Below are 55074 nucleotides of genomic sequence, written 5' to 3'. Positions count from 1 at the left end.
TGTATGCGATCTGAGCCCTCATGATCGACCGCGTCGTCCGTTCACGGATGGAAGTCGGCTTCCAAGCTTCGATCTGCTGGATCGCTTCATCCGGCTGACCGGCGGTCTCCAGTGCATATGCCACCAGAAGAGGATGCTGGCTGTCTCGAAACGCGCTGAGTGGCAGAGACAGCTCGGACTCGAGCCGCAGTCGTCGGAACTCCCAGTATCCGAGGGGGGACGCCCCCCGATCGAGGGCACCGTTCACAAACACGAGTGCGGCCTGATTCAGCCCCGCGTCACTGGACATATCCGCGAGCCAGGCCATCACCTCTGAAGGTGCCTCGACGAGCAGTCCCGGTAGGTTCAGAGACCAGCTTTCGAGGATGGTGCGCCGCTCGCCGCGATCAAGCAATCGCAGCAACATCGGCATTTGCGACCACACACCGCTGGCCTCCCTTGCCGTTACGGCACGAATTGGCTTCAGCTTTGCTAAACGGTTCTCCCAGAGCGCCCGATCGTCGTTGACGTCCTCTACGGTGCGTTGAATCGCAGCCCCGACCGACATTGTGGCCGCGACGGGCTCCGATCGCTTGGTGATCGCCGCATCCAGGAGAGCGAAGAGGCGATTCGCTTTCTGCCTATCGCCTTGGGTGACCGCCATCAGCGACTCACGGACGCGAGCACGACCCTCCGCAGTGCTCAGCGCGTCGATGAATCGAACGGCGTCGAGGTGATTCCGGAGAACGCGTTGACTTACGTTAATCCCCTCAGCGCGCGCCTGCTTCTTCACGCTGTATATTGCTCGGATGTCGAGCGTCGTCCAACCGAGCCATCGACTTACATGCCCCGCGAAGAGCCCGATCAGATCGAACACGGAGCATCCCGGAAGCCGACTTGAGCCTCGACACAGCGGTGTGGCACTTGTTCCATTGGCCCGGCCACGTCTAGTGACGTCGAGTTCGACCATCCCAGCAACAGATTCAAGCAGTCAAGTGGCGGTGTTTTCCCTACATCGTTCACTCCGAAGAGAACGAGATGATCGCGCACTTCGAAACTCAAGTCAGGAAATCGGGCAACGTTCCGGATCTCAATGTGACACACCCGCATGAAGCCCTCCGCAACTCACGAGGACATGCAAGTCGCCCCCTAGTTCCCACCATGGCAGTAGCGGGCGATCCCCGCCACATCGAGTTAGGGGTATTGCTCGCGTCAGGAACGAGCCACCAGGCCTCAAACCGGCGAAGAGAGGAGGTTGCGGACCGAGCGATGCTCGCTCCGGGGCAAGCAACAACAGGTTGTAGGTGAGAGAAAGTTCGCTCCGCCGGATACGACGACCGTGCCGGTGGCTGCGAGCTCGCCGGCGAAGTCACCGGCGAGCATCTCTCCATAACCGCTGGCCGCCCTCGCGCCCACGATCGCGACTCGGCTCGGAGCCGTGAGCAGCGCCGGGTCTCCGCGAACCCAGAGCACTGTCGGCGCATGCACCCCAAGGTCGTCGAGAGATCTCGGCCAGAGGTCGTCCCCCGGCAGAAGGAGCCGAGCGCCGACCTCGGCTGCTGCACGGATCGCATCGAGAACGCTGCGCGCATCCGCGCGGACCATCCACCGGGCTCGTCCCTCGGCGAGAGCCCGTTCGCTGACATCCGAACTCGCCGCGGCCCCTCCGCCGATCGCCAGCCCCAGTGATGTCACTGCGCCCCGCTCCGCGATGAGCGCGCCGGCGACTCCGTCCCCCGGCTCGGTGAGGACTGACCACGACACTCGTGCCAGCGCCTCGTCCAGGTCATCGACCGGTCGCACCTGTCGCAGCGATCGCCGCACCGCCGCATCGCCTCTGAGAGACTCGATCACGATAGGTATCCCCTCTTCAAGAACAGTGCCCGTCCTATTTCTTCCCGACCTGGACTGTCGACCTCGGCGAGGTCCGCCATGGTCCAAGCCAGCCGCAGAACCCTGTCATAGCCGCGAAGAGTGAGAGCTCCCCGCTCGAGAGCCCTATCCAGGGGCGCCCTTGCCTCTGCGGCGATCCGCAGATCGAGTTGCCTCAATCGGGCGCCCGGAACTTCGCTGTTGCGGCCCCACGGTGTCCCCCGCCACCGCGAGACCGCCCGCTCACGCGCCTGCATGACTCTCGCTCGAGCTCGCTCGCTCGTCACCTCCGTACGGTCGCCGATCATGGCCCGAGCAGCAGACACGCGCGAGACATGCAGCTCGATATCGACCCGGTCGCGAAGCGGACCGGAGAGTCGGGTCGAGTATCTCCGGATCGCCAACGACGGACATGTGCATTCCGCACCGCGCACCCCGTAATTGCCGCACGGGCACGGATTGAGCGCCATGACCAGTTGGAAGCGTGCGGGGAACTGTGCGGTGACGCCCGATCGACTCACCTCGATGACGCCGGACTCGAGCGGCTGCCGCAGTGCGTCGAGCGCCACTCTCGAGAATTCCGCTGCTTCGTCGAGGAAGAGCACACCTCTGTGAGCGCGAGAGATGGCGCCAGGACGAACAGACCTCGTGCCGCCTCCGACGAGCGCCGCAACCGAGGCGCTGTGGTGAGGCGACTCCATCGGCGGCGTGGCGTCGAGAGCTCGCACAGCGTCGCCGGTGAGTGAGCGGATCGAGGCCACTTCGAGAGCCTCGTCGTCGGAGAGACTCGGAAGTATGCCGGGGAGTCGACGCGCGAGCATGGTCTTACCTGCGCCTGGCGGGCCGCTGAGCAGCATGTGATGGCCTCCTGCTGCCGCGACGATCAGAGCCTCGACCGCCTCGTCCTGGCCGACGACGTCCGCGAGGTCCAGCCTCTCGCGATGCTCCGGCGCGAGTGTCGCCGAGGCGACCGGATCCGCATCGAGCACGTCGATCTCCGCGCCGTGCCAGACGGCGACCTGCGAGAGGCTCGCTGCTGCGCGAACCTCGATTCCGGGCACCAGCCTCGCCTCCGCCTCGTTGCCCCACGGCACGATCACGGTGTCGAACCCCGCACGCGCAGCGGCGAAGACGGACGGGAGCACCCCGGGCACGGGACGGAGCCGTCCGTCGAGTCCGAGTTCGCCGAGATGCACCGTTCCCGCGATGGACCGCGTCGACAGCGCTCCCCCTGCGGCGAGAGCGGCGACCGCGATGCTCAGGTCGAAACCGGCTCCCTGCTTGGGGAGGCTGGCGGGCGAGAGGTTGACCGTGAGCCGGCGGCGCGGAAGATCGAGATGCGTGTTCTTGCAGGCGTTGTGAACCCGCTGAACCGCCTCGCCGAGCGCTTTGTCCGGCAGGCCGATGATCTTGAAGTCGGGGGTCTGGTTCGAGATGTCGGCTTCGACCTCGACCATGTGCCCGTCGACCCCGGTGAGCGCGACCGCCCACGTGCGGGCCGTCTTCACGACACGTCCACGAGATGTTCGAGGGTGCTGTGCTGCGGGTCGGCTCCGATGATCCCGATCGCCTCGATCCGGATCACGAGGCCGACCGCCTTTTCGGGATGGTCGGCCGCCCACGCATGAGCCAATTGCCACAGTCGTCGGATCTTGCGGGAATCCACGGCCTCGAACGGGTGTCCGTGGGAGATCGTCCGTCGTGTCTTGACCTCGACGATGGCGAGGTGGTGACCGCGACAGGCGACGATGTCGATCTCGCCCTGCGCACATCGCCAGTTGCGGTCGAGGACCACATATCCGATGCCGGTCAGATACCGAACCGCATGTTCTTCGCCGGATCTACCGAGCTCGTCTTTCGCTGCCATGAAGACAGCCTGTCGATCGGGATCGACGACCGCGCTTCAGGAGTGGGGACGTTGCGGAGTGCGGGGACAGCCCATCAGAAAGCCGGACTGTGCAGAAGTGGTCACTCCCCGTCGAGCGACAGCTCCTGGGGCAGCTCGAACTCGCGGCGCTGAAGCTCTTCGACGTTGACGTCCTTGAACGTCAGCACGCGCACAGCCTTCACGAAGCGGTCGGCACGATAGATGTCCCACACCCAGACGTCACTCATCGAGATCTCGAAGTAGAAGTCGTGCTCGGTGTCACGACGCACGACGTTCACCTCGTTGGCGAGGTAGAACCGGCGTTCCGTCTCGACAACGTACTGGAACTGCGCGACGACATCGCGGTATTCGCGGAACAGCGCCAGCTCGAGCTCGCGGTCGTAGTCGTCGAAGGCTTCCTCATCCATGATCACTCCATCCTAGAGTCGGCGACGCGTCGATGCCGCACGCAGGCTCAGAACAGAGTCGGGACATCCGCGATCGCCCAAGATGATCGGTGGTGTGGAGAGAGCCCGAGGCTGCGGATCGCATCGCGATGCTCGAGGCTCGCGTATCCCTTGTTCCGGTCCCACTGGTACGCGGGGTGACCCTCGTGGAGCTCCGCCATGTAGGTGTCCCTCGCCACTTTCGCGATCACCGATGCCGCCGAGACCGATGCGCAGTCGCGGTCGCCCTTGACGACCGGTCGCACCCGTAGAGGCACCGGATGCACCCGCGAGACATAGTCGTGGTTGCCGTCGAGGAGCACCAGAGCCCCGTCGAGGCGAACTCCCGAATCGACGACGCTCTGCACGGCGCGCGACGCCGCAAGACCGAGCGCTCGCATGATGCCCACCTCGTCGACCTCGGCCGCGCTGGCCCAACCGACTCCAGAAGCCTGCACCCATGCCGCGGCTCGCGCAGCGACATCGGGCCGACGCCTCTCGGTGACCAGCTTCGAATCCCGAAGCCCTTCGGGAACGCGGCGGCGCGCCCCTGCCGCATCCATCACGGCAGCTCCGACCGCCACCGGCCCGGCAAGCGCACCGCGTCCGACCTCATCGAGGGAGATGATCAGATCGCACTCGCTCAGCAGCCTGCGCTCCAGAGTGAGCTTCGGAGCGACGACGGTCATTCCGGATCCGGGACGCCGTTGAAGCTGTCATGGTGGCCGTCGATCGTGCCCAGACGGTCGAAGGGCCACGTGGTGAAGAACGCCTTGCCCACGACGTTCTCGATCGGGACGAAGCCGCCGCTCGGAAGATCCTGATGCGCCCGCGAGTCGCGCGAGCGATCGCGGTTGTCTCCGAGGAGCCACAGCGACCCATCCGGCACGACCACGTCGAACGGATCGTTCGACGCTGCGGTGTCGCCGTCTGGCAGGTTGAGGTAGCTGAGCTCGTCGATGGGCGCTCCGTTGACCGTGATCTGTCCGAGCGCGTTGCAGCAGACGACGTGGTCACCTGGGAGACCGATCACACGCTTGACGAGGTGATCCTGCGAATCCGTGGCCGAGATCCCGACGACGTTGAGCATCCAGTCGAAAGCCTCGACGAGAGGCGGCTGCGCAGGAGTCTGCGGCTGGCCGTCGAGCCACCCGCCCGGGTCCTTGAAGACCACGACGTCGCCGCGTTCGTAGGCGGTCCACCGCGGCGTCAGCTCGTCCACGAGGATCCGATCGTTGACCAGGAGAGTTCGTTCCATCGACGCGGACGGGATGTAGAAGGAGCGGACGATGAAGGTCTTGACGACGAAGGAGACGAGCGCCGCGATGACGACGATCACGAGGACGTCGCGCAGGAACACGAGGAACCCACGACGCCGCTTCGTCGGTCGAGCGGACGCGGCGGCGGAGTCAGTCGTCATGGGGTTTCCTTCACAGTCTCGCACCGCACGGAGACGGCAGTATCAAGGGTCGCACACCCCGGGGAGAACACAGCACCCCGGGACATCGTGTCCCGGGGTGCTGTGGAGAGCCTGCGCGTCAGTTGTCGCGCTTCTCCTTGATCTTGGCCTTCTTGCCCCGCAGCTGACGGAGGTAGTAGAGCTTCGCGCGACGCACGTCACCGCGGGTGACGACCTCGATGTGGTCGATCACCGGGGAGTGCACCGGGAACGTACGCTCGACGCCCACCTGGAAGCTGATCTTGCGAACGGTGAAGGTCTCACGCACGCCGTCGCCCTGGCGGCCGATGACGACGCCCTTGAAGACCTGGATACGCGAGCGGGTGCCCTCGGTGATGTTCACGTGCACGTTGACCGTGTCACCGGGGTGGAAGACGGGAACGTCTGAACGCAGGGATGCTGCGTCGACGGCGTCGAGGATCTGCATGATCGTCTCTCTCTGCACTCGCCTCAGGTCGGTTGCATGCTGTAAGTAGGAATAAGAAGAAGTGTGTGCTGAACGGCGCCGAAGCGTCCGTGGGCTCCCCTGAGGCAGAACCGGTCACGGCACAAACAGTCATTCTGCCACGGATGCCGCACACGGCCAAAACGTCGCGTGCGTTTCCGTCACTCCGGCGAGTCCTTCTCCCGGATGACGAAGACCTCTCGCACGCGGGTCTCCGGCGCGGGCTCGTCGACGCCGGGAACGGTGGACCACGAGATGGTCTCGCGGATCCGTGCTCCGCTTCCCTTCGCCTCGTTCCACAGCTGCCAGAGCTGCAGCCAGACCAGACCGATGCCGACGACGACGGCGGCGGCGAGAAGCCAGCCGAACGCGCCGTCGTTGAAGCATCCGACAGCGATGGTCAGCCCGTGCCAGAGCGTGAAACCGCCGACATCCCACCACGAGACGGCCCTCTCGACCCGCACCGACGGGCGAGACCGAGTCAGGAGCGTGAGAAGAAGCTGGCCGACGAACACGGAGGGGACCGCGATGAAGAGGACCCAGAGGATGGCCCAACCGCCTTGGAAGACGCCCCACCCCACGAGCAACCAGAGCGGCAGGAGGAACGCTGCCGGAATGAGCCACCGGAAGAACGCCTGACGCAACCACATGTCACAAATCGTACGACGGCGTGCGGCCGATGATCCAGGTGTTCGCTCTGAGCACGCGGCCTCGAGGCGGACGCCCGTCACCCGGAGATCGGGGAGAATGGAGAGGACGAGAGGACACCCGATGATCGAACTGCGCACCCCTGCCGAGATCGACGAGATGCGCGCCGCCGGTCGCTTCGTGGCCGAGACCCTGGCAACCCTGCGCGACGAGACGAAGGTCGGCACGAACCTGCTGTCGATCGATCGCCGAGCGCACGACATGATCCGCAAGGCCGGAGCGGAGTCCTGCTACATCGACTACCACCCGTCCTTCGGCGCCAGTCCCTTCGGCAAGGTGATCTGCACCTCGATCAACGACGCTGTACTGCACGGCCTCCCCCACGACTACACGCTGCGAGACGGCGACCTGGTGTCGCTCGATTTCGCCGTCTCCGTCGACGGATGGGTGGCCGACTCCGCGGTGTCCTTCGTCGTCGGCACTCCCCGCGACGAGGACCTCCGCATCATCGAGACGACAGAGCGCGCTCTCGCTGCGGCCATCGACGCTGCCGTGGTCGGCAACCGGATCGGTGACATCTCAGCCGCCATCGCCGCGATCTCACACGGCGAGGGGTATTCGATCAACACCGACTTCGGCGGTCACGGTGTCGGACGCATCATGCACGGCGACCCCCACGTCCCCAACGACGGTCGCGCCGGACGTGGATTCCCGTTGCGCGAGGGCCTCGTGTTCGCGCTGGAACCGTGGCTGCTCGAGACCACGGACGAACTCGTGACCGATCCCGACGGATGGACCCTACGGAGTGTGGACGGTTCCAGGGGCGCGCATTCGGAGCACACCGTGGCCGTGACGGCCGATGGCCCGATCGTCCTCACCGACAGGTCATTCCTCGGCGTTCGCTGACCCGCGGGGCTCAGCCGGCGGCAGCGCGCGTTCCCACGCGGCGACCGGACCCTCGAGGACGTGGAAAGCCGGATGCGGTTCGGGCACCGAGACCGCGGACCAGAGTCCGAGCACGTCGGGATTGCGCTCCGCGAGCTTCGCGCTGAGATGCGACCATTCCAGCGCGAGCTGGCCGGTGGTCACGGACAGGATCGACTCACCTCTCGCATCCGGTCGATCGATTCGCGATCGGTCGAAGGTATAGCTGCGCACGTCCGCCTCGACGGCGACGCCCCGAAGGTACGCGCCGATGGCATCGAGCGGATCGGGATAGGCACGGAACCGCTCCAGTTGGGGGTGACCGGTGTAGCCACGGGTTCGCCCGGCGAGCACCGCTTGAGCGAGCAGCGCCTCCCGCCAGCAGGCCACCAGACCCTGGCGATCGAGGTACTGCGGGTGCAGTGACCAGATCCTCATGCGCGCCGATAGACGAACACGTCGGTGATGATCGACAACTCGAGCTGTTCGCGCCGGCGTGTGTCCGGGTCCCCGTCGAGCACCGCTTCGATGGCGGTCGTCATCACCGAACGCGCATCGTCGTCGGCCACGAGGAAGGTGCTCACCGTCGACCAGCGACGGAGGTACGCCTCGCGGCTGATCTGCTCCGTCCAGTGGATCGATTCGCTCGTCACGAACGTGAATCCGGGGAGCTCCGCCGCGGCGGTGCTGGTCGTTCCGTCCGTGTCAGCGACCGCGGGGTGCGCGATACGGTGCGCTGCTCGATCCCACGAACTCGACGGATCCGAGTGGTTCCAGACCAGCCCGAGAGTTCCGCCCGGCGTGAGGATGCGCGAGATCTCCGCACAGGCAGACTCACGATCGAACCAATGGAACGCCTGCGCGACGGCGACGACATCCGCCGTGCCGTCCGGCAACGGAATCCGCTCGGCACTGCCGATGAGGCCTTCCACATCCGGAAGCTTGGCTCGCAGAACCGACAGCATCTGCTCGGAGGGTTCGACAGCGATCACGCGTTCCGCTCGGGCCGACAGCAGTTCCGTGAATTTCCCGGTGCCCGCGCCGAGGTCCAGCGCAGTCCCGATGCGCTGTGGTGCGATGAGCTCGACCGCCTCCACGGGGAATCCGGGACGGTAGCGGTCGTAATCCGCCCCGATCGTCTCGAACGACTTCGCCAGCACCTCATCGACCATGGTGCGACGCTATCAGCCGCCGATTCCGCCAGTACGGAGGCGACGCGGCTATGCCATCCTGAGTCCATGATTCCGGAGGATCGGCATGTGCCAGAACACCTGTTCCTGGTGCGGCACGGGCAGACCTGCTGGAACCTCGATCATCGGCTGCACGGACAACTCGACTCGCCTCTGACCGAGGACGGCATCCTTCAGGCGCAGAGCGTCGCCGCGCGCCTCGTCGACCGAGGCATCACCACCGTGTGCTCCAGCCCGCTCGGCCGCGCGCTCCGGACCGCGGTCATCGTCGCCGATCGGATCGGCGCAGATCTCGTGCAGGTACCGGAGCTCGCCGAGCTCCATCACGGTGCGATGGCCGGCCTGACCTGGTCCGAGATCGATGAACGATTCCCCACCGCCCGCGAGGACCGGGCTGAGAACCGATATGGTTGGGCATTTCCCGGAGGTGAGAGCTACGCCCAGGCGAAGGGACGTGCCCGCCGGGCACTGTCGGTGTGCGGGTGGGCTTCGTCCGGGATCCCGCTGCTGGTGAGTCACGAGATGATCGGTCGGCTGTTGCGTGCGGAGCTCCGGGGCCTGGCCCCCGCATCCGCGCTCTCACTGCGCCACCCTCAGGGCGTGGTGTTCGAGATCGACTCGGGGATCGAACGGATCGTCTAGCGGTCGTCGTCCGGCAGCAGATCCGGGCGCCGACGTCGCGTCCGTTCGATCTGCTGATCCCGCCGCCAGGAAGCGATCACGCCGTGATTGCCGCTCAGCAGCACGTCCGGCACCGGTCGCTCTCGCCACACCGACGGCTTCGTGTAAGACGGGTACTCGAGGAGTCCGTCCTCGTGAGACTCCTCGACGAGGCTCGCCGGATTTCCCACGACACCGGGGATCAGGCGACCGATGGCCTCGATCATCGCCATCGTCGCCACTTCCCCGCCGTTGAGGACGTAATCGCCGAGACTGATGAGCCGCACCTCGCCGAGCGATGAGGCGTATTCGAACACCCGCTCGTCGATCCCCTCGTATCGACCGCATCCGAAGATGAGGTGGTCGCGAGTGCTGAGATCGCGTGCGGTGGCCTGCGTGAAGACCTCGCCTGCGGGCGAGGGGAAGATGATCGTGGGCCGACTGCCCTCTTCGGACGGAGCAGATGATGCCAGCTCGTCGAGCGCGAGCCCCCAGGGCTCCGGCTTCATCACCATCCCCGCCCCGCCCCCGTAGGGGGTGTCGTCCACGGTGCGGTGACGATCAGACGTCCACTCGCGGAGGTCTCGGACACGCAGGTCGAGGATGCCGGTACTCTGCGCCTTCCCGAGCAGGGAGAGCGTCAGACCGTCGAAGTACGACGGGAAGATCGAGAGGACGTCGATGCGCACTGGCGGGCCGAACGAGGGATCAGTCAGTGGCGTCGGAGTCGGAGGACTCCCCCGCCTCCGTCGCATCGGACGCGTCAGGGAGCTCTTCGAAGAGGCCCGCAGGCGGCGTGACGATGACGCGCCCGGCGCTGATGTCGACCGTGGGAACGATCGCCTGGACGAACGGCACCATGATGTCCTGCTCGCCGGACCTGACGATGAGCAGATCCTGCGCAGGGAAATGCTCGACGCGAGCCACCTTGCCCACGACGACGCCGTCACGGACGACGTCGAGACCCACGAGCTGATGGTCGAACCACGCGTTGTCCTCGACCTCGTCGTTGTCCTGATCGATCCAGAGGATGGCTCGGACGAGAGTCTCTGCGCCCTCGCGATCGTCGACATCCTTGAGGAAGACGACGGGGTTGCCGTTCATCACGCGGTATTCGCGAACGACGACGGTCTTGCCGTGCCACGGAGATGCCTCAGGCACCTGCAACGTGAACTCGGCTCCCGGAGTGAATCGGCGTTCCGGGTTGTCGGTGTACAGCTCGAGCTTGAGAGCGCCCTTGAGGCCGTGGGCCTTGACGAGGCGCCCCACCCGCAGCTGGTTCTTGCCCTGGTTGCGGTCCTTGGACACCACGTCAGTCATCCGCGACGTCGACCCGGACACGCCGCCCATCCGCGAGAGCGGCGATGAGCGTGCGCAGTGCTTTTGCGGTGCGGCCGCCGCGCCCGATCACTCGACCACGGTCGTCGGGGTGCACACGCACCTCGAGCAGGTCGCCTCTCGGCGTCGTGGAAGCGTTGATGCGGACATCTTCAGGGTGATCGACGATCCCCTTGACGATGTGTTCGAGCGCGGCGGCGAGCACGACGAATTACTCTGCGTCGGCGGCGGGAGCCTCTGCGGCCTCCGCGTCGGCCTTGGCGGGAGCCTCCTCAGCGGGGGCCTCCACCTTCTTCTCGGCCTTGGGCTTGACGACGGACTTCTTGGACGCGTCGATCTCGAACGGAACCTTGGGCTCCTTGACCTTCAGCGTGGACTTCGCGTCCTTGTCGCCCTTGAACTTGCCCCAGTCGCCCGTGATCTTGAGCAGAGCAGCGACCTGCTCGGTCGGCTGAGCGCCGACGGAGAGCCAGTACTGCGCACGGTCGGAGTCGATCTCGATGAACGAGGGCTCCTCGGTGGGGTGGTACTTGCCGATCTCCTCGATCACGCGACCATCGCGCTTGGTCTTCGAGTCGGCGACGACGATGCGGTAGTACGGCGCACGGATCTTGCCCAGGCGCTTGAGACGAATCTTGACAGCCACGATTCTCCTGAATTGTGTGGAAGGTAACGAACCGATCGCCTGGAGAGTGGGGTGCACACCCGGCGGAAGCTCAAATAGGGAGGACGAGTGCTGGATAGAGGGTCGAGCACGTCGTCCGACCTTCTATTCTGCCAGATCCGCGGCCCAGGAGCGAAACGCGGCGACACGACGGTTGCCGTGTCGCCGACAGCGCGTGTCAGACTGTGCTCGTGAAGCTCGATTTCGCGCCATCGGCCCGGTCCACCGTCGGTCTCGAGTGGGAGATCATGCTCGCCGATCCGGTGAGCGGTGATCTCGTCGGCCGCGCCCCCGAGCTGCTGTCGGCACTCGAGGATGAGAGTGCAGAAGAACGGCACACCGTGACGGGCGAGCTCCTCACCAACACGATCGAGGTCACCAGCGGCATCGGCGATTCCGTGGCCCATGCCGTGGACGACATCGCCAACGCGATCACCGCTGTTCGTGCGGCGACGGATCCGGCCGGCATCGAGCTGCTCTCAGCCGGCAGTCACCCGTTCGCGCAGTGGTACCACCAGGAAGTGACCGACAAGACGCGCTACCACACCCTGATCGAGCGCACTCAGTGGTGGGGTCGGAACATGATGATCTGGGGGATCCACGTCCACATCGGCGTGGAGGATCAGCGCAAGGTCATCCCGATCATCAACGCCCTCGCCGCTTATCTCCCGCATCTGCAGGCTCTCTCCGCCTCGAGTCCGTTCTGGGCCGGTGAGCGCACCGGGTACGCTTCGAACCGTGCTCTGGTGTTCCAGCAGCTGCCCACTGCGGGGCTCCCGTGGCCGCTGCAGGACTGGTCGGAGTACGAGGCCTACCTCGACGACATGGTGCGCACCGGTGTGATGGCGGACGCCACCGAAGTGCGCTGGGACATCCGGCCCGCACCGCGGTGGGGGACGATCGAGGTGCGGGCATGCGACGGGCTCTCCACGCTGCCGGAGCTCGCGGCGGTGGCCGCGCTCGTGCAGGTCCTGGTCGAGCATCTCTCGCGTCAGATGGACGAGGGACTCCCCCTCGCGCAGATGCCTGCCTGGTACCACCGGGAGAACAAGTGGCGCGCCGCGCGCTACGGCTTGGACGCGCGGGTGATCGTCGACGCCGCCGGAACCCAGCGTCCCGTGCGGGAGCATCTTGCGGAGGTGCTCGAGGAGCTCGCCCCGGTCGCGGTCGAACTCGGCTGCGTGCGTGAGTTCGGCAGCATCGAGACGATCCTCACGGACGGCGCGAGCTACGAGCGTCAGCTGACGATCGCGAACGCGACGGGCGGCGACCTCGGTGCAGTCGTCCAGCATCTGATACGAGAGTTCCGCTCCGGCCCGGAATCCTCGACCGACGAGCCGTAGGGTCAGTCCTCGACGAGCCTGCGCGCGAGTCCTTCATCGAGCACCACGTCCGTGATGAGGTCGGCGGCGATGGCGGCGCGGAGGCTGGCGAGCTTCGGAACACCGGACACCACGCACACGCGTCGGGGCACCCGCCGCAGCCGGTCGAGACCCGGACCCGTCGCCCGTGCGTTGACACGGATGTCCCTCCAGGATCCGTCCGCGCGGAAGAAGACCGTGGCCACGTCGCCGATCGCATGGTCCTCCCGGAGGCTCCGGTAGTCATCGCGACCGAGATAGCCGCCGACGTACACGCGACTGGGGACCTCCGCGGCCGGAGAGCCGAGACTGAACACGGCGATGTCCATCTTCGACTGCAGGTCGAGCACCCGCAGAGTGCTCCGCTCTCGCCACATCGCCTCGCGCGTCGAGGGATCGTCGAAGAACGCGGGCACGGGGAACTGCTGCACCTGCGCACCGAACGCGCTGCCGAAGCGCTGGAGGATGTCGCTCGAGTACTCGACCCCGCTGGTCTGCGTGTTCCCGGCACCGTTCAACTGCACGAACGTCGTGTTGTGCGTCTCCTTCTGCGTGAGACCACGACTGACCGCGCTGATCGTGGATCCCCACGCGACACCCACGATCATGTTCGAGTCGACGAACTGCGACAGCAGTCGCCCTGCGGTCAGGGCCACCCGCTCGAGCCTCTCGACCTCGCTGACGATCTCGGGGATGGGCACGACGTGGGCCACGAGGCGATGCCTGTCCCGGATGCGCTGCTCCAGCATGCCGAGTCGCTCGAGAGGCGAATTGATGCGTATGTCCACGAGTCCGCTCTCGCGGGCGAAGCTGAGCAGGCGAGACACCGATGATCGCGAGGTCTTCAGCTCCTGCGCGATCACCTCCATGGTCTTGTCCTGCATGTAGTAGAGCTGTGCCGCGGTGAGCGCGGCGATCAGCTTGGAATCGCGCGATCCCGCGTCAGACTGGCGCATGACGACCTCCTCGAGTCGATCTTTGCACATATGTGCAACGGGCTTGCGCGTGGTGGGCGATCAGGTCGAAGCTGGGAGCACGCACAGAGAAGGGTCGAAGATGATCGAGTCGACACACTCATCACCGGAACGCGCGGCAGTCCGCGCCGTCCGTGAGTCCGGACGCACGAGCGTCCTTGTCATCGGAGCCGGGATCAACGGGATCTCCGCGTTCCGTGATCTGGCGCTGCAGGGCGTCGACGTACTGCTCGTCGAGCGAGGCGACTTCGCCTCCGGCGCGTCGGCGGCGTCGAGCCACATGATCCACGGCGGCATCCGCTATCTCGAGAACGGCGAGTTCCGACTCGTGCGCGAATCGGTCGAAGAGCGCAACGGTCTGCTGAAGATCGCCCCGCACTACGTCAAGCCGCTCGAGACGACGATCCCCATCTACTCGACCTTCTCCGGCATCCTGTCCGCTCCCCTGCGCTTCCTCACGCACAAGAGCGGCAAGCCCCAGGAGCGTGGAGCGTTCCTGATCAAGGTCGGACTGACGATCTACGACACGTTCTCCCGCGACGGCGGCATGGTGCCCCGTCACCGGTTCCTGGGTCGCAAGCGCTCGCTCGCCGAGCTCCCCTCGCTCGACCCGAACATCAAGTACACGGCCACCTACTACGACGCGTCGATGCACGACCCGGAGCGCCTCGCGCTCGACGTCCTGCAGGACGGACGCGCCGCACACCCCGGCGCCGTCGCACTGAACTACGTCGAGGCGATCGCGCGGGACGGCGAGAAGGTCGTCCTCCGCGATCGTGAGAGCGGGACCGAGTTCACCGTGACCGCCGATGTCGTCGTGAACGCATCCGGTCCGTGGACCGATCTCACCAACGACGCGCTGGGCAACGACACGCGTTTCATGGGCGGCACCAAGGGATCCCACATCGTCCTCGACCACCCCGAGCTCCTCGAGGCGACGCGCGGACGCGAGATCTTCTTCGAGCACTCCGACGGTCGCATCGTCCTGATCTACCCGCTCAAGGGTCGCGTTCTCGTGGGAACGACTGACATCGATGCAGACCCCCGCGAGGTACCGGTGTGCACCGAGGAGGAGATCGACTACTTCTTCGACCTCATCCACCACGTCTTCCCGACGATCGACGTGACCCGCGAGCAGATCGTCTTCAACTTCTCGGGGATCCGTCCGCTCCCCCGGCACGAGGACACCGCACCGGGATTCGTCTCTCGCGACTATCGCATCGAAGTCGACGAGAAGGGTGCCGCCCCTCTCGTGAGCCTCGTCGGAGGCAAGTGGACCACCTTCCGAGCCCTCGGCGAATCGCTCTCCGACGTGGTGCTCGGTCTGATCGGTCGCACCCGCACCGTGTCCACCGCCGGACGCGCCATCGGCGGAGGCCGTGACTTCCCGCGCACCGAGAAGGCACGTCGCATCTGGATCCAGGAGAACCTGCCCGGAGCCGGCGATCGCGCCGAGCGTCTTCTCGCCCGATACGGAACCCGCGCCGCGCAGGTCTGGGAGTTCATCGAGCAGGGAGACGACGCGCCTCTGGTCGGCGGCGACCTCTCGACGCGTGAGCTGGCATGGATGGTCGAGAACGAGATGGTCGCGCGACTGCAGGACGTCGTTCTGCGCCGCACCAGCATCGCTTTCACCGGCAACGCCGACGCGGATGTGCTCGAAGAGCTTGCAGACGCGCTGTCTCCTCTGCTCGACTGGGATCGCGCACGGCACGATGCCGAACTCGAGCAGACGCGGGCGCTGCTGAACGAACGCCATGGACTCCAGATCTCGTCACGCGCACGCGGCTGACGAGACATCCGAACACCGCCCTCCACGCGGTGTAATTCCCAACAAGTGCCAGGGCTAAGGGGCCCTGGCACTCAAGAAAGGTCAATGAAGACATGACTGAAGTGAATCTCGGTCTCTACTTCCTCTCGGAGTTCGTCGGCACAGCGCTGCTGATCCTCCTCGGATGTGGTGTGGTCGCCAACGTCGCGCTAGCCAAGAACAAGGGCTTCGGCGGCGGTTTCCTGATGGTCAACTGGGGATGGGGTCTCGCGGTCTTCGTGGGTGTCCTCGCCTCCGCCTACTCCGGCGCCATCCTGAACCCTGCTGTCGGCATCGGCCTTCTCGTCGCAGGCAAGATCGACTTCTCTCAGTTCGCGGTCGCGACCGGTGCTGAGCTGCTCGGCGCGATCGTCGGTGCGATCCTCACCTGGCTGGCCTACAAGCAGCACTTCGACGAGGAGCCCGACCCCGCCAACAAGCTCGGCGTCTTCTCGACCGGTCCCGCGATCCGCTCGTACGGCTGGAACCTCGTCACCGAGGTCATCGGCACGTTCGTCCTCGTGTTCGCGGTCTTCGCGTTCGCTGACTACGGCGACATCGAGATCGGCGTCCCCGGAGGCCTCGGCCCGCTCAGCGCCCTTCCCGTCGCACTCGTCGTGGTCGCCATCGGTGCATCGCTCGGTGGACCGACCGGATACGCGATCAACCCGGCACGTGACCTCGGCCCCCGCATCGCCCACGCCATCCTCCCGATCAAGGGCAAGGGTTCCAGCGACTGGTCCTACTCGTGGGTCCCGGTCGTCGGTCCGCTCATCGGTGGTGTCCTCGCCGCCGTCGCTGCGCCGGTACTGCTCAACCTCGCCTGAACCCGAACCTGACTTCAAAGGAGAACACAATGGCCGACTACATCATCGCCATCGATCAGGGCACCACTTCCAGCCGCGCGATCATCTTCGACAAGAAGGGCAGCATCGTCGCGACCGGTCAGAAGGAGCACGAGCAGATCCTGCCCAAGGCAGGCTGGGTCGAGCACGACCCCGCTGAGATCTGGCGCAACGTGCAGGAGGTCATCGGACTCGCACTGAGTCGCGCCGACCTGACGCGCCACGACATCGCCGCGGTCGGAATCACGAACCAGCGCGAGACCGCTGTGGTCTGGGACAAGACCACCGGCAAGGCCGTCTACAACGCCATCGTCTGGCAGGACACCCGTACGCAGGAGATCGTCGACCGCCTCGCGGCCGACGGCGGGGTCGAGCGGTTCAAGCCCATCGTGGGCCTCCCCCTCGCCACCTACTTCTCCGGCACCAAGATCGCCTGGATCCTCGAGAACGTCGAGGGCGCTCGCGAGAAGGCGGATGCCGGCGACCTCGTCTTCGGCACGACGGACAGCTGGGTGCTCTGGAACCTCACCGGCGGTGTCGACGGCGGCGTTCACGTGACGGACGTCACCAACGCCTCGCGCACGATGTTCATGGATCTCGAGACGCTCGAGTGGCGCGACGACATCCTCGAGGCGTTCGGCGTTCCCCGCTCGATGATGCCCGAGATCCGCTCCTCCTCCGAGGTCTACGGCGCAGCCGAGGACTCGTCACTGCTGCGCGAGACGCCGATCGCCGGCATCCTCGGCGACCAGCAGGCCGCGACCTTCGGCCAGGCCGCATTCAACACGGGCGAGAGCAAGAACACCTACGGCACCGGGTGCTTCCTGATCTTCAACACGGGTGAGGAGATCGTCCACTCGAAGAACGGCCTGCTCACCACTGTCGGCTACAAGCTCGGCGACGGACCGACGCACTACGCGCTCGAGGGCTCGATCGCCGTCACCGGATCGCTGATCCAGTGGCTGCGCGACCAGCTCGGCATCATCGGCTCCGCTCCCGAGGTCGAAGAACTCGCGAAGCAGGTCGACGACAACGGCGGCGTGTACATCGTCCCGGCGTTCTCCGGTCTGTTCGCGCCCTACTGGCGTCCGGACGCCCGCGGCGCCATCGTGGGCCTCACCCGCTACGCGAACAAGAATCACATCGCTCGCGCAGCGCTCGAGGCGGTCGCATTCCAGACCCGCGACGTGCTCGACGCCGTCAACGCGGATGCCGGAGTCGACCTCACGGAACTCAAGGTCGACGGCGGGATGGTCGCGAACGACGCGCTCATGCAGTTCCAGGCCGATGTGCTCGGTGTGCCGGTCGTTCGCCCCGTCGTGGCGGAGACGACGGCGCTCGGCGCCGCTTACGCGGCCGGTCTCGCCGTCGGATTCTGGAACGGACTCGACGATCTCTCCGCCAACTGGCAGGAGGACCGCCGTTGGGAGCCCTCCATGGAAGACGGAGAGCGCGATCGCCAGCTGCGTCTGTGGCGCAAGGCCGTCAGCAAGTCGATGGACTGGGTCGACGAAGACGTGAAGTGACCTCAGATACCTGAGTGGGCGGGCCCGGAGGATTCCTCCGGGCCCGCTTCATCATTCCGGCGCGACGTCATCGACTCGACGACGCGGAGGAAGGCGGACGTGACGTTGCGCGGGGCGCGATCGTCCCAGGCGACGTACTGAACCCGTACGGGACCATCGACGAGATCGACCGCCGCGACGTCGAAGGACGACGTAGCGATCACCCCCGGTGCCAGCAGTGAGATCGCGAGCCCCTGGGAGACGAGACCCAATATCAGCTCAGACGAGTCCGCTTGGAAGGGCACGTCACGTGTGATGCCGGCTGCCGCGAAGGCAGCGTCCGCCTGGGCGCGGCCAGATGTGCCCGCGGGAAAGTCCGCGAAGACCTCATCCGCGAGGTCGGCGAGGCTGACGCCGACATGCCCGGAGATGCGGTGAGCAGGGGATGCCGCGACGACAAGGCGTTCGCGGGCGAGTGCACGAAATGCCACGCTCCGAGGCTCGACGCCCTCTCGCAGTCCCAGCAGAGCGACATCGAGGTCGCCGCGCCGAACGGCCTCCACCAGCGTGTCGCTGTTGCCGACCGTGAGCTCGACCGCGGCATCCGGATGAGCGGCGCGGAACCGTGCGATCGCTTGCGGGACAGGGACGGCGCTGCCCGTGGGGATGACACCGAGATGAAGGGTGCCCACGACGCGGCCGGCCGTGGCAGCCGCAGCGTCACGCGCATCGTGCGCTGCTCTGACCGCCCGATTCGCATGGACGAGGAATGCCTCACCCGCCTCGGTGGTGCGTACGCTGCGGCTCGATCGGACGAACAGCCGCTGCCCGAGTTCCCGCTCGAGAGCAGCTATCTGGTGGCTCAGCGCCGACTGCGTCACGAAGCAGCGCTCGGCGGCGCGCGTGAAACTGGCGGACGAAGCGACTTCGACGACGTATCTCAACTGCTGCAGATCCATGCATTCATGATCGCAGTTCATGTGTCAGGTGAGAACCATGCGTTGGACTCATGGCTGATGGGCATTCAGGCTGAAGGAATGAACCGCCTCGCCCTGCTGCTGCTCACCGCGCTGGCCCCTCTGTCGTGGGGCACCACCTACCTCGTGACGACGGAGTTGCTCCCGACCGGTCATCCCCTCTTCGCAGGACTCCTCCGCGCGCTTCCTGCGGGATTCGTCGCCATGTCGATCGGTCGCGCTCTGCCACGCGGAGCCTGGTGGCTGAGATCTCTCGCACTCGGAACCCTCAACATCGGCGCATTCTTCCCGCTCCTGTTCATCGCCGCGGAAAGGCTGCCCGGCGGAGTCGCCGCCGCCGTCGCGGGTGTCCAACCGCTGACCATCCTCGGACTGAGTGCTCTGCTGCTCGGAGACCGCATCCGCCCTGTCACGGCGATCACTGCCGCCGTGGGTGCCGGAGGCGTCGCTCTCGTCGTGCTCGGACCAGCAGCCCAGCTCGATGCCCTCGGCATCCTGGCGGCGCTCGGCGGGGTGACTGCGACCTCGGTGGGAATGATCCTCACCAAGCGCTGGGGGCGCCCGGCAGGCGTGGGGGCCGTCGCCTACGCGGGGTGGCAGCTGACTGCGGGCGGGCTGGTCCTGCTGCCCCTCGCCCTGCTGTTCGAAGGCACTCCCCCGACCGTCGACGGCGGAGCAGCGCTCGGGTACGTCTGGCTCGGATCGGTGGGAGGCCTGCTCGCCTACATACTGTGGTTTCGAGGCATCCAGCAGCTGCCGGTGATCGCACCCGGGCTGCTCGCTCTGCTCTCCCCCGTCGTGGCGACTCTGCTGGGCGCACTCGTCGCCGGCGAGAGGTTCACGACGGCTCAGGTCGTCGGTGTCGTTCTCGTCCTGGTCGCCCTCGTCGGAGGACAGCTGACCGCGCTCCGGCGACCCCGCCGGTCGTCACGTGTTCCGGAACCGGCGCTGCCCGCGCGCCGACTCTGAAGGGACGCCTCAGCTCTTGCCGAAGAGCTTCTGGATCTCCGCGAGGTCGGCTTCGCTCGGCGCCTTCGCGCCCCCGAGACCGAAACCCGAACCCGTCGGAGTCGACGTCGGAGCGAGGCCGGCGTTCTCGGCGGCGCGCTTGGCGGGGTTGCCGGAACGCGAACCGCCGGAGGACTTGCCCTTCTTGCCGCGCTTCGACGACGCGCCGGGCTTGCCCATGCCGGGCATCGACCCCATGCCCGGGATGTTCGGGGTGCCGCCGCGCGCGACGGTCTTCATCATCTTCGCGGCCTGATCGAAGCGCTGGACGAGCTGGTTGACATCCGTGACCGTCATTCCCGAACCGCGGGCGATACGCAGGCGACGCGAGCCGTTGAGGACCTTCGGATTGCGGCGCTCACCAGGAGTCATGGAGCGAATGATCGCCTCGGTGCGATCGATCTCGCGCTCGTCGAAGTCCTCGAGCTGCTGCTTCATCTGCCCCATGCCGGGAAGCATTCCCAGCATCTTCTTCATCGATCCCATCTTCTTCATCTGCTGAAGCTGGTCGAGGAAGTCTTCGAGTGTGAACTGCTCAGTCGCGAGCTTCTCGGCCATCTTGACCGCCTCTTCCTCATCGAAGGCCTGCTGGGCCTGCTCGATGAGGGTGAGGATGTCGCCGAGATCCAGGATCCGGCTGGCCATGCGATCGGGGTGGAACGGCTCGAGGTCTTCGAGGCGCTCACCGGTCGATGCGAAGATGATCGGTCGTCCGGTCACGGAGGCGACGGACAGCGCCGCACCACCGCGGGCATCTCCGTCGAGCTTCGACAGCACGACGCCGGTGAAGTCGACACCCTCCTGGAACGCACGAGCGGTGTTCACCGCATCCTGGCCGATCATGGCGTCGATGACGAAGAGAACCTCGTCGGGGTCGGTGGCCTTGCGGATGTCGGATGCCTGCTTCATGAGCTCGGCATCCACGCCCAGGCGTCCGGCGGTGTCGATGATGACCACGTCGTGCTGGTGACGTCGCGCATGCTCGACACCGTCACGCGAGACCTTGACCGGGTCGCCCACGCCGTTGCCCGGCTCGGGTGCGTATACGGTGGCACCGGCCTGCTCGGCGACCACCTGGAGCTGGTTCACGGCGTTCGGGCGCTGGAGGTCCGCCGCGACGAGCAGAGGAGTGTGTCCCTCCCCCTCGAGCTGCTTCGCGAGCTTGCCCGCGAACGTCGTCTTACCCGAACCCTGGAGTCCCGCGAGCATGATGACCGTCGGCGCGGTCTTGGCGAACTGGAGACGACGCTGCTCGCCTCCGAGGATCTGCACGAGCTCCTCGTTGACGATCTGCACGACCTGCTGGGCCGGGTTCAGTGCCTTGTTGACCTCGTCGCCGAGGGCACGTTCGCGCACCTTCGCGGTGAAGTCCTTGACGACCGTGAGCGCGACGTCGGCGTCGAGCAGCGCGCGCCGGATCTCGCGCACTGTGCCGTCGACGTCGGCCGCAGTGAGCTTTCCCTTCGTGCGAAGGTTGCGGAAGGTCTCGGTGAGCCGATCGGAGAGCGTGCCAAAGGTAGCCATGGTGACACCGAGTTTACGCGAATCCTGACCCGTTCTCCGCGCTCGCTGCCGCGGTCCACGGCAACCGCGCGATCGCGCGCACAGCGTCGGCGAATCGATCGCTGACCGAACCGCGACCTGCGCCGCTCTCGGCCCAGGCTCGCACCGCAGCGAGAACCGCGGCGGCCCACGTCGCTGCCGCGATGTCGGCGGTGAGCGCGGGGACGCCGGAGCGCCGGGCGAGATCGGCGAGAGTCGCAGCCAGGCGCGCCTGTCGCCGTGCGGCGTCCTGCTCGAGTTCGTCGTCGAGCCCCATCGCGGACGAGTTGTTGATCGCGAGTGCGAGGCTGTCGGGTGCGAAGTCGTCGACGAGAGCCGAGAGGATGCGTCTGACGTGCGCGCCGTCGCGATCTTCGTGCACCGCGACCAGATCTTCGACCGCACGACCGATGCGGTCGTCGAGACCGGACCAGAGCACGTCGCTCTTCGACGAGAAGTAGTTGAAGAAGCTCGAGCGGCTCACTCCGGCTCGCTGGGTGATGTCGGCGACCGAGGTGGCGTCGTACCCCTGCTCCAGGAACAGCTCGCAGGCAGCCTCGGCGAGAGTCTCCCGCGAAGACGCCTTCGGCCGCCCTGCTCGGCTCGTGCTGCTCATGTCAACACGCTACCGCGCGTCGCTGCGGCGCGCCGCCGTCAGTGCGGAGGAGTATTCTTAGACGCAATCCATTTATTGACGAGAGTGGTCTCCATGCTCGAGATACTGACGGCGGGTCTCGCCCCGACGTACGTCCCCTACACCGTGGGCTGGGATCTGCAGCGCAGCATCCATGCCGACGTCGTGTCCGGCACCCGTCCGGACACGCTCATCCTCCTCGAGCATGAGGCCGTGTACACCGCCGGCAAGCGGACCGAGCCGCAGGAGCGCCCCCACGACGGCACTCCGGTGATCGACGTCGACCGCGGCGGGAAGATCACCTGGCATGGCCCCGGCCAGCTCGTGGGATACCCGATCGTCCGACTGCCCGAGCCGATGGACGTCGTCGCTCACGTCCGCCGCCTCGAGCGCATCCTGATCGACGTGCTCCGTCCGCTCGGCGTCGACGGGTACCAGGTCGAGGGACGCAGCGGCGTATGGGTCCGCCGCCCGCTCTCGGAGGACAAGGTCGCGGCGATCGGGGTGCGTGTGCAGCAGGGCGTCACGATGCACGGCTTCGCGATCAACTGCGACAACACTCTCGCGGGCTTCGGCGGCATCATCCCGTGCGGGATCACCGACGCGGGCGTGACGACGGTGAGCGAGGTCGTCGGTGCTGACGTCTCCCCCGCCGACATCAGCGCCTCCGTGTCCGCCGCCTTCCTCGCCGAATACTCGACCGCCGACCGTGTAGGAGCCTCCAGATGACCGCCGCACCCGAGGGACGCAAGCTCCTCCGCCTCGAGATCCGCAACGCCGAGACGCCCATCGAGCGCAAGCCGGAATGGATCAAGACGAAGGCGAAGATGGGGCCCGAGTACACCGCACTCCACTCGCTGGTGAAGAGCGAGGACCTCCACACCGTGTGCCAGGAGGCGGGGTGTCCGAACATCTTCGAATGCTGGGAGGACCGAGAGGCGACCTTCCTCATCGGCGGGTCGCAGTGCACCCGTCGGTGCGACTTCTGCCAGATCGACACCGGCAAGCCCGACGCCTACGACACGGACGAGCCGCGCCGGGTCGCCGAGAGCGTCGTGCGGATGAACCTCCGCTATGCGACGGTCACCAGCGTCGCCCGCGACGACCTCCCGGACACCGGAGCCTGGCTGAATGCCGAGACCGTCCGGAAGATCCACGAGCTCAACCCGAACACCGGAGTAGAGCTGCTCGCCAACGAGCACAACGCCGATCCGGCCTTCCTCGGCCAGATCTTCGACGCACGCCCCGAGGTCTTCGCCCACAACGTCGAGACCGTGCCGCGCATCTTCAAGCGCATCCGCCCTGCATTCCGGTACGAGCGCTCGCTCGATGTGATCACCCAGGCACGCAACGCGGGACTGATCACCAAGTCCAACCTCATCCTCGGAATGGGCGAGGAACCGGAGGAGGTCGTCCAGGCGCTGAACGACCTGCACGACGCCGGCTGCGACATCATCACCATCACGCAGTATCTGCGGCCGTCTCCTCGTCACCTGCCTGTCGCACGCTGGGTCAAGCCGACGGAGTTCGTGGAGTTCAAGGAGGAGGCCGAGCGGATCGGCTTCCTCGGCGTGCTCGCAGGCCCCCTCGTGCGCTCGTCCTACCGCGCCGGCCGGCTGTGGGCGCAGTCGATGGTGTCGAAAGGACGCGAGATCCCGCCGCACCTGGCGCACATCGCCGAGAGTGCAGACCTCGGCTTCGCCCAAGCCGTCTGAACTGAGGCGGGAACGGTCAGTCCGCGCTCATCACGGATTGCACGCTGCCGTCGGAGCCGAGGTTCACGAGCAGGACGTCGTCGGTGGTGGTGGCGTCGAGCGCGTACTCCAACACGGCGAAGGGCTCGGACCCACCGTGCTCGTCGGCGAGGATCGTCATGCTCATGAGCCGGAGCGATCGGATGATGTCGACGGCGGCGTCACCGCTCACGTCGACGAGGACGTCTTCGAGCTCGTCACCATAGGCCTCCTGCTGCTGAAGGATGTACTCGGTGACCTCGCTCGTGCGATCGTCGACCTCCGCGAGCATGCCCCGCCGCGAGACCGCGTCGACGTTCTCGATCCCCGCGATGAGCGAAGCGGCGATGTCGAGCGCGTCGGCAGAGACATCGTCCTGGTCGGGAGCCGTGAGGTCGACGGTGACGCTCTGGTCACCGAGCTCCACCGTCTCGGACCAGAAGATCGAGCCGTCGGGCCCTGAGGACAGGAGTCCGAAGTAGTCGTGTTCGATCGCCATAACGCTATGAAACCAGCCTCGTGCTCGCGGCGGTAGTCCCGTCGTCAGCCGACGAGCGACTTGACGAAGACATGGGGGGTGAATCCGGTCAGATCATCGATGCCCTCGCCCTGCCCGAGGAGCTTGACGGGGATGCCGGTGCGCTCCTGCACGGCGAGGACGAAACCGCCCTTGGCCGATCCGTCGAGCTTGGTCAGGACGAGACCGGTGACGCCGGCATGCTGGAGGAAGGCCTCGGCCTGCATCACTCCGTTCTGCCCGGTCGTCGCGTCGAGCACGAGAAGGACCTCGCTGATCGGCGCCTGCTTCTCGATCACGCGACGGATCTTTCCCAGCTCATCCATCAGCCCGCCCTTGGTGTGCAGACGACCGGCCGTGTCGATGATCGCGATCTCGATGCCCTCACGCTGGGCGAACTCGATCGTCTGGTAGGCGACGGATGCCGGATCTTGGCCCTCCTGCTGGGGACGGACGATCGCCGCTCCCCCGCGCTGCGCCCAGGTGGCGAGCTGATCGACGGCCGCCGCACGGAACGTGTCGGCTGCGCCGACCACCACGCTGCGCTGGAACCCGCGGAGGAACTTGGTGAACTTGCCGATCGTCGTGGTCTTGCCGACTCCGTTGACGCCCACGACGAGCACGACCGCCGGTCGCTCGGTGAGCTTCAGGGTGGTGTCGAACTTGGCGAAGTGCTCCTCGAGCGTCTCGCGCAGCATCCGCTGGAGATCCTGCGGATCGGTCGTGCGGTAGCGCTCGACCTTCTCTCGAAGCTCCTCGACGACCCTCTCGCTGATGTCGGGACCGAAGTCAGCCGTGATGAGAGCGGTCTCGAGGTCCTCCCACGTCGTCTCGTCGATAGTGGGCTTGACGAACATCCCGCGCAGCGCGCGAGTGAGGGACCACGACTTCTCCGCCATGACTCCAGCCTACGGGTAGCGCCGTCAGACGGCGGCCGCGCGGTCGCCCACACGCTGCCCGACGACCGCAGAGACGCCGTCCTGACGCATCGACACACCGTAGAGAGCGTCCGCGATCTCCATAGTTCGCTTCTGGTGGGTGATGACGAGCAGCTGCGAGCTCTCGCGAAGCTGCTCGAACACGGTGAGCAGGCGGCCGAGATTGGCGTCGTCGAGCGCCGCCTCGACCTCGTCGAGGATGTAGAAGGGGCTCGGGCGCGCCTTGAAGATGGCGACGAGCAGCGCGACCGCGGCGAGGGAGCGTTCACCTCCCGAAAGCAGGGAGAGCCGCTCGATCTTCTTGCCGACCGGACGCACCGATACCTCGATGCCCGTGGTGAGCATGTTCTCGGGATCTGTGAGCGAGATGCTTCCGGATCCGCCGGGGAACAGCAGAGGGAAGACCTCTCCGAACGCGATCCTCGTGTCTTCGAACGCGCTCGCGAAGATCGTCTGCATCCGCTCGTCGAGATCGGCGATGATCGTGAGCAGATCCTGACGGGTCTGGGTCAGGTCGGCGAGCTGTTCGGTGAGGAATGCATGGCGCTGCTCGAGTGCCGCGAACTCCTCCAGCGCGAGCGGGTTCACGCGTCCGAGTTGAGCGAGCTTGCGCTCCGCATCAGCCAGTCGACGCTGCTGAATCCGTCGATCGAACGGGATCGCCGTGTCGAGCTGCTCGTCATCGGCGGGCTCCGCAGCGGGGTCCCGCGGAACGAGCTGGTCGGGACCATATTCCGCAACGAGAATATCTTCGTCGAGCGCGAGCTCCGACGCCACCCGCTCCAGGAGGCTGTTGAGGTGCAGCTTCTTCTCATGGATCTGCAGCTCGAGACCGTGGACGCTCTCGGTGAGGCCGGCCAACCTCTCCCGGAGCGAGGTCTCCTGCGCGCGCAGAGCCGTCAACTCCTGGTTCTGCGCCGATCGCGCCGACTCCGCCTCGGCCAGCGCGACGCGTGCCTCGGTGACGGACCGATCGATCGAATCGAGGATGCGCGGGAGCTCTAGCGCGACGCCGGATGCCGCCTCGCGCTGCGCACGGCGGATGACGGCCCGGCGCGCTGCCTCGGCAGCCGCGTCCCGCTCCTGCTCGCGCTGCCGCTCGAGACCGACGACCCGGGACTGGGCAGCGCGCACGCGCTCACGCAGCGTCTCGATCTCCAGGCGAGCCCTGACCTCGCCCTCGCGTGCGATCTCGAGCGCTTCGAGCAGTCCGTCACGCGCTGAGGCGTCGAGCACGGGCCGCGGCGCCGCGACAGCGGCGTCCCACTCGGCCTTTGCTGCCTCCGACGCGGCCTCGGCCTCCTGCACCGCGCTCTGCGCCTGCGCGAGCCCGTTCTCGAGTCGCTCGCACTCGGCGACCGCCGACTCGTGGGTGACCGTGATGCGGTTGACCTGCTCGGCGTGCGTCGCCAGCGCGGCATCGTGCTCGCGGAGCGCCCGGAGCGCGTCCTTCGCCAGACGACGGGATGTCTCGACGGACTCGTTCGCGTCCTCACGCGCCTCCCGCAGCGAGTCGACGATGACCTGCACTTCGGCCAGGCGGTCGTTCGCCGCGTCTCGTTCGGCGGCGAGCTCGAGGCGCGAGCGTTCGCCGCCGGAACCCGTGCGCAGAGTCTGAGCGGTGACGACGTCGCCGGCGGTGGTCACGATCGTGGTGGTGGTGTCGCCGGCGAGATCGAGTGACAGTCGCGCGGCACGCGCTGCGTCGAGGCTGTCTGCGATGACCACGTGCGACAGGATGCCGAGGACGCCGTCCGGCGCCGTGACCGTGTCGACCGCGCGGGTCACCCCATCGATGGCGGGCAGCTCGATCGACGGACGCGCGGAGTCGGCGATCACGAAATCGACCACTCCCCGTCGTTGCTCCGACGCGTCGCCGGCGAGGTCGAACGCATCGTCCGCGCCGTCGACGAGGACGCCTTCGGCGAGGGGACCCAGCACCGCCGCGACGGCAGCTTCGAATCCGTTCCTGACCTGCACCGAGTCGCCCACGAGTCCGCGTATCCCCGGACCGCCGGTCTTCACGATCTCCGCGGCTCCTCCGGAGATCGCGAGCGCGCTCCCGAGCGCCGCCGACTTCGCGGTGAGCGCGTCGACCTCGCGTTCCGCCGCGTGCAGCCGCTCACGGAGTGTCTCCCGCTCGGCTTCGGCCGCCGTCGCAGCCCGCTGCGCGCTCTCGTACGTTGCGGAATGCTCGGCTGCCGTGCCCTCAGGCGCCTCTGCATCGGCGATCGCCTCGAGGGCTTCCGCTGCGTCACGACGGCGCGCGTTCGCCGCCTCGAGAGCGTTCTCCTGTCGAAGAACCGCGCCCCGCACGGCAGCGAGAGCGGACGCGGCCGCATCGGCTGTGCCACGCAGCGAACTGATGCGCATGTCGTACGCCGACACCAGCGCGCTCTGTTCGGCGATGTCGACGTCGAGAGTGTCGAGTTCGGCGCGCGCGAGCATCACCTCGCGGCTCGCCACGGTCGCCGCTTCCTGGGCGTCACCGAGGCCCGCGGAGATCACGGTGATCTCATCTTTCGCCTCGTCGATCGTGCTCTGCGTGACCGTGACGGCGGTCACTGCCGCGTCATCGTCGTCCGAGCCGAGCAACGCGAGCCGCTGATTGGCCAGAGTGTAAAGCCCGCGCATCCGCTCCTGCACCTGCTCGAGACCGAAGGCGACGCTTCGCGCCTGATCCACCGCGGCCGAGTTCTGATCCTGCTCGAGCCGTGCGATGTTCGCCCGCACCGCCTCCGCCTGATCGGACAGCACCAGTCGTTCGGTATGTCTCTCGTTCTCCGTGCGCGTGTGATCGGCCAGGGCGGTGCGCAGCGCCACGACGTCGTCGGCGAAGATCCGGGCCTTGGCATCGCGGACGACCGCGGCGATCGTCTGCGCCTCTCGCGCGATCTCGGCCTGGCGTCCCAGCGGCTTCAGTTGACGGCGGATCTCACCCGCGAGGTCGCTCAATCGCGTGAGGTTGGTCTCCATCGCATCGAGCTTGCGAAGGGTCTTCTCCTTGCGCCGCCGATGCTTGAGGATGCCGGCGGCCTCTTCGATGAAGCCACGACGGTCTTCCGGCGATGCCTGGAGCACTGTGTCCAGCCGGCCCTGTCCGACGATGACGTGCATCTCGCGTCCCAGCCCCGAGTCGCTGAGGAGCTCCTGCAGATCGAGCAGGCGGCAGTTCTCTCCGTTGATCGCGTACTCGCTCGATCCGTTGCGGAACAGAGTCCGGCTGATCGTGACCTCGGCGAACTCGATCGGCAGTGCTCCGTCGCTGTTGTCGATCGTCAGCTGCACCTCGGCGCGGCCCAGCGGCCCCCGGGTCGAGGTGCCTGCGAAGATGACGTCTTCCATCTTGCCGCCGCGCAGCGTCTTGGCCCCTTGTTCGCCCATCACCCACGCGAGGGCGTCCACCACGTTGGACTTGCCTGACCCGTTGGGTCCGACGATGCAGGTGACACCCGGCTCGAAGACGAAGCTGGTCGGCTGCGCGAAGGACTTGAACCCCTTGAGGGTCAGGCTCTTCAGATGCATGCGCGTACCGCGTCTCGGGGGTGAATCACGCCCATACGCTACCGGAATGACGGCTCAGAACGGGCATCCCGCGCGGGTTCGCAGTGAACCGGAATTCCGCGCGACACGCCGATCCACGCCGGTCATGCTTGACGGACACGCCCGGGTTTCGCTACCGTAACCTCCGGATCGCCACACGAAAGGAGGTTACCGATGATCACTCAGCTCACTGCTCAGGCCACTGGCCTCGCCGCGCCATTCGCGCCGCGCTCTGCGCACTCGGTAACCGCCGGCGTCCGTCGAAGCGCTCTCTCGTAGAACCGCAGCCCGAGAACTCTGCCCCGAACCATCCACCGGTCTCCGACCTGTGACGGGGCTTCTCGCCCGCTCTACTCCGCGCTCCGCCCTCTGATCCTCTCCGGATCACGGCTCTCCGCCGATCCCGGTGCTCGCCTTCGGGCGCACCGGGCTCTCGACTCTCACCGCGCACCGCCGCCCTTCAACGAAGGCCCTGCGGCCGCGTTCGCCGCACCCATCACCACCATTCATCTCGAAGGAATCATCGTGAACACCACGCTGTACCGCAGCATCCCCCACCCTCCGGATACCGAGGACCAGCAGGTCCTCCACATCCCCGCACCCGATGAGCTGCGGCGCCTCGCGCTGGCAGATCGTCTCTCTCTCCGGATCGGCCTCTGGCTGCTCCAGAGGGCACAGCGCCCTCGCCCGGTACGTCGTATCGCCGCCGCCGAAGCGGATGCGCTGCGTCTCGATCGACGTGATCGCACGCCCGGCGAGACCTACGCCCTGCTCACCTACGACCTGCAGCGTCAGCTGCGCTGACCTGGAGATCGCCATGAGCATTCCGCTCACCCCTGATGCGTCGCTGCATCCGCTCGTGCTGCCGGCACGAGCGGATGCAGCTGACGCCGCCGAATTCCGCGAGCTCGCCCGCGTTCGCAACGCCGTCTACCGAGAGCTCACCGGACGCACCGAGCAGGATCTGACGCCAGAGGCGCTGCTTCCGATCCTGCGCTCTCGCAAAGAGCGCACGACTGCCGTGTGGGCGGTGCGCGTCGGAGGCGAGATCGTCGGGCGCACAGTCATCGACATTCCTCATGAGGAGGGGTCGCGTGTGGCGATCGCCGCGATCGAGATCCACCCCCGTGTCTGGGGTCAGGGGATCGGAACCGCGATCCTGCCGCACGTCGAGGCCTTCGCCCGTCTCCACGGCCGCGAGGTCATTCAGAACTGGTCGGAGCAGCCGGCCAGCGACGGACCCAGGCTGCAGGCGAAGACGGGCTTCGGCAGCGTTCCGGACGATCACGTCGCACGATTCCTCATCCGCCGTGGATTCACCCTCGAGCAGGTCTATCGGGTGAGCCGCCTCGCGGTCACCCAGGAGACGGTTCAGCGTGCCGAGGAGCTGCGCGAGGACGCGCGAGCGCTCTCACAGGACTATCGCGTGCTCCAGTGGATGCTTCCGACGCCACCGGAGCATGTCGACGGCTACGCATGGCTCAAGTCGCGCATGTCGACCGACGCCCCCTCGGCCGATCTCGAGACCGACGAGGAGGCCTGGGACGCAGAGCGTCTGGTCGCCACGGAGAAGAGAGTCGCGGAGATGGGCCAGATCATGCAGGTCACTGTCGCGCAGCACATCCCGACAGGCGAGCTCACCGCATTCACCGAACTCGGAATCGGTCCGGATCCCACCGCCACCACACACCAGCACGACACCCTGGTGCTCACCGAGCACCGCGGCCATCGTCTGGGGCAACTCGTGAAGTGCGAAGCGTTCCTGTCGTGGACAGGCATCGCTCCCGCGTCACGCGACGTGATCACTTACAACGCCGAGGAGAACCGGCCGATGCTCGCCATCAACGAGGCGATGGGATTCACCGCCGTCGCCTATGAAGGCGCGTGGAAGAAGGAGCTGTCATGACGACCAGCACACTGACGATCACACCTCTGGCCGTCCCCCGCGCGCTGGACGCCGAGGATGCCGCGGACTTCCGCGCATACGGAGAGCTCAACAGGCAGATCTGCGAGGAGCTGGTCGGTCTGCCCGACATCGCCCCCGATGCCGCGCAGATGCTCGCATCGTGGCAGGATCCCAGCGATACCCTGCAGACCGGGTTCGTCGCCAGGCTCGGAACCGAGATCGTCGGCATGATCACTCTCTCCTACGCTCAGGAGGCGGAGGCGAACGCCGCAGAGGCGGACCTCCTCGTGCCGGCGAGCCAATGGGGACGCGGTGTCGAAGACGCTCTCCTGTCGCTCGCCGAGTCGGAGGCGCGCGCACACGGCCGATCCCTGGTGCAGACCTGGACGCTGCACAGGCCCATGGAGTCGGACCGGATGATCACACCGCGAACAGGGTGGGGTCGCATTCCGGCGATTCCGCTGTCGGACGCTCTCGTCGCCCGCGGATACGAGTTCGAACAGGTCGAACGCAACAGCGAGCTCGATATGCGCTCCGACCCCGCCCCGCTGCGGGCCGCTCTGGAATCGGCGAAGACCGCCGCCGGCGACGACTACCGGGTGCTCCAGTGGATGGCGCCGACACCGCCCGAGTTCCGTGACGGGTACGCGGCGATCCTCGCTCGCCTGTCTACCGACGCCCCGAGCGGCGACATGGACTTCGTCGCCGAGGAGTGGGATGCGGAACGTGTCGTGCGCCGTGAGCGACGGCTCACGGGGGCCGGTCAGGCTCTGTCGATCGTCGCGGTGCAGCATGTGCCCAGCGGAGACATGGTGGCCTACAACGAGCTGCTCGTCGGGGCGGACCGCGCAGGAGTGACCCACCAGCTCGGCACTCTGGTGTCTCGCGAGCACCGCGGGCACCGTCTCGGCACGATCGTCAAGTGCGCGAATCTCCTCCGTTGGAGAGAGCTCATGCCGCTCACCCCGACAGTCTCGACGTTCAACGCAGAGGAGAACCGTCCCATGTTGAGCATCAACGAGGCGATCGGTTTCGCGCCTGTCTCCTATGCGGGAGCGTGGCAGAAGCGGATCTGATCGAGATCATCCGAGCGGTGTACACGGCCGGCCACGGATCATCCGCCCGGCCGACGCAGCGGTCTCCGTATGGCCGCGAGGCTGGATGCATGAACACGACGGTCCTCGACGCACGCTCTCTGACCAAGTCCTACGGAACGACCCGCGCACTCGCCGGGGTGGATCTCACCATCCACCGCGGCGAGTCGGTCGCCATCATGGGTGCCTCCGGGTCGGGCAAGACCACTCTCCTCCATGTCCTCGCCGGCATCATCAGTCCGGACTCGGGCACCGTGTCGTTCCAGCCCTCGGTCGGTCAGGCGGTGGAACTCGCCGGACTCGGAGAATCCGCTCGTTCCCGGCTGCGGAGAGAGCGGTTCGGGTTCGTCTTCCAGCAGGGTCTGCTCATTCCGGAGCTCACGGCGGTCGAGAACGTGGCGCTCGCATCGATGATCAACGGAGTGAAGAGAGCGCAGGCCACCGCTCACGCGGCGTCCTGGCTCGCCGCGCTCGGGCTGGCCGGGATGGAGGACCGCCGAATCGGCGAGCTGTCCGGCGGGCAGGCGCAGCGCGTCGCGATCGCACGGGCTCAGGCGACGGGTGCGGAACTCGTGTTCGCCGACGAGCCGACCGGCGCCCTCGACTCGCACACGTCGCAAGACGTGATGAATGCGCTGCTGTGGTCGACGACGGGCCAAGGGCGCACGCTGCTCGTCGTGACACACGATGCAGACGTGGCGGCGCGCTGCTCGCGGATCGTCTCCGTGCGCGACGGCCAGATCATCTCGTCGGCGGTGACGGCATGAACGCCCGCGTCCTGGCTGTGCTTCTTCGCGCCGGGACGGGAGAGAAAGCGGTGCTCGCGCTTCCGCTCATCGCTTTCGGCATCGTCACCGCCCTCGTGCTGACCGTCGTGGGCGGGGCTCAGTGGTTCTGGACCTGGACCGATGAGTACGCGCCGGTGTACCAGGCGTTGGCCGCGATCGCGCTCGTGCTCCTCATCGTCCCGCTGATGAATCTCGGCGGGGCGGCCGCCCGTCTCTCAGCCCGCCGTCGTGACGAGCGTCTCTCGACCCTGCGGCTTCTCGGCGTGACGCCTCTGGGCGTCGGGGTCGCTACGGTCATCGAATCCATGATCGTCGCGGCCGCCGGTGCCGTCGCCGGAGTCGTCGTCCATCTCGCCCTCACCCCTCTCGTCGGACTCATCCCGTTCCGTGGCACGGCTCTCGGCGTCGAGGCGATCATGCTCTCGCCCTTCAGCGTTCTCGCCGTCGTGGGAGGCGTCCTTCTCGTGGCGGCAGCGAGTGCTGTGCTGGGGCTCCGGCGCGTGATCATCTCGCCCCTCGGCGTGCGCCTGCGGACGACCGTCTCCACCGCGCACTGGTTCCGCGCGATCATCGCAGTCTCCGTTCTTGCGCTCGTGTTCGTCCTTGTCACGGTCTTCCCTTCCGTCGCAGGACTCGCGGCGACCATCGCCGTCCTCGCCCTGTTGTTCGCCGTCTCCCTGGCGGTGCTCAACGTGATCGGACCATGGGTCCTGAAGGTCGCCGCCGGCCGTCAGCTGCGCAAGGCCGAGCACGCAGATCGGCTGCTCGCCGCCCGTCTAGTGCTGGACTCCCCCAAAGCCGCGTGGCGTCAGGTGAGCGGCATCGCGATGGCGAGCTTCATGGCCGTGTTCGCAGGAACCGGAGTCTCCCTGATGAATGTGATGAACAGCGGCGACACGACGTCCGCGGATGCGGCCCTCGCCGCGGACATGCGCACCGGCCTCGTCATCACCCTCGTCGCTTCATTCCTGATGGTCGCGGCATCCGTGGGGGTCAATCAAGCCGCGGCCGTTCTCGATCAGCAGGAACTCCACCGGAGTCTGCACCGGCTGGGCGTGCCGCTCGCGATCGTCGACAGCGCACGCCGCCGGGCGATCATGTCTCCACTCCTCGTGACCGCGATCGGCTCGGCGACCTGTGCCGGCGTGCTGGTCTTCCCGCTGCTGGGGATCGCCCTGGTCACGGCACCCGAGTCTCTCCTCACGATCGCGCTCGTACTGGCCGTGGGGATCGGAATCGTCTGGATGAGCACTCGAGCGACGCGGCCCCTGCTTGCCCGTTCGTTCGAGATGGTGTGAGTCTCAGCGACGCCGCTGGCAGCGCGGACAGTAATGACTCGAGCGGTTCATGAAAGCCTCCCGGCGGATCAGAGTGCCGCAGCGCGGGCACGGCTGTCCGCCTCGACCGTACGCGTTGAGCGAGTGGGCGAAGTAGCCTGCCTGACCGTTCACATTGACGTACTGGGAGTCGAAGCTCGTGCCGCCCTCTGCAAGGGCCTTCACGAGCACCACTCTGATCTCGGCGAGGAGGCGCCTGCTCGCTTGCGTCGACAGCGCACTCGCGAGCGTCGCCGGGTGGATGCGCGCCGCCCACAGCGCCTCATCCGCATAGATGTTGCCCACGCCGCTGATCGTCTGCTGATCGAGCAGCACTCGCTTGATCGCACTGCCGCGTGTGCGGAGTGCACGCAGGAAGCGCTCGTCGTCGAACAGCGGGTCTATCGGATCACGGGCGATGTGCACGACCTGAGTCGGGATCCACGTCGGTCCGTCCGGCACCAGACCGTCGACCGCCAACGACCCGAAAGTCCTCTGGTCGGCGAAGACGATCGCGAGCTCGCCATGACGAGGATGCTCGATGCTGATCCGGATGCGCTCGTGGCGTTCCGCCTCGGCGTCCGGCGCGCGCAGCAGCATCTGTCCGCTCATTCCGAGGTGCGCGATCAACGCGGAATCAGCGGTGTCCAGCGGCAGCCAGAGGAACTTGCCCCGTCGGTCGGCTGCAGTGACCCTGCGTCCCTCCAGGCGCGCGGCGAAGTCGGACGGCCCGGCCGCATGCCGTGTGAGAGCTCGTTGATCGAACACGCTCACGGCCGTGATGAGCGAGCCGATCACCGCGGGAGCGAGACCCGCCCGGACGACCTCGACCTCGGGAAGCTCAGGCACGCTCGTTGAGCAGTCGCCACGCGCTGAGCGCGGCGGCCATCTCTGCCGTCTTCTTGCTGCTGCCCTTGCCGGTCATCGCCAGATCGCCGACGACCACGGTTGCGAGGAATCGACGATCGTGGTCGGGGCCGCTCGCCTCCACCGAGTACTGGGGCGGAGTCGCACCGACTCGCGCAGCCAGCTCCTGCAGGCTCGTCTTCGGATCCATCGCCGCGCCGTAGCGCTCGGGGTCGGCGAGGAGTGGCGCGGTCAGCCGGAGCACGAGCTCGGTCGCCGCCTCAGGACCCGCTGACAGATACGTCGCGCCGATCACGGCTTCCATCGTGTCGGCGAGGATCGAGTCCTTGTCGCGACCGCCCGTCTGTTCCTCACCGCGTCCCAGCAGCAGATGGCTGCCGAGATCGATCGCTCTCGCAACCTCGGCGAGAGCGACCGTCGAGACGACGCTCGCGCGCCGCTTGGCCAACTCCCCCTCATCCAGCCCCGGATGGGTCGTGAAGAGCATCACCGTCACGGCTTGTCCGAGAACGGAGTCGCCGAGGAACTCGAGACGTTCGTTATGGGGGATGCCGCCGTGCTCGTAGGCATAGGAGCGATGGGTGAGCGCCAACTCCAGAAGCTCCGCGTCGATATCGACGCGGAGCTTCTCTGGGAGCGGTCTCGTCCCCCCAGGGACCTCAGTCACAATCGTGAAGTCGCGACTCAGACGTCGGCGACCTTGCGACCCTTGTACTCGAGGAAGAGCTCGGTGCCCTGCGAGTCGGTGACGACCTTGGCCTGGTGAGGACGGCTGTAGACGACCTGACCGTTCTCGATGGTCTTGACGAGTGCGACAGGCGCCGCCTTCCACTGCGCGCGGCGCGAGCGGGTGTTCGAACGGGATACCTTGCGCTTCGGGGGGTTACCAGCCATGACTAGCTCTCTTCTTTCTCGGCGGCTCGGCTCTGTGCCTCACCGTCTTGGTCTGTGATCTGCTGGAGCGCGCTCCACCGAGGATCGATGGGAGCCACCTGCTCCGTCCCGGTGCTCGCGGTCAGCCTCTCGCCCGTCTCCGGGTCGAGCCCGGGGCAATCCGGCTGACACACCGGCTGAAATGGAAGCGCCAATACGGCCGCATCCCTGACTAGAGTTTCAAGATCCACGTGGTCGTCTTGAACCTCGAAGTCAGTTTCTTCCTCACCAGGATACGCGAAAAGCTCCTGGAACTCGACTTCGACGGGCCGGGTGATGTCGATCAGGCATCTTCCGCATACGCCGGAGTACTCAGCGTCGGCGGTTCCGGAGACCAGGATGCCCTCGTGAACCGACTCGAGACGCACGTCCAGGTCGAGCGCAGAACCGGCTTCATACGCGACGATTCCCTCTCCCCAGCCTTCGCCGAGGGTCACCGAGAACTCGTGCTCGCGCATCTCGCCCGGCTTGCGGACGATGTCACGGACGGGCAGGACGAAGGGACCATTCATTCGGGAACGCACCCGGCAATGGTACCGGCTCCTGCGGGATGGAGGCTGGTTCCGCGCTGTGCGGAGACGGCGGCTCCGGAAATCAGATCCCGCGTGATCCGGTGTCGAGGAAGGAGGCGACCGCCGGAGGCACGAACGGCGACACGTCACCGCCGAGGCCCGCCACCTGGCGGACCAGGGAGCTGGAGACCAGGGCATGCGCGGGGTCGGGCAGGAGGAAGACCGTCTCGATGTCGGCGAGGTGACGGTTGACGATCGCCATCGGGGATTCGTACGCGACGTCGATCTGCGAACGGATGCCCTTCACGAGAACTCCCGCACCGACGTCGCGGGCGTAGTCCACGAGCAGCCCCATGCTCCAGGAGCCCACGACGACGTTGTCGCCGATCCCGTCCTCAGCGATCGACTGCTCGAGCAGCGACATCCGCTGAGCGATCGGGAGCAGCGCCTCTTTGCCGGGGTTGTGCACCACGAGCACGTGGAGTTCGTCGTACAGCTTGGCTGCGCGACGGATCACGTCGAGATGACCCAGGGTCGGCGGATCGAACGATCCAGGGACGACGGCGATCCGGCTGCTCATGCCCCCAGCCTAAAGCACGCGATGCCGCGGTCAGTTCTTCGCGAGTGCCGCCCGGTCGTCGTCGCTCACGCGTCGCTCGATCGCCGAGCGGAGTCCGGGATTCGCCCGCAGATCCGGGTCGTCGGAGAGGATGCCCTCCGCGAGCTCCCGGGCTCGGACGATCAGGCCCGAGTCCTTGACGACCCGCAGCAGCTTCAGGGAGGACCGAGCTCCAGCCTGTGCGGCACCGAGCACGTCACCTTCACCGCGGAGCTCGAGATCGACCTCCGCGAGAGCGAATCCGTCGAGAGTCGCTGCCACCGCGTCCACGCGTTCGCGCGCCACTGACCCCTCTTCGGCTTCGGTGACCAACAGGCAGAGCCCTGGAACGCCTCCTCGACCGACACGGCCCCTCAGCTGGTGCAGCTGCGACACCCCGAACCGATCGGCGTCGAGAACGATCATGGTCGAGGCGTTCGGGACGTCGACGCCGACCTCGATCACGGTCGTCGCCACCAGCAGGTCGATCTCACCGCGCGCGAAGGACTGCATGACGGCGTCCTTCTCGTCGGACGGCATGCGACCGTGCAGCACGGCCCGTCGGACGTTCCCGAGCTGGGGGTGCGTCGCCAGGGCCTCATCGAGCTGCACCACGCCCCAGCGAGGACCCGACGCACCCTCGGGCGGGATCACGGGCTGCTCCCCCGCTTCCGCCGTCTTCTTGGTCGTGTCGATCGCCGCGCATACCGCGAACACCTGTCGGCCCTGAGAGATCTCCTCGGCGGCGCGCTCCCAGACTCGATTGAACCAGCCGGGATGCTCTGCGAGCGGAGCGACGAAGGACTCGATTCCGGCTCGCCCCTTGGGCATCGTGCGGATCACGGAGGTGTCGAGATCGCCGAACACCGTCATCGCGACCGTCCGCGGGATCGGGGTCGCGGTGAGAACCAGCGCGTGCGGGCTGGACCCCTTCGCGCGGAGCGCCTCTCGTTGCTCGACTCCGAACCGGTGCTGCTCGTCGACGACGACGAGGCCGAGATCAGCGAAGGTCGTCTTCTCGCCGAGCAGCGCGTGCGTGCCCACGACGATCAGCGCCTGTCCGGAGGCGACGCGGAGCGCAGCCTTGCGACGCTCGGCGGCCGGCATCTGACCGGTGAGCAGGGTGGGCATCACGAGCGGCGACATCTGCGGCCCGAGCATCTTCGCGATCGATCGCAGGTGCTGCCCTGCGAGCACCTCGGTCGGGGCGATCAGCGCCGCCTGACCGCCGGACTCGGCCACCTGGAGCATCGCGCGCAGCGCGACGAGGGTCTTCCCGGACCCGACCTCGCCCTGCACGAGACGATTCATCGGCCAGGCGGCGACGAGGTCGCTCGCCACCTGCTCGCCGACCGTCTTCTGGTCGGGCGTGAGGTCGTACGGCAGCGAGGCGTCGAAGCGCTCGAGCAGCCCACCGGGCTTCGACGGACGCGCGGTCGCCGACAGCGATCGCACCGCATCGCGCTGCTGCAGGAGGGCGGTCTGGAGAGTGAGCGCCTCGTGCATCCGCAGGGTGCGGACCGCAGGATCGATGTCGTTGCGGGTCCTCGGGCGGTGAATCTGCTCGAGCGCCTCTCGGGCGGTCAGAAGTTCCTCCCGCGCGCGGACATCGGGGGCGAGAGGCTCCGGCACGTCGCCGAGGCCGTCGAGCGCCCGCGTGATGAACTTCGCGATCTGCCACGTCTGCAGCGTCGACGTCGCGGGATAGATGGGAATCAGCACGGCAGCGCGCGCGTCCGCCCGGCGTCTGGCCGCATCCTCGTCGCCGAACAGCTCGTACTCGGGATGCGCGAACTGCGTCATGCCGTTGAACTCGCCGACCTTGCCCGAGAAGACACCTCGACGTCCGACCGCGAGGTCCTCGGAGCGCCACTTGGCCGCGCCCAGGTTCTTCGCGAAGAACGTCAGAGACATCTTGCCGATGCCGTCGCCGATCACGACGTCGACCATCGCACCACGACGGTTGCGCATCGCCCTGGCGCTGGAGGACAGCACCTCGGCGACGATCGTCACCGTCTCACCCAGAGGGAGTTCACGGATCGGGGTCAGCTCGCCCGGATCCGCGTACCGTCGGGGATAGTGCGACACGAGATCGCCGACCGTCTTCATGCTGAAGGCTCTGTCGAGAGACTTCGCCGGCGTGGCGCCCAGCGCCTCCTCGAGCGACGAATCCAGCGTGAGCGACATGATCCGAGTCTAGGAGGCCGCACGGACACGACGTGCGCCGCAGCTGTCGTATCGTGAACGGGTGACGAGGATCATCGCCGGAACAGCGCGCGGCGCACGGCTCGACGTGCCCCGCGCGGGAACGAGACCCACCAGCGACCGCGTGCGGGAGTCGCTCTTCGGAGCGCTGGAGTCGGCGGATGCCATCGTCGGCGCGCGGGTGCTCGACCTCTATGCCGGCTCGGGTGCGCTGGGACTGGAGACCCTCAGCCGCGGCGCGACGAGCGCGGATCTCGTCGAGCACGGCCGAGAGGCGGCGTCGGTGGTCCGCCGCAACGCCGCCACCGTCGCGAAGGCCGGAGCGCCGAGCGCGAGGGTGCACCAGAGCACCGTCCGATCGTTCCTGCTGCGCGCCTCCGGCCCGTACGACCTCGTGTTCTCGGATCCCCCGTACGACCTCGACGACGAGGCGATGACGGCGGACCTCGTCACGCTCGCGCCGCTTCTCGCTCCCGACGCCCTCGTGATCATCGAGCGCGCCCGGCGATCGCCCCCTCCCGACCTCGCTGCGGCCGGACTGGAGCTGATCCGCGAGAAGGCCTACGGCGACACCGCGCTCTGGTGGGCCGAGCCCACTCCCGCGACGGAGTCGTCTCAGCCCGAGGCCGAGTCCCAGTCGCGATAGGGATCCCAGCCGCTGACATCCGCGGGTGCGCCGTCGACCAGCAGCTCGTGCTCGCCCCGGGGCACGACAGTGCCGATGACGCGGAAGCCCGCGGGCACGATCCCCGGCGGGAAGCAGGCGAGAAGGGCGTGATCCTCGCCACCGGCGAGAGCTCGCTGGGGGCTGTCGCCGAGGGCTGCGCTGTCGAGTGCGATGGTGACCTCGGAGGCCGCTGCCATCCGTCGCGCGTCGAGCGCGAGCCCGTCTGAGATGTCCATCATCGCGGTCGCGCCCGCAGTGGCAGCGAAAGGGCCGAGACCGATCGGCGGCGATGGACGGAGCTGAGCCGCCAGAGCAGCGCTCTCACCCGGGGCGAGCAGGGACGCATCGACGGGGACCGGTGCCTCCCCCTCGCGGAACCTTCCGAAGAGCACCGAGAGTCCGTGAGCGGCGTGCCCCAGTTCGCCTGCGACCGCGACCACGTCACCGACCCGTGCGCCCGACCGGGTCACGGGCGGCCGGCCCTCGAGATCGCCGAGCGCGGTGACGGCCACGGTCAGGACGTCCGAGACCGTGAGATCGCCGCCGACCACCGCGCATCCCGGTGCGAGTGCGGCGCAGGCTTCTCGGAAGCCGTCTGCGAGGCGCTCGATGAACGACAGTCGAAGATCGCGGGGAACGGCCAGCGCCACCAGGAGCGCCGTCGGCCGCGCGCCCATGGCCGCCACGTCGGCGAGGTTGACGGCGGCGGCCTTCCAACCGAGGTCGTACCCCGACGACCACGCGAGCCGGAAGTCCGGGCCGTGCACGAGAGTGTCCGTCGTGGCGACCACCGAACCCGAGGGAGCGGCGATCACCGCCGCATCGTCGCCGGGTCCGACGAGCGTGTGAGAGGCCCGCGCCGTCCTCGCCAGGATCGCTCGGAGGATCTCCCCCTCCGACAGTTCGCCGAGGGTCGGATCATCGTCGCGAGGTCGGGAGGACATGCAGTCAAAGGTAGCCTGGATGCATGCCCCGCTCTCGCCGTCTCGCCGTCGTCGCGGGCTCGCTGGTCCTCCTCGCCGCACTGTCCGGCTGCTCGACGACGATCCACCTCGAACCCGCTGAGGACGCCAACGATCCGGCCTGCGCCGAGGTGTCCGTGCTCCTCCCCGACGCCGTCGGCGATCTCGATCGGGTGTGGACCGATGCTCAGGCGACCGGAGCCTGGGGCGACCCGACCGTCGTGCTGCGCTGCGGCGTCGAACCGCCGGCGCCATCGACAGAGGTGTGCACGACCATCGGCAGCGTCGACTGGCTCGTTCTCGATCAGGAGGAAGACCGGCAGCGTCTCGTGACGTACGGTCGCGAGCCCGCCATCGAGGTGATCATCCGCCGTGGCGAGGAGATCGACTTCCGTACGGTCGTCGAGAGCCTCTCCACGAGCATCCAGTCGGGCCTCGCGCCCGCCACGGCACGCTGCACCGACCGGGTGCCCACCGAGGAGAACCCGGACGACGGATCGACCGAAGGCTGACCCGTCGAGGGTCAGCGGCGCAGGCCCGCCTCGATCAACTCGGAGATCAGGTCGCCGTAGCTGAGTCCGGAGGCCACCCAGCACTTCGGGAACATCGAGATCGGAGTGAATCCCGGCATCGTGTTCAGCTCGTTGACCACCAGCTCTCCCGTAGGAGTGAGGAACATGTCGACGCGCGCAAGACCTCGCCCGTCCACCGCCTCGAACGCACGGACTGCCGCATCCTGAATGGCCGCGACCTCGGAATCCTCGAGCTCCGCCGGGCACACGACGTCGACGCCGTCGCCGCCGAGGTACTTTCCCTCGAAGTCGTAGAACCCTCGAGTCGTCAGCACGATCTCGCCAGGAAGCGACGCTCGGACGCCGTCGGCACCTTCGAGCACGGCGACCTCGATCTCGCGGCCGACCACGCCCGCCTCGATCAGGACCTTGTCGTCTTCTGCGAACGCGATCGCCAGCGCCGCATCGAGCTCGTCGGCGCTCTCGACCTTCGAGACGCCCACGCTGGATCCCGCGCGAGCCGGCTTCACGAAGAGCGGCAGGCCGAGCGCCGCCGCCGAGTCGCGGATCGCGACGGCATCCTGTTCCCACTGGCGCGCGCGCACCGTCAGTCCGGCCGCCACCGCGATACCGGCGGCCCGCAGCGCGATCTTCATGAAGTGCTTGTCCATGCACAGTGCGGAGTCGAGCACCCCGCCGCCGGCGTAGGGGACCTCGAGGGTGTCGAAGTACCCCTGGATGGTGCCGTCCTCGCCGTGCGGGCCGTGGAGGATCGGCAGCACGATATCGATCTCGCCGAGGGATTCGGTGGTGCCGTCGGTGCGCACGACGCGCAGGCTGCGGTCTCCGCCGGGTTCCGGCCACAGCACCCGTGTGCCGTTGTCGGCGACCTCGGGCAGGTGAGCGGCATCCAGCGGGAACTTCGCCGGGTCGTCGTCCTCGAGGACGAAGGCGCCGTCGCGGGTGATCCCGACCGGGATCACGGCGTACCGATCGCGATCAATCGCGCCCAGCACTCCGCCCGCCGTTGCGGAACTGATCGAATGCTCGCTGGAGCGCCCTCCGAAGAGCACCACCACCGTCTGCTTGTCCATGGTTGGTCCTCTCACCCTGCGGGGTGTCGTCGTCCGTCGTCAGGTGGGGTGCGATGTCGCGGGGGTTCATCTTGCCGTCGAGCACCATCTTCACCTGCTCGACGATGGGCATGTGCACGTCGGACTCGCGGGCGAGTTGCAGCACGGGCGCCACGGACGCGAGGCCCTCAGCGGTCTGCTGCATCTGCTTCACGACGTCCTGGAAGCTGTATCCCTGGCCGAGCAGGCGCCCGGCCGTGTTGTTGCGGCTCAGCGGGGACTGACATGTCGCGATGAGGTCGCCCAGGCCCGCGAGTCCCTGCAGGGTCTCGGGGTGAGCGCCGTTGGCGACGGCGAAATCGGTCATCTCCACGAGCCCGCGGGTGATGATCGACGCCTTGGTGTTCTCGCCGTACCCGACGCCGTCGACGATGCCGATGGCCACCGCGATGAGGTTCTTCAGCACTCCCCCGAACTCCGTGCCGATCACGTCGGTGTTCACGAACGTCCGGAAGTAGCTGTTACGTGCCGCGCGCGCGACCTCCTCGGCGGTCTCCCGACTGCGTGAGGAGATCACGGCGGCCGTGGGCTGCTCGCGAGCGATCTCGAGCGCGAGGTTCGGCCCGGAGGCGACCGCGATACGGTCGGGATCGCAGCGCAGCTCCTGCTCGATGACCTGGCTCATCCGGAGCCCCGTCGTGCGCTCGACGCCCTTCATCAGGCTGACGATCTTGGCGTCGTTGTCGGCGAGCAGCGGCCGAAGCGCCTTGAGATTCTCCCGCAGCGACTGACTCGGCACCGAGAGGTACACCTGGTCGACATCGCGGAGCGCGATCGCCAGCTCGTGCGTCGCGGACATCGTGCGCGGCAGGTTGATGCCGGGCAGATAGCGGGAGTTGCGCTTGGCCTCGTCGATCTCGTGGGCGAGTTCGGCTCGGCGCGCCCACATCGTGACCTGCGCCCCGCCGTCGGCGAGGATCTTTCCGAACGTGGTGCCCCAGCTTCCGGCACCGATCACCGCGACGCGTGGTCCTGCGGGAGCGTTGCGCTTAGGAGTCAAGGCGACCCGTCTCCTTCTGTCCATGGGCGGACGGGTTCCAGCGCTCGGCCGGAGCCTTCTCGTCACGCAGGTCCTCGAGCAGCGCCGTGATGGCCTGCATCAGTCGTTCGGTGGCTTCGTTCAGCGCCGATGCCTCGCCCGCACGACCACGGAGGTCCGACAGATCGACGGGATCGCCGATGACGACGTCCACGGGCTTGCGCAGCGGCCAGAGGCTGAGCCCCTTCTGGTAGCGCCCCATGATCCGCTGGGTGCCCCAGTGGGCCATCGGGATGAGCGGGATGCCGTCGGTCAGCGCGAGCCGGACAGCCCCGGACTTTCCGCGCATCGGCCACATGTCGGGGTCGCGCGTCAGCGTGCCCTCCGGATAGACGATCACACCGCGACCGTGCTCGACGAGCTCGGCCGACTGCTTGAGCGTCTGCTTCGCCGCGGATGCCGACGAGGCGCGTGCCACGGGGACCATTCCTGTCGCGCGGAGCACGGCTCCGAGCACAGGAACCTTGAAGAGACTCTCCTTCGCCATGAAGCGCGGAGCTCGACCGATGCGCCACACCGCGAGTGCGACCACGAGCGGATCGAACTCGGAGTAGTGGTTCGGGGCGAGAACGTACGCTCCCTCACGCGGGAGCTTCTCGCTTCCCGTGATGCGGAGCTTCGCGACGAGCGAGATCAGCGGCACGGCGATCGCCGCGACCGGCCAGAACGCACTCGGTCGCGTGGTCTCCGTCGAGCGGGAACCCATCGGGGTCACCGGATGACGTCGAAGTCGGCGCCCACGGCATCGAGCTTGGCGAGGAACTTCTCGTAGCCGCGGCTGAGGATGTCCACTCCGGACACCCTCGACTCGCCTTCGGCGGTCAGCGCCGCGATGACGTGGCTGTATCCGCCGCGAAGGTCGGGAACGACGATGTCTGCGGCGTGCAGCGGCGTCGGGCCGGTGATGACGGCGGCCTGCTCGAGGTCCCGGCGCGGGACACGACGGGCTCCGTCCTGCAGTCCGCGGGGGTGCACGACGATGTCGGCGCCCATCTTGACGAGCGCCTCGGTGAAGCCCAGACGGTTCTCGTAGACCGTCTCGTGCACGACCGAGCGGCCCTTGGCCTGAGTGAGCGCCACGACGAGAGGCTGCTGCCAGTCGGTCATGAATCCGGGGTGCACGTCGGTCTCGACGATGACCGGCTTGAGCTCGCCGTCGCGACGGAACAGGATCCCGTCCTCCTTGATGTCGAACCATCCGCCGGCCTTGCGGAACACGTTGAGGAACGTGAGCATCTCCTGCTGCTTCGCGCCGCCCACGAAGATCTCGCCGTCGGTGGCGAGTGCGGCGGACGCCCAGGATGCGGCTTCGTTGCGGTCGAAGATCGAGCGGTGGTCATACCCCCGAAGCGTCTCGACACCCTCGATGAGGATGACGCGGTTCGGCTCGTAGGAGATGATCGCGCCCATCTTCTGCAGCACCGCGATCAGATCCATGATCTCGGGCTCGATGGCGGCGTTGCGAAGCTCCGTGGTGCCCTCGGCGCGAACGGCCGTGAGCAGCACCTGCTCGGTCGCTCCGACACTCGGGTACGGGAGGTGGATGTTCGCACCGTGCAGGCGCGCACCACCCGTCGACAGGCGGATGCCGCTCGGCAGCTTCTCGACGATGGCGCCGAACTTGCGGAGCGCGTCCAGATGGAAGTCGATCGGGCGGTCGCCGATGCGGCAGCCGCCCAGGTCGGGGATGAAGGCCTGACCGAGACGGTGCAGCAGCGGGCCGCAGAAGAGGATCGGGATGCGCGAGGCACCCGCGTGAGCGTCGATCTCCTCGAAGTGGGCCGACTCGACGTCGCTGGGGTCGAAGACGAGAGCTCCGGGCTCATCGCCGTCGGAGACCCGCACGCCATGGACCTCGAGCAGCGAGCGGACGACCGCGACGTCGCTGATGGCGGGCACGTCGCGCAGCACGCTGACGGTCTCTCCGAGCAGGGACGCGACCATCGCCTTGGTCGCGAGGTTCTTTGCGCCCTTGACGTCGACGCGGCCGCGCAGCGGGCGCCCTCCGCGAATGGCGAGGACGTCTCCGGTGAGTGGGGGGACTCCGTCCGGAAGAGCGTCGCGCACAGGTGTCGTCATTCGGAGCCTCACTTCATTCAACGGAATTCGGGGCGGGGTCGCCCTCGGCTCCCCCGCCCCGCCGTTCACTGCTGAACGGGAAGGGTCCGGGGCCGCCACGACTCGCGACGGGCCTCGAACTGCGCGATCTTGTCTTCGTTGCGCAGGGTGAGCCCGATGTCATCGAGCCCTTCGAGGAGCCGCCATCTAGTGTAATCGTCGATCCCGAGGTCAGCCTGGATCTCACCGATCGACGCGACTCGCGCCTCGAGGTCGACCGTGATCGAAGCCCCGGGATTCCGGTCGATCTCGCCCCAGATCCGCTCGAGATCCTCTTCGGAGATGGTGGCGGCGAGGAGCCCCTGCTTGCCCGAGTTGCCCCGGAAGATGTCGGCGAAGCGCGGGCTCAGGACCACCGCGAAGCCGAAGTCGCGCAGCGCCCAGACGGCGTGCTCGCGGCTGGATCCGGTGCCGAAGTCGGGGCCGGCGACGAGCACCGATGCGCCCTGGAAAGCCGGCTGGTTGAGCACGAACTCGGGATCCTGACGCCAGCCGTGGAACAGTGCGTCCTCGAAGCCGGTCTTCGTGACCCGCTTGAGGAACACGGCGGGGATGATCTGGTCCGTGTCGACGTTCGAGCGCTTCAGCGGGGCGGCGATGCCGGTGTGGGTGGTGAACTTCTCCATGGTCAGACCTCCGCCATCTCGTTCAGGTCGCTCGGACTCGACAGCGTGCCGCGGATCGCGGTCGCGGCGGCGACGAGCGGCGACACCAGGTGCGTGCGTCCGCCCTTGCCCTGCCGGCCCTCGAAGTTGCGGTTGGAGGTCGACGCGCAGCGCTCCCCCGGCGCGAGCTGATCGGGGTTCATCCCGAGGCACATCGAGCACCCCGCGAATCGCCACTCGGCTCCGAAGTCCTTGATGATCTTGTCGAGTCCTTCGGCCTCCGCCTCCAGCCGCACCCGGGCAGAGCCGGGAACGACCATGACGCGGACGCCGTCAGCCTTCTTCTTGCCTTCGACGATCGACGCGAACGCGCGGAGATCCTCGATGCGGCTGTTCGTGCACGACCCCATGAAGACGGCGTCGACCGGCACCTCCTTGAGAGGCGTGCCAGGCGTCAGATCCATGTACTCGAGGGCCCGCTCGGCTGCGGCACGCTCATTGGCATCGGCGATCTCTGCCGGGTCGGGAACCGCCGCCGACAGCGAGCTGCCCTGGCCGGGGTTGGTGCCCCACGTCACGAACGGCTCGAGCTCATCGGCATCGATGAAGACCTCGGCGTCGAACGTCGCCCCCTCATCCGTCGGCAGCGTTCGCCAGTACGCGACGGCGTCGTCCCAGTCCTGCCCCTTCGGGGCGTGCGGGCGACCCTTCAGGTACTTGAAGGTCGTCTCGTCGGGCGCGACCATGCCAGCACGAGCGCCGGCCTCGATCGACATGTTGCAGATCGTCATCCGGCCCTCCATCGACAACGCCCGGATCGCGCTGCCGCGGAACTCCAGGACGTAGCCCTGACCGCCGCCGGTGGTGATCTTCGCGATCACCGCGAGGATGATGTCCTTCGCGGTGACGCCGGGCCTCAGCGTGCCCTCGACGTTGATCGCCATGGTCTTGAACGGCTTCAGCGGCAACGTCTGCGTCGCCATGACATGCTCGACCTCGCTCGTGCCGATGCCGAAGGCCATGGCGCCGAACGCGCCGTGCGTCGATGTGTGGGAGTCGCCGCAGACCACCGTGATGCCGGGCATCGTGAGACCGAGCTGCGGCCCCACGACGTGGACGATGCCCTGTTCGGCGTCGCCGAGCGAGTGCAGACGCACGCCGAACTCCGCGGCGTTGCGGCGCAGCGTCTCGATCTGCGTGCGGCTCGTGAGGTCGGCGATGGGCTTGTCGATGTCCCAGGTCGGCGTGTTGTGGTCCTCGGTGGCGATCGTCAGGTCGAGGCGCCGCAACGGTCGCCCCTCCGATCGCAGTCCGTCGAACGCCTGCGGGCTCGTCACCTCATGCACCAGGTGCAGATCGATGTAGATGAGGTCCGGCTCGCCGTTCTCGCCCTTGACGACGAGATGGTCGTCCCAGACCTTCTCGGCGAGGGTCCTGGGACGGACGGGAGCAGTGTCTGCTGCGGGGGTGTTCATTGCGTGTCTCCTGAAGCTGGCGGTTCGGCCCACGATGGACTCCGCGACGAGGAGGGGCTCAGAACGAGGTCTCGTCGCGGCCGCTAAGAAGGAGCACGATCCGCATGACGTCAGATTACCACCGCTTCAGCGCCCGGAGTCTCCGCGTGACACGCTACTGTCACCCGCACCTTCGAGAGGCACCCGCATGACCGACGACAGCACCGGATTCGCCACGAGAGCGGTCCACGCGGCCCGGAATCAGGGGCCCGCATCGTCGAGGGCGACGCCGATCTACCTGACGGCGGGATTCGAGTTCGACGACTTCGACCATGCCGCCGACCACTTCGGCACCGGCGCGGGGTTCGGATACACGCGCACGGGGAATCCGACGGTGCACGCCGTCGAGCGCCAGCTCGCCGCACTCGAATCCGCCGCGGAGGCCGTGCTCGTCGCCAGCGGCCAGGCCGCGGTCGTCACCGCACTGCTGACCGTCGCCGGAGCGGGCGATCACATCGTCTCCTCGACGCACATCTACGAAGGCACGCGAGGGCTTCTGCTCGACAACCTCGCTCGCCTCGGCATCGAGACGACGTTCATCGACGACATCGCCGACCCCGGCGCCTGGCGGGGTGCGATCCGCCCGACCACCCGGGCGCTGTTCGGCGAGTCCATCGCGAACGCGCGCAACGACATCCTCGACATCTCCGCGGTGAGCGCGGTCGCCGACGAGTTCGCCATCCCGCTCATCGTCGACAACACCCTCGCGACGCCGTTCCTGCTCCGGCCGCTCGAGCATGGCGCCGCCATGGTGGTGCACTCCGCCTCGAAGTTCCTCGCCGGTCACGGGTCGGTGCTCGGCGGCGTGATCCTCGACGACGGTCGCTTCGACCCGGCGAAGGCGGGGCACAACGCTCCACATCTCGTTCTGCCGGGGCGCGGCGGGTTCCCGAGCGTGGCTTCGCGTCATGGCGGCAACGCGCGCATCGCCTACGCGCGCGAGTCCGTCGCTCCGCGATTCGGCGCGTCCCCGTCGCCGCTCAACGCGTTCCTGATCGGACAGGGCGCCGAGACCCTCGGTCTGCGGGTCGAGCGGCAGTCCCGGAACGCCCTCGAGATCGCCCGCTGGCTCGCCGCGCAGGAGGCGGTCGAGAGCGTCGACTACGTCGGCCTCGACACGCATCCCGACCACAGCCTCGCCGAGAGGTACCTCTCGGGAGGGTACGGCTCGATCTTCACCTTCACGCTCCGCGGGGGCCTCGACGCCGCACGCGACTTCGTCGAGAGCGTCGACGTGTTCACGCACATGACCCACATCGGCGACGTGCGCTCGCTGGTGCTGCACCCCGCGACCACCAGCCACTCGCATCGCACGCCTGAGGAGCGAGATGTCCTCGGAGTGCAGCCGGGAACCCTGCGACTGTCGGTCGGCATCGAAGACGTCGCCGACCTCCTCGGCGATCTGGCCCGAGTCCTGGAACCCGCGCGGGAGGCCATCGCATGACCCGGCCCCAGCACTTCGGGTGGTTCCTGGCACGCGGCTTCGGCCCGCAGGGGTGGGGCTATCCGTCGCTGGACTGGGACTACGACTGGACCCGTCCGGAGATCTACCAGGAGGCGGCTCGCACACTCGAGCAGGCAGGCTTCGACCTCCTCATCATCGAGGACGCGCCGTCGCTCGGCTCGCCCGACACGATCGACCTCCGCGTGCGCCATGCCTTCGGCGGCCCCAAGCACGACCCGCTGCTGCTCGCTCCCTACCTCTTCCAGGCGACACGGCATCTCGGGGTCGTGCCCACCGTGAACCCGGCGGCGTACCTGCCGTATACCGCGGCTCGGCAGTTCTCCACGCTTCAGCACCTCAGTGGCCACCGCCTCGGGCTCAACGTGGTGACCGACACCGGCAGTGCGCGACATTTCTCCGCCGCGGATCAGCTCGGGCACGATGCGGCATACGACCGCGCCGAAGAATGGCTCGCCGGCATCCGCTCGCTCTGGCGCAGCTGGGACGACGGTGCACTGGTCCGCGATCGCGAGACCGACGTGTTCGCCGACGGATCGAAGCTGCGCTCCGTGCAGCACCGCGGAACGCACTTCGACTTCGACGGCCCGTTGAACGCCGTGCCGTTCACCGACGGGGAGCCGTCGATCGTCTCCCCCGGCGGCTCCGGCCGCGGCCTCGGATTCGCCGGCGCCAACTCCGATGTGCAGCTCGCCCTCGCGCCGCTGGACGAGGCCTCGGTGCGTGCCTATCGAGCGAAGATCCACGATGCGGCGATCGCCGCCGGACGCTCGCCGGACGACATCAAGATCCTGTTCGCGATCCAGCCGGTGATCACATCATCCGCCGAGGAGGCCGACCGAATCGTCGCCGCCTCCGCGCATCCCGACGACGCGACCCTCGTGCAGATCGCACGCAAGCAGTCCAGCGACCTCGAGACGGATCTGACCTCGCTCGATCTCGACAGACCACTCGACCTCGAGATCTTCGGCGAGCACGTCTCGCGCGGGAGCATCCAGCGCCTGATCGGCGACCGCGGAGACGATGCTCCTCTACGAGTCCATCTCGCCGCGCTCGCTCGGACGGGCCGCATCTCCGATCGCTCGGGTTTCGTCGGCACTGCCGAGGAGTTCGCAGATCTGATCGAAGAGCTCGGCGAGTGGGGCAACGACGGCGTCCTGCTGTGGGGCGACTTCCACCCCGTCACGCTGCATCGGACGCTGGATGAACTCGTGCCCGTTCTTCGACGCCGGGGCATCCTGCGCCGGGACTACGTCGACGGAGGGCTGCAGGCGAACCTCCGCGCGTTCTGACGCGTAGGCGAGCAGGGTCACCAGCCCAGGGTGCCGGGTGCACCTTTGAAGGGGCCGACGACCGTCGACGTGACCCACCCGCCGTAGAACCCGCCCGGCTGCGGTGTGACGACCTCGTCCCCCACCGTGCACTCGTCCATCGGACCCGCATAGACGGCGACCCGGTCTGCCAGCATCTCGAAACCTCGAGAGGGATTCGGGTAGTTCCAGGCGGCCCCGGCCGCCGTCTGCGCTCCACCTCGCACATCGAGGTAGCGTGCGGCTCCCTTGAACTCGCAGAACGAGGAGCCCGGCGCGTCAGAGAGCGAGCCCGCGGTGAAGTCGGCGATCGGCAGGTAGTACACGGGAGGATGGCTCGTCTCGAGGACTCGCACCGCGTCGCGCGTGTCGGCGATGAGCTCGCCGCCGAGGCGGACGGTGATGCGCGCAGCCACGGGCTCGACCTTCGGCGGTCGAGGATAGTCCCAGACGGATTCCTGACCGGGCGAGGGCATCAGAGGGCGGGGTCTGCGCATCTGTTCACTGTACGTCGCACGGTGTTGACTGGGGCCATGTCAGAAATACCGATGTTCCCGCTGGGGTCGGTGCTCTTCCCGTACACCCCGCTCCCGCTCCGCGTGTTCGAGCCGCGGTACCTCACCATGATCGGGCAGCTGCTCGACGAGGACGACCCTCAGTTCGGCGTCGTGCTCATCGAGCGCGGACATGAGGTCGGCGGTGGCGATCGCCGCAGTGGATTCGGCACGATGGCGCGCCTGGTGAGCGTGGCGGCCGATGCCCAGGTGCTGCACACCCTGGCGGTCGGCACGGCACGCTTCACCGTCGAGCAGTGGCTGGACGAAGCTCCTTACCCGCGCGCAGAGGTGACCCCGCTGCCCGAGCTGACCTGGAACGATGCCCTCACCCCCCTGCGCACCGAAGCCGAGGCGATCGTGCGCCGGGTGCTGGCACGCACCGACTCGCCCTGGGACGCCGACACCGAGCTGTCGGAAGAACCGCTCGCGGCCGCCTGGCAGCTCGCCGCCATCGCGCCGCTGGGCGAATACGACCAGTACACGCTGCTGCAGTCCACCACGGTGGGCGCTCTGCTGCGTCAGGTGATCGATCTCACGCTCGACGCCGAGGCGCTCTGGACAGCGGAGTGACACGTCTCCTGCTCGTCGCGGGAATCGCGGGCGCCGCGGAGAGCGACCGCCTCACTCGACCGTCGGGCTGACCCGCTGCGCCCGCTTCTCCCGAGACGAGGCGATGAGGCTGGCGACGGTAGCCACGGTCATCGCCACGACGATGACGCCCAGCGACACCATGTTGTCGATGTCGGGAACCCACTCGACATGCTGACCGCCGTTGATGAACGGCAGCTCGTTCTCGTGCAGCGCGTGAAGGATCAGCTTGATGCCGATGAATCCGAGGATGACTGCGATCCCGTAGTGGAGGTAGCGCAGACGATCGAGCAGATCACCGAGCAGGAAGTAGAGCTGGCGCAGACCCATGAGCGCGAAGATGTTCGCGGCGAAGACGAGGAACCCGTTGGTGGTGATCTCGAAGATCGCCGGGATCGAGTCGATCGCGAAGATCAGGTCGGTGACGCCGATCGTGATGAACACGATGACCATCGGCGTCCACATGCGCTTGCCGTCGACGGTCGTGCGCAGCTTCGAGCCGTCGTACTCCTCGCTGATGTCGATGCGGCGCCGCAGCAGGCGCACGATGAAGTTCTCCTTCTTCACGTCGTCTTCGTGCTCGCCCTCGGGCATCGCCTGCTTGATCGCGGTGTAGATGAGGAAGGCACCGAAGATGTAGAAGATCGGCGAGAAGTGCTCGACGATCGTGACGCCGACGAGGATGAACGCTCCGCGGAGGACGAGGGCGATGATGATGCCGACCATCAGCACCTGCTGCTGCAGGCGTCGCGGCACCGCGAACTGCGCCATGATCAGCACGAAGACGAAGAGGTTGTCGATCGAGAGGCTGTATTCGAGCGCCCAGCCGGTGATGAAGTCGCCGGCGTTTCGCCAGCCTGCGACGTTTCCGAGAAGAACCGCGAAGAGCAGCGCGAGTCCGACGTAGAACACCACCCACAGGGTCGACTCCTTGGTCGAGGGGATGTGGGGACGAAGTCGGATCAGAAGCAGGTCGCCGATCAGGATGATCGTGAGGACGATCATCGAAGTGATCTCGAACCAGACAGGGATTTCCAAGGGCGTACAGCACCTTTCGGGAGGGTCGGAAAAACGCCGAAAGTCTCTCCCACGCACAGAGTGCGTCGCACGACCGGAGCAGCGATGTCGGTGCTCGTGATGACGGTGGATGCGCTTGCGGGATACTCCCTCTCGCCTCAGCAATGGTAGCGGAGTCGAAGACGCTTGCGGATGCCGCCGGCACCGATCTGAGACGATGGGGCGTCGACCGACACTTCCTGGGTGAGAGACACCGAACGGAATCGGGATGCCAGTGCAGACGAGTGACCAGAGAGTGGCGGCGCGGGCCGCGGCAGGTGACGAGAGCGCCTTCCGCGAGCTGTACCGCGCGTACGCCCGCCCGGTCTACTGGATCGCACACGGGATCGTCGGCGCCGCCGCGGATGCCGAGGACGTGACTCAGGAGACCTTCGTCACGGCGTGGCGGAAGCTGCCGGGGTTCGAGCTGCAGGGAGACTCCATCCTCCCGTGGCTCGCGACGATCTGCCGCTTCCAGGCCGCGAACCGCCTGCGCCAGCGCAGACGCGACCAGGCCAACACCGCGGATGCGGTCGATGAGACCCTCCCCTCGACGGTCAGCGTGGAGGAGCAGGTGATCACCGCGGACCTCGCAGAGCGGATCGCGGTCGAGGTCGGCACCCTCAGCGACCTCGATCGCGCGATCTTCCGCCTCTGCGCCGCGGAAGGCTACGCCTACCAGGCTGCGGCCGAGGAGCTCGGCGTGAGCCACGCCATCGTCCGGAACCGTCTCTCCCGAGTCCGCACCCGACTGCGTGGTGCCGTGAAGGAAGCGAGCGACGCATGAACGACACCTCCACCGAGCCACTGCCCGAGCTCACCGATGCCGCAGTGGAGCGCATCGAGAGAGCCGTGTTCGAGGACATCGCCGCCGAGCTGCCGCGGCAGTCGCCTGCAGAGAAGCGCGGTCGCGTTCGTCGTCGTCGGTGGCTCACCGGCACCGGCATCGCCGCGGCGTTCGTCATCGGCGTCCTCATCACCCCGCCCATCCTCACCGCGGTCGGCGGTTCGGCGACGAGCTCGGCCGACGGCGGGGGCGTGACTGTCGTCGAGGACGCTCGCTCGGGCGCCGTCGACCAGAGCGCGCCCTCGGCTCTGACCGAGTCAGCCGAGTCGGGCGCGGTCGCCGGAGATGTCGCAGCGGGTGATCGTGAGATCATCGCCACGGCCAACGCCACGGTGGAGGTGAAGGACGTCTCGGACGCCGCGGTCGCCATCGGGGCACTCGCAGAGTCGCATGGCGGCTACGTCGAGAGCACCGAGATCGGCGGGACCCCTGCCGTGGACGCCTCCTCCGATCCTGTCGCCGCGGACTCGGAGTACGGCTGGATCAGCATCCGCGTGCCGTCGGCGGATCTTCCCGCCGTCATCGATGAGCTCACCGAATCCGGCGAGGTGCTCTCCTCCTCCATCGCGCAGCAGGATGTGACCTCGACCGCGATCGATCTGCGAGCGCGCATCGATGCGACCAGGGCATCCGTCCAGCGACTCAGCGAGCTCATGTCCCAGACCGGCACCGTCGCGGAGCTCATCGAGGCGGAGGTGGCGCTGACCGATCGTCAGGCGCAGCTCGAGTCGTACGAGCAGCAGCTCGCCTCGCTCGAGGACCAAGTCGCGATGTCGAGTCTCTCGGTGCAGCTGACCCGCACCGCCGCGCCGACGACGGCCGATCCCGCAGGATTCTCCGATGGGCTCGTCGCGGGATGGAACGGGCTCGTGGTCTCGCTGAACGCCCTGGTGGTCTCTGTCGGATTCCTGCTTCCGTGGCTCGCCGTGGCCGGGCTGGTCGTGCTGATCATATGGGGCGTCCGCCGAGCACGCCGCGGTCGTCGAGGCTCCGACGCGGCGGATACCGACAGCTGAGATCACCCGTTAAAGCTCGGATTTCCGGGGTATACAAGAACTCTTGTGAGAATCGCGAACCGGTTCTAACGTGACGTTCATGGAAGACATCTCGGTCGTCACCGCCGTGCACCACCCGCTGCGCCGACGCATCTACGACTACCTGCTGCTGTACGGCACATCGCAGGTGACGGCACTCGCCCGGTCGCTCGATGCGCAGGTCGGCAGCATCAGCCATCATCTGCGCATGCTGGAGCGGGCGGGCCTCGTCGAGCGCGCCGAGGACCCGTCGGGCGACCGGCGCACGAGCTGGTGGAAGATCGCCCGTCGCGGCCTGACCTGGTCGGCGGAAGACTTCGCGGACTCCCCCGCCGACGCGCTTCTGGCGCGCGAAGCGCAACGGCAGAGCATCCGGATGCAGATCGAGCGCCTCCAACGCTGGCAGCGCCGGCACGATGATCCGGCCGTCGCCGGCTATGACGCCTCGAACACCGAGACCACGGCCTGGGCGACGCCGGACGAGCTGCGCGACCTCAGCTCGAGGCTGTCGGCGACGCTGAAGGACTGGCGCGACTCGGTCGATCTCGAAGACGGGCAGCGGCGGACACCGA

59 protein-coding genes (2 of these 59 cut by a window edge) are annotated in these 55074 nt (G+C 67.3%); 22 read left to right on the top strand and 37 right to left on the bottom strand.

Annotated features, from left to right (window positions below; translation table 11 throughout):
- From AKG07_RS03180 to AKG07_RS03140, 9 genes are all read right to left on the bottom strand, one after another.
- Nucleotides 1-856, bottom strand: the 5' portion of a protein-coding gene (locus tag AKG07_RS03180) for a PIN domain-containing protein (protein WP_053095958.1). 2684 nt of this gene lie to the left of the window's left edge; only the first 856 of its 3540 coding nucleotides appear in the window; it begins with the start codon at nt 854-856; its stop codon lies off the left edge, out of view.
- A 356-nt stretch (nt 857-1212) separates the two neighbouring features.
- Complete coding sequence (locus tag AKG07_RS03175; protein ID WP_053095957.1) at nt 1213-1833, bottom strand: DNA-processing protein DprA; 621 nt, start codon at nt 1831-1833, stop codon at nt 1213-1215.
- On the bottom strand, nt 1830-3359 hold the full coding sequence (locus tag AKG07_RS03170) for a YifB family Mg chelatase-like AAA ATPase (protein ID WP_082297795.1): 1530 nt from the start codon (nt 3357-3359) through the stop codon (nt 1830-1832). The genes AKG07_RS03175 and AKG07_RS03170 overlap by 4 nt, the downstream gene beginning before the upstream one ends.
- A complete protein-coding gene (locus AKG07_RS03165) occupies nt 3356-3718 on the bottom strand; it encodes a YraN family protein (protein ID WP_053095956.1) in 363 nt (120 codons plus the stop codon). Before AKG07_RS03165 ends, AKG07_RS03170 begins: the two co-directional genes overlap by 4 nt.
- A 101-nt stretch (nt 3719-3819) precedes the next feature.
- Nucleotides 3820-4146, bottom strand: a complete 327-nt coding sequence (locus AKG07_RS03160) for a DUF2469 family protein (protein ID WP_042541663.1) — start codon at nt 4144-4146, stop codon at nt 3820-3822.
- A gap of 47 nt (nt 4147-4193) precedes the next feature.
- Nucleotides 4194-4853, bottom strand: coding sequence for a ribonuclease HII (locus AKG07_RS03155; protein ID WP_053095954.1), 660 nt, complete (start codon nt 4851-4853; stop codon nt 4194-4196).
- Nucleotides 4850-5584, bottom strand: coding sequence for a signal peptidase I (gene lepB / locus AKG07_RS03150; RefSeq protein ID WP_053095952.1), 735 nt, complete (start codon nt 5582-5584; stop codon nt 4850-4852). The genes AKG07_RS03155 and lepB overlap by 4 nt, the downstream gene beginning before the upstream one ends.
- 118 nt (nt 5585-5702) lie before the next feature.
- Complete coding sequence (gene rplS, locus AKG07_RS03145; RefSeq protein WP_053099097.1) at nt 5703-6050, bottom strand: 50S ribosomal protein L19; 348 nt, start codon at nt 6048-6050, stop codon at nt 5703-5705.
- Between the two features lie 179 nt (nt 6051-6229).
- On the bottom strand, nt 6230-6718 hold the full coding sequence (locus AKG07_RS03140; RefSeq protein WP_053095951.1) for a hypothetical protein: 489 nt from the start codon (nt 6716-6718) through the stop codon (nt 6230-6232).
- Between the two features lie 121 nt (nt 6719-6839).
- On the opposite strand from AKG07_RS03140, the gene map reads away from it, so the two are divergent.
- Nucleotides 6840-7622 carry a type I methionyl aminopeptidase gene (gene map / locus AKG07_RS03135; RefSeq protein ID WP_053095949.1) on the top strand — a complete coding sequence of 261 codons (783 nt, stop codon included), beginning with the start codon at nt 6840-6842 and terminating at the stop codon, nt 7620-7622.
- Here map and AKG07_RS03130 read toward each other — a convergent pair.
- Nucleotides 7602-8078 (bottom strand): pyrimidine dimer DNA glycosylase/endonuclease V, encoded by a 477-nt coding sequence (locus AKG07_RS03130; protein WP_053095948.1) that lies wholly within the window; start codon nt 8076-8078, stop codon nt 7602-7604. The genes map and AKG07_RS03130 overlap by 21 nt on opposite strands.
- Nucleotides 8075-8812, bottom strand: coding sequence for a class I SAM-dependent methyltransferase (locus AKG07_RS03125; protein ID WP_053095946.1), 738 nt, complete (start codon nt 8810-8812; stop codon nt 8075-8077). Before AKG07_RS03125 ends, AKG07_RS03130 begins: the two co-directional genes overlap by 4 nt.
- A gap of 87 nt (nt 8813-8899) precedes the next feature.
- On the opposite strand from AKG07_RS03125, the gene AKG07_RS03120 reads away from it, so the two are divergent.
- Nucleotides 8900-9472, top strand: coding sequence for a histidine phosphatase family protein (locus AKG07_RS03120; RefSeq protein ID WP_053099096.1), 573 nt, complete (start codon nt 8900-8902; stop codon nt 9470-9472).
- Here AKG07_RS03120 and trmD read toward each other — a convergent pair.
- From trmD to rpsP, 4 genes are read right to left on the bottom strand one after another with little or no spacing between them, the layout of a single operon-like run.
- Nucleotides 9469-10179 (bottom strand): tRNA (guanosine(37)-N1)-methyltransferase TrmD, encoded by a 711-nt coding sequence (gene trmD / locus AKG07_RS03115; RefSeq protein WP_053095944.1) that lies wholly within the window; start codon nt 10177-10179, stop codon nt 9469-9471. The genes AKG07_RS03120 and trmD overlap by 4 nt on opposite strands.
- A gap of 19 nt (nt 10180-10198) precedes the next feature.
- Complete coding sequence (gene rimM / locus AKG07_RS03110; RefSeq protein WP_053095943.1) at nt 10199-10810, bottom strand: ribosome maturation factor RimM; 612 nt, start codon at nt 10808-10810, stop codon at nt 10199-10201.
- On the bottom strand, nt 10803-11033 hold the full coding sequence (locus tag AKG07_RS03105; RefSeq protein ID WP_053095941.1) for an RNA-binding protein: 231 nt from the start codon (nt 11031-11033) through the stop codon (nt 10803-10805). The genes rimM and AKG07_RS03105 overlap by 8 nt, the downstream gene beginning before the upstream one ends.
- A 6-nt stretch (nt 11034-11039) precedes the next feature.
- Entirely contained in the window at nt 11040-11474 is a 435-nt protein-coding gene (rpsP, locus tag AKG07_RS03100; RefSeq protein ID WP_053095939.1) for a 30S ribosomal protein S16, read from the bottom strand.
- Between the two features lie 209 nt (nt 11475-11683).
- On the opposite strand from rpsP, the gene AKG07_RS03095 reads away from it, so the two are divergent.
- Nucleotides 11684-12835 (top strand): glutamate--cysteine ligase, encoded by a 1152-nt coding sequence (locus AKG07_RS03095; protein ID WP_053099095.1) that lies wholly within the window; start codon nt 11684-11686, stop codon nt 12833-12835.
- 2 nt (nt 12836-12837) lie between these two features.
- Here AKG07_RS03095 and AKG07_RS03090 read toward each other — a convergent pair whose 3' ends face one another.
- The gene (locus AKG07_RS03090; protein ID WP_053099094.1) at nt 12838-13809 is read right to left on the bottom strand and encodes a sugar-binding transcriptional regulator; all 972 of its coding nucleotides are present in this window, start codon (nt 13807-13809) and stop codon (nt 12838-12840) included.
- A 100-nt stretch (nt 13810-13909) separates the two neighbouring features.
- Between AKG07_RS03090 and AKG07_RS03085 the strand changes: the two genes are divergently transcribed.
- The 3 genes from AKG07_RS03085 to glpK all read left to right on the top strand — a co-directional run bounded on the left by AKG07_RS03085 (nt 13910) and on the right by glpK (nt 18008).
- The gene (locus AKG07_RS03085) at nt 13910-15619 is read left to right on the top strand and encodes a glycerol-3-phosphate dehydrogenase/oxidase (protein ID WP_053095938.1); all 1710 of its coding nucleotides are present in this window, start codon (nt 13910-13912) and stop codon (nt 15617-15619) included.
- A 92-nt stretch (nt 15620-15711) separates the two neighbouring features.
- Entirely contained in the window at nt 15712-16464 is a 753-nt protein-coding gene (locus tag AKG07_RS03080; protein WP_053095936.1) for an MIP/aquaporin family protein, read from the top strand.
- A gap of 29 nt (nt 16465-16493) precedes the next feature.
- A complete protein-coding gene (gene glpK / locus AKG07_RS03075) occupies nt 16494-18008 on the top strand; it encodes a glycerol kinase GlpK (RefSeq protein WP_053095934.1) in 1515 nt (504 codons plus the stop codon).
- Between the two features lie 2 nt (nt 18009-18010).
- Here glpK and AKG07_RS03070 read toward each other — a convergent pair whose 3' ends face one another.
- Nucleotides 18011-18946 carry a LysR family transcriptional regulator gene (locus AKG07_RS03070; protein WP_053095933.1) on the bottom strand — a complete coding sequence of 312 codons (936 nt, stop codon included), beginning with the start codon at nt 18944-18946 and terminating at the stop codon, nt 18011-18013.
- Nucleotides 18947-19024: 78 nt separating this feature from the next.
- Here AKG07_RS03070 and AKG07_RS03065 point away from each other — a divergent pair, with 78 nt between their 5' ends.
- A complete protein-coding gene (locus AKG07_RS03065; RefSeq protein WP_053095930.1) occupies nt 19025-19933 on the top strand; it encodes an EamA family transporter in 909 nt (302 codons plus the stop codon).
- Nucleotides 19934-19942: 9 nt separating this feature from the next.
- On the opposite strand, the gene ffh is transcribed toward AKG07_RS03065, so the two are convergent.
- Nucleotides 19943-21496: a signal recognition particle protein gene (gene ffh / locus AKG07_RS03060; protein WP_053095928.1), complete on the bottom strand. Its 1554-nt coding sequence runs from the start codon at nt 21494-21496 to the stop codon at nt 19943-19945.
- A 13-nt stretch (nt 21497-21509) separates the two neighbouring features.
- On the bottom strand, nt 21510-22130 hold the full coding sequence (locus AKG07_RS03055; RefSeq protein ID WP_053095926.1) for a TetR/AcrR family transcriptional regulator: 621 nt from the start codon (nt 22128-22130) through the stop codon (nt 21510-21512).
- A 93-nt stretch (nt 22131-22223) separates the two neighbouring features.
- Between AKG07_RS03055 and lipB the strand changes: the two genes are divergently transcribed.
- Complete coding sequence (lipB, locus tag AKG07_RS03050; protein WP_053095925.1) at nt 22224-22877, top strand: lipoyl(octanoyl) transferase LipB; 654 nt, start codon at nt 22224-22226, stop codon at nt 22875-22877.
- A complete protein-coding gene (gene lipA, locus AKG07_RS03045; RefSeq protein ID WP_053095923.1) occupies nt 22874-23863 on the top strand; it encodes a lipoyl synthase in 990 nt (329 codons plus the stop codon). Before lipB ends, lipA begins: the two co-directional genes overlap by 4 nt.
- 16 nt (nt 23864-23879) lie before the next feature.
- Here the strand turns inward: lipA and AKG07_RS03040 are convergent, their stop codons facing one another.
- From AKG07_RS03040 to smc, 3 genes are read right to left on the bottom strand one after another with little or no spacing between them, the layout of a single operon-like run.
- The gene (locus AKG07_RS03040) at nt 23880-24380 is read right to left on the bottom strand and encodes a DUF2004 domain-containing protein (RefSeq protein WP_053095921.1); all 501 of its coding nucleotides are present in this window, start codon (nt 24378-24380) and stop codon (nt 23880-23882) included.
- Nucleotides 24381-24424: 44 nt separating this feature from the next.
- Nucleotides 24425-25297, bottom strand: coding sequence for a signal recognition particle-docking protein FtsY (gene ftsY, locus AKG07_RS03035; protein WP_053095919.1), 873 nt, complete (start codon nt 25295-25297; stop codon nt 24425-24427).
- Between the two features lie 24 nt (nt 25298-25321).
- Complete coding sequence (smc, locus tag AKG07_RS03030; RefSeq protein WP_053095917.1) at nt 25322-28861, bottom strand: chromosome segregation protein SMC; 3540 nt, start codon at nt 28859-28861, stop codon at nt 25322-25324.
- A gap of 543 nt (nt 28862-29404) precedes the next feature.
- Here smc and AKG07_RS03025 point away from each other — a divergent pair.
- The 5 genes from AKG07_RS03025 (at nt 29405) to AKG07_RS03005 (ending at nt 33965) form a co-directional block, all read left to right on the top strand.
- A complete protein-coding gene (locus AKG07_RS03025) occupies nt 29405-29683 on the top strand; it encodes a hypothetical protein (protein WP_053095916.1) in 279 nt (92 codons plus the stop codon).
- A gap of 13 nt (nt 29684-29696) precedes the next feature.
- Nucleotides 29697-30785, top strand: coding sequence for a GNAT family N-acetyltransferase (locus AKG07_RS03020; RefSeq protein ID WP_053095914.1), 1089 nt, complete (start codon nt 29697-29699; stop codon nt 30783-30785).
- The gene (locus AKG07_RS03015) at nt 30782-31861 is read left to right on the top strand and encodes a GNAT family N-acetyltransferase (protein WP_053095912.1); all 1080 of its coding nucleotides are present in this window, start codon (nt 30782-30784) and stop codon (nt 31859-31861) included. Before AKG07_RS03020 ends, AKG07_RS03015 begins: the two co-directional genes overlap by 4 nt.
- A gap of 89 nt (nt 31862-31950) precedes the next feature.
- On the top strand, nt 31951-32646 hold the full coding sequence (locus AKG07_RS03010) for an ABC transporter ATP-binding protein (protein WP_053099093.1): 696 nt from the start codon (nt 31951-31953) through the stop codon (nt 32644-32646).
- Entirely contained in the window at nt 32643-33965 is a 1323-nt protein-coding gene (locus AKG07_RS03005; RefSeq protein ID WP_053095910.1) for an FtsX-like permease family protein, read from the top strand. The genes AKG07_RS03010 and AKG07_RS03005 overlap by 4 nt, the downstream gene beginning before the upstream one ends.
- A gap of 3 nt (nt 33966-33968) precedes the next feature.
- Here AKG07_RS03005 and mutM read toward each other — a convergent pair whose 3' ends face one another.
- The 6 genes from mutM to AKG07_RS02975 all read right to left on the bottom strand — a co-directional run bounded on the left by mutM (nt 33969) and on the right by AKG07_RS02975 (nt 39080).
- Nucleotides 33969-34832 (bottom strand): bifunctional DNA-formamidopyrimidine glycosylase/DNA-(apurinic or apyrimidinic site) lyase, encoded by an 864-nt coding sequence (gene mutM, locus AKG07_RS03000; RefSeq protein ID WP_053095909.1) that lies wholly within the window; start codon nt 34830-34832, stop codon nt 33969-33971.
- The gene (rnc, locus tag AKG07_RS02995; protein ID WP_053095908.1) at nt 34825-35517 is read right to left on the bottom strand and encodes a ribonuclease III; all 693 of its coding nucleotides are present in this window, start codon (nt 35515-35517) and stop codon (nt 34825-34827) included. The genes mutM and rnc overlap by 8 nt, the downstream gene beginning before the upstream one ends.
- Nucleotides 35518-35534: 17 nt before the next feature.
- Complete coding sequence (rpmF, locus tag AKG07_RS02990) at nt 35535-35744, bottom strand: 50S ribosomal protein L32 (protein ID WP_017830754.1); 210 nt, start codon at nt 35742-35744, stop codon at nt 35535-35537.
- Nucleotides 35745-35746: 2 nt separating this feature from the next.
- On the bottom strand, nt 35747-36295 hold the full coding sequence (locus AKG07_RS02985; RefSeq protein ID WP_053095906.1) for a YceD family protein: 549 nt from the start codon (nt 36293-36295) through the stop codon (nt 35747-35749).
- Between the two features lie 82 nt (nt 36296-36377).
- Entirely contained in the window at nt 36378-36875 is a 498-nt protein-coding gene (coaD, locus tag AKG07_RS02980) for a pantetheine-phosphate adenylyltransferase (protein ID WP_053095905.1), read from the bottom strand.
- A gap of 30 nt (nt 36876-36905) precedes the next feature.
- The gene (locus AKG07_RS02975; protein WP_053095903.1) at nt 36906-39080 is read right to left on the bottom strand and encodes an ATP-dependent DNA helicase RecG; all 2175 of its coding nucleotides are present in this window, start codon (nt 39078-39080) and stop codon (nt 36906-36908) included.
- A gap of 61 nt (nt 39081-39141) precedes the next feature.
- Between AKG07_RS02975 and rsmD the strand changes: the two genes are divergently transcribed.
- Nucleotides 39142-39744 carry a 16S rRNA (guanine(966)-N(2))-methyltransferase RsmD gene (gene rsmD / locus AKG07_RS02970; protein WP_053095901.1) on the top strand — a complete coding sequence of 201 codons (603 nt, stop codon included), beginning with the start codon at nt 39142-39144 and terminating at the stop codon, nt 39742-39744.
- Here rsmD and thiL read toward each other — a convergent pair.
- Nucleotides 39714-40709 (bottom strand): thiamine-phosphate kinase, encoded by a 996-nt coding sequence (gene thiL / locus AKG07_RS02965; protein WP_053095899.1) that lies wholly within the window; start codon nt 40707-40709, stop codon nt 39714-39716. The genes rsmD and thiL overlap by 31 nt on opposite strands.
- Before the next feature lie 23 nt (nt 40710-40732).
- On the opposite strand from thiL, the gene AKG07_RS02960 reads away from it, so the two are divergent.
- Complete coding sequence (locus AKG07_RS02960) at nt 40733-41239, top strand: DUF3515 family protein (protein ID WP_053095897.1); 507 nt, start codon at nt 40733-40735, stop codon at nt 41237-41239.
- 11 nt (nt 41240-41250) lie between these two features.
- Here the strand turns inward: AKG07_RS02960 and AKG07_RS02955 are convergent, their stop codons facing one another.
- The 6 genes from AKG07_RS02955 to leuC form a co-directional block, all read right to left on the bottom strand.
- Nucleotides 41251-42333: a D-alanine--D-alanine ligase family protein gene (locus AKG07_RS02955; RefSeq protein ID WP_053095895.1), complete on the bottom strand. Its 1083-nt coding sequence runs from the start codon at nt 42331-42333 to the stop codon at nt 41251-41253.
- Nucleotides 42239-43396 carry an NAD(P)H-dependent glycerol-3-phosphate dehydrogenase gene (locus AKG07_RS02950; RefSeq protein WP_150115057.1) on the bottom strand — a complete coding sequence of 386 codons (1158 nt, stop codon included), beginning with the start codon at nt 43394-43396 and terminating at the stop codon, nt 42239-42241. The genes AKG07_RS02955 and AKG07_RS02950 overlap by 95 nt, the downstream gene beginning before the upstream one ends.
- Nucleotides 43362-44117 carry a lysophospholipid acyltransferase family protein gene (locus AKG07_RS02945; protein WP_053095891.1) on the bottom strand — a complete coding sequence of 252 codons (756 nt, stop codon included), beginning with the start codon at nt 44115-44117 and terminating at the stop codon, nt 43362-43364. The genes AKG07_RS02950 and AKG07_RS02945 overlap by 35 nt, the downstream gene beginning before the upstream one ends.
- A gap of 5 nt (nt 44118-44122) precedes the next feature.
- Nucleotides 44123-45490, bottom strand: a complete 1368-nt coding sequence (murA, locus tag AKG07_RS02940) for a UDP-N-acetylglucosamine 1-carboxyvinyltransferase (RefSeq protein WP_053095889.1) — start codon at nt 45488-45490, stop codon at nt 44123-44125.
- A gap of 65 nt (nt 45491-45555) precedes the next feature.
- On the bottom strand, nt 45556-46155 hold the full coding sequence (gene leuD / locus AKG07_RS02935) for a 3-isopropylmalate dehydratase small subunit (RefSeq protein WP_053095888.1): 600 nt from the start codon (nt 46153-46155) through the stop codon (nt 45556-45558).
- Between the two features lie 2 nt (nt 46156-46157).
- A complete protein-coding gene (leuC, locus tag AKG07_RS02930) occupies nt 46158-47609 on the bottom strand; it encodes a 3-isopropylmalate dehydratase large subunit (protein ID WP_053095887.1) in 1452 nt (483 codons plus the stop codon).
- Between the two features lie 187 nt (nt 47610-47796).
- Between leuC and AKG07_RS02925 the strand changes: the two genes are divergently transcribed.
- Together AKG07_RS02925 and AKG07_RS02920 are read left to right on the top strand one after the other, a co-directional pair.
- On the top strand, nt 47797-49092 hold the full coding sequence (locus AKG07_RS02925) for an O-acetylhomoserine aminocarboxypropyltransferase/cysteine synthase family protein (protein ID WP_053095886.1): 1296 nt from the start codon (nt 47797-47799) through the stop codon (nt 49090-49092).
- A complete protein-coding gene (locus tag AKG07_RS02920; RefSeq protein ID WP_053095885.1) occupies nt 49089-50402 on the top strand; it encodes an LLM class flavin-dependent oxidoreductase in 1314 nt (437 codons plus the stop codon). The genes AKG07_RS02925 and AKG07_RS02920 overlap by 4 nt, the downstream gene beginning before the upstream one ends.
- A 17-nt stretch (nt 50403-50419) precedes the next feature.
- Here the strand turns inward: AKG07_RS02920 and AKG07_RS02915 are convergent, their stop codons facing one another.
- Nucleotides 50420-50917, bottom strand: coding sequence for a DUF427 domain-containing protein (locus AKG07_RS02915; protein WP_053095884.1), 498 nt, complete (start codon nt 50915-50917; stop codon nt 50420-50422).
- Nucleotides 50918-50953: 36 nt separating this feature from the next.
- On the opposite strand from AKG07_RS02915, the gene AKG07_RS02910 reads away from it, so the two are divergent.
- Nucleotides 50954-51547, top strand: a complete 594-nt coding sequence (locus AKG07_RS02910; protein WP_053095883.1) for an LON peptidase substrate-binding domain-containing protein — start codon at nt 50954-50956, stop codon at nt 51545-51547.
- Between the two features lie 51 nt (nt 51548-51598).
- Here AKG07_RS02910 and AKG07_RS02905 read toward each other — a convergent pair whose 3' ends face one another.
- Entirely contained in the window at nt 51599-52603 is a 1005-nt protein-coding gene (locus AKG07_RS02905; RefSeq protein WP_053095882.1) for a TerC/Alx family metal homeostasis membrane protein, read from the bottom strand.
- 247 nt (nt 52604-52850) lie between these two features.
- Between AKG07_RS02905 and AKG07_RS02900 the strand changes: the two genes are divergently transcribed.
- The 3 genes from AKG07_RS02900 to AKG07_RS02890 all read left to right on the top strand — a co-directional run.
- On the top strand, nt 52851-53408 hold the full coding sequence (locus AKG07_RS02900) for an RNA polymerase sigma factor (RefSeq protein ID WP_053095881.1): 558 nt from the start codon (nt 52851-52853) through the stop codon (nt 53406-53408).
- Nucleotides 53405-54484, top strand: coding sequence for a DUF4349 domain-containing protein (locus tag AKG07_RS02895; RefSeq protein ID WP_053095880.1), 1080 nt, complete (start codon nt 53405-53407; stop codon nt 54482-54484). The genes AKG07_RS02900 and AKG07_RS02895 overlap by 4 nt, the downstream gene beginning before the upstream one ends.
- A gap of 79 nt (nt 54485-54563) precedes the next feature.
- Nucleotides 54564-55074, top strand: the 5' portion of a protein-coding gene (locus AKG07_RS02890; RefSeq protein WP_053095879.1) for an ArsR/SmtB family transcription factor. Its footprint extends 38 nt past the window's final position; 511 of the gene's 549 nt are visible here — the first part of the coding sequence; it begins with the start codon at nt 54564-54566; its stop codon lies off the right edge, out of view.

Source organism: Microbacterium sp. CGR1, from assembly GCF_001266755.1.
GTDB lineage: Bacteria > Actinomycetota > Actinomycetes > Actinomycetales > Microbacteriaceae > Microbacterium.
The sequence above is the reverse complement of the archived record's forward strand: the minus strand, read 5'-3'. Positions and strand labels throughout refer to the sequence as shown.

Bases quoted from the DNA above. Each gene is read 5' to 3' on its own strand.
- AKG07_RS03165 (WP_053095956.1), bottom strand. From the start codon at position 3,718: ATGGCAGCGAAAGACGAGCTCGGTAGATCCGGCGAAGAACATGCGGTT.
- AKG07_RS03160 (WP_042541663.1), bottom strand. From the start codon at position 4,146: ATGGATGAGGAAGCCTTCGACGACTACGACCGCGAGCTCGAGCTGGCG.
- AKG07_RS03155 (WP_053095954.1), bottom strand. From the start codon at position 4,853: ATGACCGTCGTCGCTCCGAAGCTCACTCTGGAGCGCAGGCTGCTGAGC.
- lepB (WP_053095952.1), bottom strand. From the start codon at position 5,584: ATGACGACTGACTCCGCCGCCGCGTCCGCTCGACCGACGAAGCGGCGT.
- rplS (WP_053099097.1), bottom strand. From the start codon at position 6,050: ATGCAGATCCTCGACGCCGTCGACGCAGCATCCCTGCGTTCAGACGTT.
- AKG07_RS03140 (WP_053095951.1), bottom strand. From the start codon at position 6,718: ATGTGGTTGCGTCAGGCGTTCTTCCGGTGGCTCATTCCGGCAGCGTTC.
- map (WP_053095949.1), top strand. From the start codon at position 6,840: ATGATCGAACTGCGCACCCCTGCCGAGATCGACGAGATGCGCGCCGCC.
- AKG07_RS03130 (WP_053095948.1), bottom strand. From the start codon at position 8,078: ATGAGGATCTGGTCACTGCACCCGCAGTACCTCGATCGCCAGGGTCTG.
- AKG07_RS03125 (WP_053095946.1), bottom strand. From the start codon at position 8,812: ATGGTCGATGAGGTGCTGGCGAAGTCGTTCGAGACGATCGGGGCGGAT.
- rimM (WP_053095943.1), bottom strand. From the start codon at position 10,810: ATGACTGACGTGGTGTCCAAGGACCGCAACCAGGGCAAGAACCAGCTG.
- AKG07_RS03090 (WP_053099094.1), bottom strand. From the start codon at position 13,809: ATGCGCCAGTCTGACGCGGGATCGCGCGATTCCAAGCTGATCGCCGCG.
- AKG07_RS03085 (WP_053095938.1), top strand. From the start codon at position 13,910: ATGATCGAGTCGACACACTCATCACCGGAACGCGCGGCAGTCCGCGCC.
- AKG07_RS03080 (WP_053095936.1), top strand. From the start codon at position 15,712: ATGACTGAAGTGAATCTCGGTCTCTACTTCCTCTCGGAGTTCGTCGGC.
- glpK (WP_053095934.1), top strand. From the start codon at position 16,494: ATGGCCGACTACATCATCGCCATCGATCAGGGCACCACTTCCAGCCGC.
- AKG07_RS03070 (WP_053095933.1), bottom strand. From the start codon at position 18,946: ATGGATCTGCAGCAGTTGAGATACGTCGTCGAAGTCGCTTCGTCCGCC.
- AKG07_RS03065 (WP_053095930.1), top strand. From the start codon at position 19,025: ATGAACCGCCTCGCCCTGCTGCTGCTCACCGCGCTGGCCCCTCTGTCG.
- ffh (WP_053095928.1), bottom strand. From the start codon at position 21,496: ATGGCTACCTTTGGCACGCTCTCCGATCGGCTCACCGAGACCTTCCGC.
- AKG07_RS03055 (WP_053095926.1), bottom strand. From the start codon at position 22,130: ATGAGCAGCACGAGCCGAGCAGGGCGGCCGAAGGCGTCTTCGCGGGAG.
- lipB (WP_053095925.1), top strand. From the start codon at position 22,224: ATGCTCGAGATACTGACGGCGGGTCTCGCCCCGACGTACGTCCCCTAC.
- lipA (WP_053095923.1), top strand. From the start codon at position 22,874: ATGACCGCCGCACCCGAGGGACGCAAGCTCCTCCGCCTCGAGATCCGC.
- AKG07_RS03040 (WP_053095921.1), bottom strand. From the start codon at position 24,380: ATGGCGATCGAACACGACTACTTCGGACTCCTGTCCTCAGGGCCCGAC.
- ftsY (WP_053095919.1), bottom strand. From the start codon at position 25,297: ATGGCGGAGAAGTCGTGGTCCCTCACTCGCGCGCTGCGCGGGATGTTC.
- smc (WP_053095917.1), bottom strand. From the start codon at position 28,861: ATGCATCTGAAGAGCCTGACCCTCAAGGGGTTCAAGTCCTTCGCGCAG.
- AKG07_RS03020 (WP_053095914.1), top strand. From the start codon at position 29,697: ATGAGCATTCCGCTCACCCCTGATGCGTCGCTGCATCCGCTCGTGCTG.
- AKG07_RS03015 (WP_053095912.1), top strand. From the start codon at position 30,782: ATGACGACCAGCACACTGACGATCACACCTCTGGCCGTCCCCCGCGCG.
- AKG07_RS03010 (WP_053099093.1), top strand. From the start codon at position 31,951: ATGAACACGACGGTCCTCGACGCACGCTCTCTGACCAAGTCCTACGGA.
- AKG07_RS03005 (WP_053095910.1), top strand. From the start codon at position 32,643: ATGAACGCCCGCGTCCTGGCTGTGCTTCTTCGCGCCGGGACGGGAGAG.
- rpmF (WP_017830754.1), bottom strand. From the start codon at position 35,744: ATGGCTGGTAACCCCCCGAAGCGCAAGGTATCCCGTTCGAACACCCGC.
- AKG07_RS02985 (WP_053095906.1), bottom strand. From the start codon at position 36,295: ATGAATGGTCCCTTCGTCCTGCCCGTCCGTGACATCGTCCGCAAGCCG.
- coaD (WP_053095905.1), bottom strand. From the start codon at position 36,875: ATGAGCAGCCGGATCGCCGTCGTCCCTGGATCGTTCGATCCGCCGACC.
- AKG07_RS02975 (WP_053095903.1), bottom strand. From the start codon at position 39,080: ATGTCGCTCACGCTGGATTCGTCGCTCGAGGAGGCGCTGGGCGCCACG.
- thiL (WP_053095899.1), bottom strand. From the start codon at position 40,709: ATGTCCTCCCGACCTCGCGACGATGATCCGACCCTCGGCGAACTGTCG.
- AKG07_RS02960 (WP_053095897.1), top strand. From the start codon at position 40,733: ATGCCCCGCTCTCGCCGTCTCGCCGTCGTCGCGGGCTCGCTGGTCCTC.
- AKG07_RS02955 (WP_053095895.1), bottom strand. From the start codon at position 42,333: ATGGACAAGCAGACGGTGGTGGTGCTCTTCGGAGGGCGCTCCAGCGAG.
- AKG07_RS02950 (WP_150115057.1), bottom strand. From the start codon at position 43,396: ATGGACAGAAGGAGACGGGTCGCCTTGACTCCTAAGCGCAACGCTCCC.
- AKG07_RS02945 (WP_053095891.1), bottom strand. From the start codon at position 44,117: ATGGGTTCCCGCTCGACGGAGACCACGCGACCGAGTGCGTTCTGGCCG.
- murA (WP_053095889.1), bottom strand. From the start codon at position 45,490: ATGACGACACCTGTGCGCGACGCTCTTCCGGACGGAGTCCCCCCACTC.
- leuD (WP_053095888.1), bottom strand. From the start codon at position 46,155: ATGGAGAAGTTCACCACCCACACCGGCATCGCCGCCCCGCTGAAGCGC.
- leuC (WP_053095887.1), bottom strand. From the start codon at position 47,609: ATGAACACCCCCGCAGCAGACACTGCTCCCGTCCGTCCCAGGACCCTC.
- AKG07_RS02925 (WP_053095886.1), top strand. From the start codon at position 47,797: ATGACCGACGACAGCACCGGATTCGCCACGAGAGCGGTCCACGCGGCC.
- AKG07_RS02920 (WP_053095885.1), top strand. From the start codon at position 49,089: ATGACCCGGCCCCAGCACTTCGGGTGGTTCCTGGCACGCGGCTTCGGC.
- AKG07_RS02915 (WP_053095884.1), bottom strand. From the start codon at position 50,917: ATGCGCAGACCCCGCCCTCTGATGCCCTCGCCCGGTCAGGAATCCGTC.
- AKG07_RS02910 (WP_053095883.1), top strand. From the start codon at position 50,954: ATGTCAGAAATACCGATGTTCCCGCTGGGGTCGGTGCTCTTCCCGTAC.
- AKG07_RS02900 (WP_053095881.1), top strand. From the start codon at position 52,851: ATGCCAGTGCAGACGAGTGACCAGAGAGTGGCGGCGCGGGCCGCGGCA.
- AKG07_RS02895 (WP_053095880.1), top strand. From the start codon at position 53,405: ATGAACGACACCTCCACCGAGCCACTGCCCGAGCTCACCGATGCCGCA.